Here is a 57,671-nt window from a genome sequence, read left to right on the forward strand (position 1 = left end):
GAAATAAGTTTAAACAAGGTTACTGATGACTATAAGGCGACCTTTTGTCTAGTTTAGTGGCTGTTTTACAGTTTTATTCAAACTTAATTAGAAAAGGGAGGCCAGATACATTTAAGTATCTGGCCTCCCTTTTCACCTATAAAATTTAGGTTCAAGCTATTCTTATTAAATGCAGGATAGAATGATAATTACATTTGCCAATCAAACGGCATTTGGTGATGACCACGTAGCGCCATCATCAATGTTTGCTGCATTTGCGCCAATACTTCTTTAGTATATGGCACAGCTGGCACACCCCATACTGGGTTTGGCCATTGCATATCATTTTGATAACGGACAATGTGATGAAAATGAAGTTGTGGTACTTGATTACCAAGAGCGGCTACATTCATTTTATCGGCTTGAAAGGTTTTGGCTAACTGGCTCGACAACCAGCTGGACTCTCGTAAAAACTGTGTTTGATCTGCCTCAGACAGCTCATATAACTCTTTGATACCTGAGACACGTGGCACTAATATCAGCCAAGGAAATTGGCAGTCATTGATTAAACGACAAGTGGATAATGGAAAATCCCCCACTAAAAAACTATCAGCAGCAAGTTTATGATGAAGTTGGAACATAATGACGGTTCTCTTGTTGTTTAATGCAAATAAAATACAGAGGGTTAAAAAGTTAGTTTGGCTATTTTATCAGTTATCGGGTTGATAAAATAGCACCATAATTTATTGCCTTAGTATGACTACCTAGCCTACTTGATATCCAGCTATGTACTAAGCAGGCTCTGTCACCATGTGCTCGCTAAAATAGCGCAGCAGCTCTTGTATGACCGTCACACGCTGTTGCGGTGTGGCTAATTTATCGCTATTTTGGTAACGAATACCAGATGCGCCATTCATACGATAATGCTGACCATTTGATTGGATCAATTTAATAATCGCTAATGCATCAACTGGAGTATCTGGCGCAAATTCCAGCGTCATACTACTACTATTAGCATCAATTTTGTTAATCTTAAGCGGCTCTGCTTGTAAACGTAATCCATGAATGGCGAATAATTGCTTGGTTTGATCTGGCAGTGCCCCGAAGCGATCTATCATTTCCGTGCGAATATCAGTCAATGCTTCTTTATCATCGGTATTGCTAATACGCTTGTAAAACAATAAGCGCTGATGCACGTCATGTAGATACTCCTCTGGAATGAGAGCTGAGCTATGTAGATTAATCTCACTGGTTAGCGACAATGGTGTATTTAAATCAGGTTCCTTGCCAGCTTTAATGGCTTTAGTCGCCCGCTCAAGCATATCCATGTACAAGCTAAAACCAATCGCCTGCATATTGCCACTTTGCTGCTTACCCAATATCTCCCCTGCACCGCGAATCTCTAAATCCTCACTTGCCAGCATAAAGCCTGCGCCTAATGTGTTGGCGCGCTCAATCGCATGCAAACGGCGCTTGGCATCACCTTTGAGGCCTTTCAGAGAAGGCACTAGTAAGTAGCAATACGCTTGATGATGACTACGTCCTACTCGGCCTCTCAGCTGATGCAATTGCGCAAGACCAAACTTATCTGCACGCTCAATGATGATCGTATTGGCATTGGGCACATCAATGCCCGTTTCGATAATGGTAGAGCAAACCAACACATTGAATTTTTTATGATAAAACTGCTGCATGATCTGCTCAAGTTGGCGCTCTTGCATTTGTCCATGTGCCACCCCTACTCGCGCTTCTGGCACTAGATCACGAATAGTCTCTGCCATACGCTCGATACTGGCAACATCATTATGTAGTAGATAGACCTGCCCACCACGCAGAAGCTCACGCAATATGGCTTCTTTCATCAGGGCTTCTGTCTTTTGCATTACAAAAGTTTTAATGGCAAGACGACGGGCAGGCGGTGTGGCGATAATCGACATATCGCGCATACCTGAGAGCGCCATATTTAGCGTTCTAGGGATCGGAGTTGCCGTCATAGACATACTATCGACATCTGTCTGAATGGCCTTGATACGCTCTTTATGACGCACTCCAAAGCGATGCTCTTCATCAACAATCATCAGGCCAAGGTTGGCAAATTTCACATCTGGTTGTAGCAGTTTATGAGTACCAATGACAATGTCCACTTTACCAGCAGCCAAATCAGCCAATACCATTTCTTGATGTTTTTTGCCACCAAAGCGCGATAAGCTCTCGATACGGACTGGCCAATCGGCAAAACGATCGCGGAAGTTGTCTTCATGCTGACCGGCAAGCAATGTGGTAGGCACCAGTACGGCAACCTGATAGCCAGCACTAACGGCAATAAACGCGGCTCGCATCGCGACTTCTGTTTTACCAAAACCAACATCGCCGCAAATAAGACGATCCATCGGCTGGTTTTGTCTCATGTCTTCCATTACTGCATGAATAGCATTGGCTTGGTCGGCGGTTTCTTCAAAGGCAAACTGGCTAGCGAATAGCTCATACTGTGATGGGTCTATTTTGAAATGAATGCCAACTTTGGCCTCACGTCTTGCCTGCATATTGAGCAATTCAGCAGCAACGTCATGAATTTGCTCTAATGCTTTTTGCTTGGCTCGGTCCCATTTACCACTACCAATCTTATGTAGCGGTGCTAACGCTGGATCACCGCCACTATAGCGACTAATCATTTGCAAATTAGCAACTGGCACATAGATACTAGCGTCATCAGAATATTTTAAATGAATAAATTCTTGCTCACCATCGCCCACATCTAAGGTAATCAAGCCATTATAACGACCGATACCATGCTCGATATGCACCACTGGACTGCCATCTGTTATCTCAGTAACGCTCTTGACTAAGAATTCTTCTGACACACCGCTTTGGCGACGACGGCGTGTCTGTAAGACTTGACGACCAAACAGCTGTGTTTCGCTAATCAGTACCAAACGCTCAGGCACGTAGACACCGCGCTCAATTGGCGCTACGGTCAGACCGACATGCGGTAGATGATTGTTATTAATAGCGCTGGTTTTATCTGCGGCTAAAAATGCCTCAAAGCTATCATACGCTTTGATATCAATCTTGCCTTTGAACAGTTCAATGAGAATCTCGCGACGGCCTGCGGTTTCTGCAACGATTAGTACGGGTGTCGAAGTCTTTGATTGCGTATCCAAGAAGTCGAGCAATTCGGATAATGGTTCAGATTTTTGATGATTGACTGCTAATTGTGGCGGTTCTTGAGCACTTAATGTCACCAGTCCTTGTTGTTTAGTGACACTCAATGGCAATGGTATTTGTGAGGCATCTATACTTTCTGGCACTCCCACATCATTCATCGTAGCCAGTTCATCACGAGCACTTAATATTACTCTTGGATACTGGTTTAGCTGTTCGTTAAGCGCGTTAGATAATAGATACAGCATTGCTGGCTCTACGATAGGCTTATCAATGTCATGGCGACGCTCTTCGTAGCGGCGCTGGATTTGTGACCAGTAATCGGCTTGTTTTTCATTGATTAATTCATCGGTGATAAACAACGCATCGCTTGGTAAATAGGAAAATAAACTACTCTCCGCCTCCCAGTCTTTTAAGTCAAAAAATAGCGGTTGATAATACTCTAATCCGCTACTAGCAATTCCTGCCATTACGTCTTTGTGCAGCTCAGACTTTCGGCTGCTGGTATTAGGGAACAGCGCAGCAAAGTTCGTGCGGAAGGTCTCACGCCCTTCATCGAGCGGAAACTCTTTGGCAGGCAAGATTTGAAATTGTTCGATAGGTTTAGAGATATCTGGCATTTTGTGCAGTAGTGACAATGACTCTTTTGCCATACTGGTATCGTTGCCCGTTAACATCGCCTTCAAATCATCGGCAGTCAATGTACGCTGGGTTTGAGGATGAAAAAAGCGAATCGTTTCGATTTCATCATCGAACAAGTCTAAACGCAGCGGAAAAGGCTGACCCATGGCAAAAATATCAATAATACTGCCACGCACTGCAAACTCACCTGGTTCAAAGACATTTTCAACAGCGCGGTAGCCTGCCTTTGCCAACAGCCCACGTTGCGTATTGATATCAAACTGATCACCGACACTCAAATCAAAATGCTGACCAATCAGCCAACTTGGCGGTGCAACGCGATGCATCAGCGCCTGTACGGAGATAAGCAGCACACCTGATCTTGGCATATCCGTCAGCAGGTTGATGCGCTCACTAACGATGTCTTGATGCGGAGACAGCTCATCATAAGTCAATGTTTCCCAGTCAGGGAACACATAAGCATCGACTCCGCAAAATGCCAGCTCGGTCTCTATTTGATTGAGTTGGTTTTGGTCACGTGCCACCACGACCTTTAATCGCTCGGCAACATTCCACATAGGTGTTTGAACCAAGCTTGCCAGCCACAAACTGCTGACCGCACCATGGACAGGCGCTAGCCAACGCCGCTCGGCATTTTGGATAGGGAACAACTGCTGGTTAATAGGGTCAAACGCGTCAGTCAGAGCAGTAATAGGCATAAAGAATAGGATCAAAGTTAAGGAGTCAGAAAGCTATTATACGAATATTTGAGCAATTACCAAAACTTATGCCGTAACGGTTTGTCACTTAAGAGTTTACTCATTAATAATTGAGGGTTAACAACGATTATTGCGCTTTAACTGTCGTTACATAACAAAAAACCCCAACTTATCAGCTGAGGTTTTTGTTTTTACTAATCAAGCCAGGCCTAAAGCTTCAGCTGATAAGGGGTTTATCGCTAGCGATGATGCCATTGTTATCAGCATAAACAAACATACCCGAATTCAACGTCAAATCACCAAAACTAATTTCGATATCCGTTTGACCTTCATCACGACGAGTTGATTTGCGCGGGATACAACCAAGCGCCATCACGCCAAGATCCATCTCTGCCATGTCATCAACATCGCGAACACAGCCATATACAATAACCCCAGCCCAGCCGTTGTCGATAGCTGATTGTGCAATCATATCGCCTAGTAATGCACAGCGCATAGAGCCGCCACCATCGACGATCAACACTTTCCCATTGCCTTCTTTGTCTTTACCATCGCTATTCAATAGTGACTTAACACGACTATTGTCTTCAAAGCACTTAACCGTCACGATTTCACCGCAGAATTTGTCTTTTGTACCAAACTGACGGAATGACTTGCCTTCGATATTTGGCAAGCATACTTGAGACTCAGGATTGGCATCCAATAGATCACAAGTGACAAAACTTTCTCTATCCATTTGTATCGATTCTGACATTGCTCCTGCTCCTTATTTTAGTGATTCAACTAACTGTTATTCAAATACTTATTGATACTTTGATAATAGTTATTGTATTTTTTACTCTTGTGTTCTTGTTCTAATGCAATCTTGTTCTGACGCAATTAAAAATCGATATCTATAGATTTCCGTTTTTGAGACTGAGTCTGTCACTAGAAAAAATGTACTTTATTTTTTGACACGAGTCATCGCTAGCATCTGTTTGTTTTCGATAATGTCGATATGCTTAATTTGAGGTTCAGTACGATATTTACTACGATGATAGATATCATGAGCACTCATGGCCATAGCACTGGCAACGCGTTTAGCAGAAATAGGATGTAACGATAGCGACTCTGACACGAGCGGCGAGATGAGTTTAAAGGCTTTTTGACCAATGCTCTCAAGCGGACGACCTTTATGCTTACCAAGTAATAATGACGGACGGAAGACGACCAATTGGCCAAAATCTAATGCCATAACAGCCTGCTCTGTTTCAGCCTTAACTCGATTGTATAAAAAACGACTATCAATATCCGCATTCATTGAGGAGAGTAAAAAGAAATTCTCTACCCCTTTGTCACGACATAACTTGGCAAAGTTTACATTATAGTCTCGATCTACTTTGCGAAACGCCTCATCACTACCAGCCTGCTTTTTTGTCGTACCCAAACAACTAAAAGCATCCGTGGTTCGATCGGCACCGACACTTGCAAACACTTCAGAGAGATTATCAAAATCATTGATTTGATAAAAACGCATGCTGGCATTAATGTAGCGTGGCGGGCGACGAGCAATCACAATCAATGTGTCATAAAGCTCACTCAGTTGCTTTACCAAATGCTGCCCTACTAACCCCGTTGCGCCAATCACAATTGCTTTTCGCTGCATATCCTATCCACTTATATAACATTAGATGAACTATATTGATGAGAAAATACCTATATCAAGGTCTATCGTTAGAATATCATACCTAAATTCCTCAATAACTGACGCTATTATATAGGATATATTGTAAGAGATTTTATCAACCCTCTACGTCTATCAACGCTTACTATTGATTTAGTTACTAGAATGACCCAAATTCGATGATATTACGTAACTTCTTTGAGCATTAATCATCAAATATATTGTCCTTAGTTCAATAATTTGCTAAGATAATCGGCTTTACACGTCAACGCTGTTTAATTATTCCAAACAGCTCTGGCGCTTACGATGATCTATTCATATTAGATACTTTAATATCAGACATCGACATCATATTTGACGAGACGGCTGCTCGTCACCGATGATTGTTAAACCCATTATTGCAATCAACATTCATATTTTTATCTATCTTTATCAAGGAGATACGCGTGGCTAATACTGCACAAGCTCGTAAACGCGCCCGTCAAAACACCAAACGTCGTCAGAACTCTGCGTCACAACGCTCTATGGTTCGTACTTACTTAAAACGTGTTGATGCGGCTATCGCAGCTAAAGATTATGACGCGGCTACCGAAGCTTACAAAAAAGCGGTACCAGTTCTTGATCGTATGGCTGACAAAGGTATTATTCATAAGAATAAAGCTGCTCGTCGTAAGAGCCGCCTAAACAAAACAATCAAAGGCCTACAAGCTTAAGATTTGTATTGGTTAGACCGCATTTCGCTTTTATAGCGTAATGACTAAAACCTTGTTACTGGTTCTAATACCGTGGCAAGGTTTTTTTATGCCTATTCAAAACGTATTCAATGAATAGTTACTATATCAACTCATTCAATGTTTGAACAAAACATCAATTCCACTGCACTTCTGGCGGCAATAGCAACTTGCTAGGATGGTAGCCAGCTGCACGATAACCGTCTAACAATGAACTAATCGGCCGAGTATATACCTGACCCCGCCAAATAAAATGGGCGCTCGCTTGATCAAATGGCTTATCATCGAACCATAAGAACACGCCTTCCATCATCTTTGGCCAATCATTCCAATCAATCTCTACCACATCGAACATGACGGCTAAGAATGCAGATAGCAACGTGTCATGACTCACAGCGAGCATCAGATGGCCATGCTGCGGCTGATTCTGGTAAAAAAGTGACAGAATATCCAAACCGCCTTGATAGGTATTTTTAGTCCCTTCCAAATTGCCTTGCAAAAAGCGATTGATAAAGTTCAACACGCCAATTTCTTTGAACACAGGGTTGGCTATTTCAGGTTCAGTGACGAGGCTACCAGGCTCAACTAACAATGATTGATGCGTAATATTACGCCGTAGTCCTGCCCCCTCTTGCATCAGCTGCGCGGTATCGATACAACGTCCAATGGGGCTGGAGATACTATCGACGTCGAGCGAATATGGTAGATGACCTGATAACCAACGACCCCAAGACTTTGCCAGTATACGGCCTTTAGGAGTCAACGGTAACTGATAGCTGGCAAAACCATTACCATCAGATCGCTCTCGTAAAGAGTGCCTGGTAAATAGTATCAGCCGCTTATTTTCAGGCAATAGGCTGACAGAGGAGATCATACTATCTGGTAGGTGCGAAGGTGCAGGCGCGCTTGGTGTGTGACTCGCAAGCTTGTCAGCAGATATTTTTGACAGGGTGTTATTCAGATATTTACTCATGACAGCAAGCCTAGCAGATTTCTTATCAGGAATGAACCACAGACAAATCTAGTTGCAATATATCTTATAAATACTCTGCACTCTTTCAAAAAAGTGCTTTATTCAAAAGAGTCTATGTCTAGAATAAATGAAGATTTGCCAGATATTTATACACGGTCCTAGCCAACATCAATGACTTTGTCCCACGCGAACTCTAATGCGGTACTACTGACCTCATTAGGATAGGCTCGTGGATTGACGATCACTCGTGTATTACCAATTTTATAATCAAATGCTTCATGAGTATGTCCATGTACCCATAGCATCGGTGCCCAATCCTCGTGCATCCATCCTGACAAGTCACTGACGAAAGCCGCATTACTTGGTAGATTGGCATATTTTTCAGATACCGATAACGCACTGACGCTGTGATGACTCATGACTACTGTTTTTTTACCCAGTTTATGAGATTCAATCAAAGCTTGCTGTAGCCACTGACGATGCTCCGCATGAATCTGCATAGATACTTCAGGTGAAAACAGTTCATTGCCTGCATAGATTTGCTTATAGTCACGCATAAAATGCCTAGCAGCGGCCATGGTGTCTTCGTTAGCATGATACTGATAGTCTGTCCAAAGCGTACAACCTAAAAGGCGTATATCACCGATATCGATATGCTGACATTGTAAGACGCGAACCCCTTTTTTAGACGCAGTATCATAGTTATCCCAAGTTGCCAGTTTATGGTCAAATTTCAAGACATCTTCATCAAAGTATTCATGATTACCAGCGATAGTAATCAGGGGAACTTCTAAGCGCGCTGCTTGTTCTTGCAACCACGGCATACCTTTGTCGCTATTAGCAGTATCTCCTGCTACTAATACTAAATCTGCATCAGTTTTAGGAATATGCCCAATGGGGTGCGATTGACGTGCATAACTATCAATATGTAAGTCACTCAATATCTGTAATTTCATATTATCCAACATCATCTAGTGGCGTTATTATTAAAAATCTAATTAGCGATAAACGCTCATAGCAGTACTACTGATATTTAGCTACATGAGCATTTTTAATATAGTTATTATATTTTAGAAAGTTTGTAAGAATAAATTTAAGTAGTGTAGCAGCTTTTCCTTGACCATCAAAAAGTAAAAAGACAGCCATTTAGGCTGTCTCTTTTTCTTAACGTCTATTCAAACTTAAATACTTTGAAGTATCGTCTGTAGTTTAGCAGCAGGGTCTGAGGCTTGAGTGATCGAACGACCAATGACTAAATAATCAGAACCGTCTATTAGCGCCTGACTTGGTGTACAGATACGTTTTTGATCATCTGCGTTGTCTTCAGCTAAGCGAATACCAGGCGTCACCAGTTTAAAATCCTGACCACATAATGCTTTAAGTGCTTTTGCTTCTTGAGCCGAGCACACCACACCATCAAGACCAGCTTGCTTAGTCAGTTGTGCTAGTCGGCTGACTTGGGTATCTAAGCTATCAGTGATGCCTGTTTGCATCAACGCTTCACTATCCATAGAGGTCAATACGGTGACTGCAATGAGCAAGGTATCGAGATCTCTATCTAGCAAGCGCTGTTTTGCCAATGACATGGCTTCTAGACCTGCGCTAGCATGGACATTCACCATCCATACACCGAGCTCAGCGGCAGCCAATACTGCTTGAGCAGTGGTATTCGGAATATCATGGAATTTTAAGTCTAAGAACACTTCAAAATCACGTTGATGCAGTGCCTTGATGATATCAGGGCCACAACGCGTAAATAGCTCTTTACCGACTTTCAATCGACATTGGGATGGATCTAACTGATCAGCTAGCGCTAGAGACGCCTCTACCGTCATATTGTCTAGAGCGACGACAACTGGAGAGTTAATTACATTATTCATGGTTTTACCATATATTTTGAAATTATCAAAGTATTGTATTTGAGGTCAGTACTGCGATCGTTAAGCTATCACCTAGCAGATCACATAAAAAATCACTTAACGACTTAATCTCGTCTACGCTTAGACAGAGTAGAGCCTTCAGTTAGGCTAGTTGCGTCACTACTTTGTACATTGGCAGCAGAAGCACCATAAACAGCTTCATCTACTGTTGGCGCGCTTGCTTGACGATCGATAACTGTATTGGCTTGAGTCAATTGCTCTTGCAAGTTTGCGTTTGCTTTTTGCAGACGTGAGATTTCCCACTTATTTTGCAGCACACGAAAGATAAGCAATGCCAGTAAAATACCAATAACAATACCTAGCATCAAACACAAAATAAGTAGCAACCCTAGATTCATCGTAGGTGCTTGTGAAAACAGTAGGTTGACTCCGACCTCAGTATTATTTGCCAATACCAAACCAAGTGAATAGGCAAAGCTCAAAAACAGCAATACAAATAGTAGGAAGCGCATGAGACAGTTACCTCAGTTTGGAGTGATAAATTTTGACGGTTTGATAGCCAGTGCTGGTTTAACTAACCGTTTGCTACCGTATCGTTTACTGCTTCGCGTAAGGCCTTGCCTGGCTTAAAATGTGGAATCGCTTTAGCCGGTACAGGTACGCTTTCACCTGTCTTAGGATTACGTCCCATACGGGCACGGCGATGATGTAGACAAAAACTACCGAATCCGCGAACTTCGACTCGGCCATCATTGGCTAAAGTATGGGTCATCAAGTTTAAGATTTCACGCACTGCGTCATCAACCACGGTATCTGCCATGTTGTCACAGTTTGCACTCAAATTACTGATAAATTCGGATTTGTTAATCGCTTGCTGCATTATTACGCTTGCCTTGTTGATTGATGGATAAGCTGATGATAAGTCAACGCTCTATAGTACGTAAATGCGTTTGTATAACTAAACTATATATACTGAATCTTTGAAAACTAACATTCAGAATCATATTATGACTATAAAAAGCTTATAACTATCATCTCGTTACTCAATGGTGCAAATGATAGCGGATATTAGCGTAAATGGGAATAAGAGTTTGCCCATTTGGCTAAAAACCTCTATTACTAACTGTGTTAATAAAATCTAATCATAAAAAAAAGCGACCGAAGTCGCTTTTTTTATATTACTTTTATATCAATAGTTTGCAGCTTACTGCATTTGCTCTTTGATCAAATCACCAATAGTTTTTGGCTGTGCATCAGAACCTGGCGCAGCAGTAGTGTTCGTGCTACCAAGATCTTTAATCGCTTGACGCTCTTCAGCTTCGTCTTTCGCTTTGATAGACAAGTTGATGTTGCGTGTTTTACGATCAACACTGATGATTTTCGCTTCAACGTCATCACCAACAGTCAGATGCTTAGTTGCATCTTCAACGCGGTCACGTTGGATTTCAGAAGCACGTAGATAAGCTTCAACTTCGTCAGCAAGTTCGATAGTAGCACCTTTAGCGTCTACTTCTTTCACTTTACCATTAACGATAGCACCACGGTCATTGTTGACTAGGTATTCGTTGAATGGATCAGAGCTTAACTGCTTCACGCCTAGGCTGATACGGTTAGCTTCTGCATCTACAGACAATACCATTGCTTCAACGGTGTCACCTTTGTTGTAGTTACGGATAGCATCTTCGCCAGTTTCGTTCCAAGAGATATCAGATAGATGAACAAGACCATCAATACCACCGTCTAGACCGATAAAGATACCGAAGTCAGTGATTGATTTGATAGTACCAGTGATTTTATCACCGCGCTCATGCTTCTTATCAAACTCATCCCATGGATTAGCTAGAGTTTGTTTGATACCTAGGCTAATACGACGACGTTCTTCATCGATATCAAGAATCATTACTTCAACTTCATCGCCCACTTGAACTACTTTAGATGGGTGGATGTTTTTGTTGGTATGATCCATTTCTGATACGTGTACTAGACCTTCAATACCTTCAGAAATCTCAGCGAAACAACCATAGTCAGTCAAGTTGGTTACGCGAGCTTTTACAACACTACCTACTGGGTAAGTGCCGCCAACGTTATCCCAAGGATCAGTACCAAGTTGTTTTAGACCTAGGCTAACGCGGTTGCGTTCACGGTCAAACTTCAATACTTTAACTTTTAGGTCTTGGCCAACTTCAACAACTTCAGATGGATGCTTGATACGGCGCCATGCCATGTCAGTGATGTGCAATAGACCATCGATACCACCTAGATCAACGAACGCGCCGTAATCAGTAAGGTTCTTAACGATACCTTCGATCTCGATGCCTTCTTCAAGCTTGTTCAATAGCTCTTCGCGCTCAGCTGAGTTTTCAGCTTCCATAACTGCACGACGGCTAACAACAACGTTGTTGCGTTTCTGGTCAAGTTTGATGACTTTGAATTCTAGCTCTTTGCCTTCAAGATGCGTTGTATCACGGATAGGACGTACATCTACCAATGAACCTGGTAAGAACGCGCGTACTGAACCGATATCTACAGTGAAACCGCCTTTAACTTTGCTTGAAATGATACCTTTAACGATTTCATCGTTATCAGCGATTTTTTCAAGGAAGTTCCAAGTTTCAACACGTTTAGCTTTCTCACGTGACAGCAAGGTTTGACCCATGCCGTTATCAACCGCTTCAACTACGACATCAACGCTATCGCCAACTTCAACTTCAAGTTCGCCTTCTTCGCTTAAAAACTCTTCACGAGCGACGATACCTTCAGATTTAAGACCAGTATCTACTGTGATCCAATCGCTATCGATGGCCACAACAGCACCTGTAATAACCGAGCCACGCTCGATATCTAGGCCCTGCTCTTCAATGCTCGCTTCAAATAGTTCAGCAAATGATTCCATTATGTCTACCTTTGTATAGCCGTATCCTGTCCAGCACAGTACGGATCAAATTTATGATTGTATAGAACGAAATACTGGTTTTATATCCCATGCAATCATATAAAAAAACGTTTGTTGATAGCGAGCTCATCGTAATTAAAACTGACTAACAACAACTGTCTTATATCGACTGCAATATCTTGAATAAACTAAATTTTTCTTACTGCTTCAATAAAATTTAACTTAACCGTATTATTTTATACTAAAACAATGATTAATAGGAAACTTTTTAGTACTTAATATGTTGTTTTTACTAGCTATTAAATGACTAACTAGTGAAAAATATACCTTTATCTTGGCAATGTTTTTTGACCTGCTCATATACTGCATCAGCATTCAATGCTGAACTATCAAGTAATAATGCATCTGCCGCAGGCTTCGATGGCGCTGTACTGCGATTTTCATCACGATCATCACGCTCTTTTATCGTCGCTAAAATTGCCTCAAAATCTGCTGTTTGACCAGCGTTCAACAACTGAGTCACACGGCGTTCTGCACGCGCTTCAGCACTGGCCGTCAAAAATACCTTAACATCAGCATCTGGGAAAACAACCGTACCCATATCGCGACCATCAGCAACCAAACCTGAACGAGTGGCCATATCTTGTTGTAACTTGAGCAATGCTTGGCGAACCTGTGGAAAGACAGCTATCTGTGATGCATAGCCTCCTATCGTTTCATTGCGTACTTGCTCACCTACTGCTTGCCCATTAACAATGATGTCTACACGTCCTGAATCATTGTTTGGTACAAACGCTATCTCTAAGCTTTCAGTCAATGCTAATACAGCATCTTCATCGATTGGTTGGCTGGCATTTGCGCTAATCAAACCCGCTTCAAAGGCTTTTAGACCAACAATTCTATAAAGCGCACCAGAGTCTAACAACTGATAGCCTAACACTTGTGCTAGACGCCATGTAACAGTGCCTTTACCAGCGCCACTAGGACCATCGATACAAATAACAGGATAGCGCACTGATGAGTTGTGGCTATTCTCTGTATTGAGTAAAACATTATCAGGTGTAGAACTAGTCATAATACTTACTCAATAATATGCGTTACTTATATCGCTTATCGTATGTCATTAATAAAACAATATTTATTCGTATGTTAAGTCTTTAATAGCCCATTAAGATGGGTGCTATCAAATAGGGCAATATTATAGCAAAAAATCATCGTGACCACTAGCACCAAGACTGATATCTTGTTTATTAGTATTTCTAGTTTACATAGTGGCTTTATTCTTTTTTGCTGCTTGCCTACGCTCACGAAAAAATGTCTTTAGTATTTGGCTACTATGCTCGCTGCATAACCCACTATAGGCTTGGATACTATGGTTGTAGAAAGGTTGTAATGATAAGTCCATTTGACTACCAACCATCCCAGCACGCGGTTCACTCGCTGCGTACACCAGCTTGTTTACACGCGCATGAATTAATGCACCAATACACATCGTACAAGGCTCTAGAGTGACATATAAAGTAGTCTGTAGCGGCAATCGATAGTTTTCTAAACGCGTACAAGCGTCTCTTAATGCAACTATCTCTGCATGAGCAGTAGCATCATGGCTACTAATAGGTTGATTAAACCCTTGGCCGATAATCTGCTGATCATGTACCAATACCGCACCTACCGGTACCTCTCCTCGCTCAGCACCTTGCTTAGCAAGTTCGATTGCTTGTTGCATCCATTTAATATCTTCAGCTAACCAAAAGGTGTTGGACTGAATATTTAAAGATTGATATGGCATTAAGCTTATATTCTGTATATTTTGCATTTATTGTGGTAATTGCCAGTCAATTGGAGTTTGGCCGTACTGTACCAAGTAGTCATTTGTTTTAGAAAAAGGTTTAGTGCCAAAGAAGCCACCACGGTTTGCTGCAAGTGGTGATGGATGTACCGCTGTCAGAATCAAATGCTTATCCGTGTCGATATACTTACCTTTCTTTTGGGCTTTACTACCCCACAAAATAAATACGGTATGCTTTGTCTGTTCATTAACGGCATCGATGACAGCATCAGTAAACTGCTCCCAGCCTTTATTTTGATGACTGTTTGGCTCGCCTTCTCGTACAGTCAGTGAGCTATTAAGCAGTAGAACGCCTTGCTGCGCCCAGTATGTCAAATCGCCATGCGCTGAAGGCCGAATGCCAATGTCATCTGCCATTTCTTTAAGCAAGTTATTTAATGATGGTGGCTTTGGAATGGCTTTAGGAACAGAAAATGATAACCCCATAGCCTGACCTGGACGATGATAAGGATCTTGGCCCAAGATTACCACTTTGACTTGTGATAACGGTGTGAGATTAAGCGCATTGAACATCAATGGCGCAGGAGGATAAATACTATCGTCCGACTGATACGCCTCTTTTAAGAACGCGCGTAGATTGTCCATATTCTCAGACGTTAGTTCATCTGCTAACGCTGTTTTCCAATCTTCTGGTAAACGGACATTGTCTAAAATTGCTTGTTTTTGTTCTGGAGTCTTGGTTGTCGGTTCATCAAATAGTTCCATAGTGTGTCCTTTTTATACTTGTTATCTTGTTATAAGTTCCATAGCTTTGTTAAAGCTAGCTTACTGCAAATAATCATACTAACAAAAAATGGTGTTTGCTTTGTTGATGAATTATAGCAATAAAAAAACGGCTACCGCAGTAGTACGGTAGCCGTTTTTGTGACATCAACATTAAACAACTTAACTGGCTAAAGACTCAGAGTCAGGTTGTGGTTCATGAGTTTCAACAACTGTCAGAATAATACGACTATCAGCTGAGCCTTTGTCTGATACCTTATCAAGCTTCATTGTATCATTCTCTTGGGAATCATCGACTTTAGGCTCTAAGGTCAGGTGTACGACACCGCCATTGACCAAATCACCAAACAAAATCATACTTGCCAATGGTTTTTTGATTTCATCTTGAATCAGACGCTGCATTGGACGTGCACCCATTAAACGGTCATAGCCTTTATCTGCTAGGTAATCACGTACATCGTCATCAATCTCTAATGTCACTTGCTTATCATCAAGTTGTACTTGTAATTCAACTAAGAACTTATCGACAACTGATACGACAACTGACGTATCTAGAGGGTTGAACTGAATAATGGCGTCTAAGCGATTACGGAACTCTGGCGTGAAGACACGTTTCAGTGATTCTGTATTATCACGACTATGGTCTTGTTGAGTGAAGCCCATTGACGAGCGACTGATACTGTCAGCACCAACGTTCGTTGTCATAATAACGATGACCTGTTTAAAGATTGCCACACGACCATTGTTGTCAGTCAACGTACCATGATCCATGACTTGTAGTAACAAGTTAAAGACATCTGGATGCGCCTTTTCAATCTCATCAAGCAACAACACACAATGTGGGTGCTGATTAATTTTTTCAGTAAGTAAGCCGCCTTGATCATAGCCAACATAACCTGGAGGCGCACCGATCAAGCGTGATGCCGTGTGCGCTTCCATATACTCTGACATATCAAAGCGTACTAACTCTACACCTAACAGATTGGCTAGCTGACGTGATACTTCTGTTTTACCCACACCAGTTGGACCTGCAAACATAAATGAACCGATTGGCTTATCTGGCGCTTTTAATCCTGCACGTGATAGCTTGATAGCATCGGCCAACGTAGCAATCGCCTCATCTTGACCAAATACCAAGTGCTTCAGATCTCGATCTAAGTGCTCAAGGATACTCTTGTCATCACTCGATACAGATTTGGGTGGAATACGTGCCAGTTTAGCAATAATAGCTTCAATATCAGCCACATCGATTTTCATCGGTGGCTTTTGACCTTTTGATAATTTCACACCATCTGCTGATTTAGCACTATCGCTTGCTTTCGCAGTCGCTGCTTCATCCTGCATTTCATTATCTGTATCACCATCGATATCAGCATCAATCTGCGCATCAAAATCTTGCTCTAAATCAGCAATGAAACTTTCTTCCGCTTCGATATCATCGACATCAGGCACCACACCTAAGCGCTTATATGCACCTGCTTCGTCAATCACATCAATAGCTTTGTCAGGTAAAAAACGCTCATGAATATGTTTGGCTGATAACTGTACCGCTGTGACCAACGCTTCATCCGTATACTCAACATTATGGAATTCTTCATAACGAGGTTTCAGACCGCGTAGGATATCGATGGTGTCATCCACACTAGGTTCTTTAACATCGATTTTTTGGAAACGACGCGACAATGCATGATCTTTTTCAAATACTTGGCGATACTCAGTAAAGGTCGTTGAACCAATACAACGCAGCTCACCGTTAGCAAGCGCTGGCTTGATAAGATTCGATACATCCATATTGCTGCTCATTGATGAACCAGCACCAATAATCATATGAATTTCATCGATAAAAAGAATAGCATTTGGTTTTTTCTTTAACGCATCAAGCAATGACTTCATGCGTTTTTCAAAGTCACCGCGATACTTAGTTCCCGCAATCAATGAACCGATATCAAGGCTATAAATCACGCAACCATTAAGTGGCTTCGGTGCTTTGTCGTTGATGATTAACCATGCCAAACCTTCAGCGATAGAGGTTTTACCGACACCAGGCTCACCTACTAGCAATGGGTTATTTTTACGACGACGACACAGTACTTGGGCAGCACGTTCAATCTCAGAAGCACGGCCAATCAAAGGATCTGTTTTACCTTCAGCGGCTCGCTGGTTTAGATTGGTCGCAAATTCAACCAATGGATCTTTACTGGTCTTTTCAGAGGCACTACGGCGCTCAGTGCCTGCAGAACCACGTGATTCAGATGGCTCTTCTTTATCTTGACCATGTGACAAATACTGGGTTAACTCAAGGCGACTGATACCTTGTTTTTTAAGCAGGTAGACAGCATAGGTATCATGCTCTGAAAACATAGAGACCAAAATATCAGAGCCTTCTACCAATCGACCACCTCCGATCGACTGCACGTGAAAAATAGCACGTTGCAAAATACGATCAAAGCTTTGAGTCGGCTGCGGTGACTGTTCTGTATCAGCATCGATAGTTGGCGTGTGTTTATTAATATAAATCTCAAGCTCAGTACGCAACGCCGAGACATTAGCATTACAAGCAGTCAACGTATTGGCAGCATGAGTGTTTTCTAATAAGGCCAAAAGCAGGTGTTCAACAGTGAGATACTCATGCGATTTTTGGCGCGCAAGCGTCATTGCTAAACGTAGAGAAACTTCAAGATGACGACTTAACATAACAACTTCCTACGGTTATATCTATCTTTATAATTGATAGTTTTATGAATGAGTTAGTAAGTAAATCAGGGCGGTAGATGAATTGTTCAAGGGCTATATTCGTATTATTAGAAGTCATGAATAAATGAGGTGAGCGGTAGACTATTTACTAAATACTATAATCTCGCTATCAGCCAACAGTAATCATAACTATCAATGGCCGCTTTTCTTTATATCAACACGATACTTCAACGGAGTCAATCTATTAACACAGACTAAAATGTATCAAAGCGTGCTACAAGCTAGTAGCGACAACCTTAATAACGAATATTAAATGTTGAAAAACTGATTAGATAGAAAGAGATATTGATATTTTAGAAGCTAGAAATGACGTGGTTTTAGCAAGTTCAACGGAGATGCTTAATCTAAAACTATTGGACAGGCTGTTTAATAGATAGGGTTATTCGCTATAGAAATCAATACTATATGAATAATAAAAATATTTTAAAAGGCAAAGTTCATTTATAAGAGAAGTTACTGAAAAGTCGAAAAAGCTCACTATAAAGGTGAGCTTTAATATGGATTGCTTAGAAGGAGAGAACTGTAGGTAAAGCTTTAATAGAGCCATATATCAGTATAAGAAATTAATAAATTGCTCTACTCGCCTTGATGCGGTTCGATTTGGGTCAATAACGGATAACCTTCACGATGTGCCAGACTATTTACTTTTTTGGCCTTAGTCTCGGCGATATCTTTGGGATAAATACCAGCAATACCTTTGCTGCTATTATGAATAGTCAGCATAATCTCGACCGCAGAATCCATACTATGACGAAATTCTGACTGCAATATATATACAACAAACTCCATCGGCGTGTAGTTGTCATTATACATAACAACCGCATACATAGGCGGTTTGGCTACTTCAGGCTCTGCGACCAATACATCTGCTTGCGGTGACGTTTCACCATCGGTATCACCGTCTTGTGCACGATGAGCAGGCATATTGGGGAAGTGCCAATCAGCAACCGTTGGCGTGGCTTGTGATATCATTTTTTTCATCATAATCAAAATATAATTATAAGGTAAGTTTAAGATAGAGAATGTTAAGGCAGGCGATAAGGCATGGTATAAAGCACAACCACTAATTAGGGCTATTGTGCTTTGATTTCAACCACAGCATCGTCACTGAGTATTCCATTAAGACATGAGGTAGTTAAGGTACGATAGGACTTTCATCAACTTCTGGTAAATCTAGGAGCGATGGTAGCATGTTATCCACACTATCACCGAGCTTCCAGTCATACAATTGCTCTACTTTCTGACCACCAGCTTGCAAAGTCAGTTTGGCTTGCAATGGTCTAAAGCCTGATGGCATTACAAAGCGACCACGTATCCGAACGATACCTTCGATCATATGGTATGCAGGGTCAAGTGGTACTTCTACAAGGTCATCATTATTAAGTAGCGTCAATACAGGCCTCAAGCGTTTGGCTTGACCATCGCTGCTGAGCATCCCAATATCAAAACCATACTCAAAAGCATTTTCAGGTAATGGCGAAATTTTGGCACCTAATACCTGTAAAGGCATACCACCTTTCTTACGGATGACATCTGAATACAGCTCATTGAGCTGTGATACTTGCTTATTTTCTACTGTTAGTTCTTGCTGGCTTTCACGCAACTCTTTTAAATTAGCCAAACTGATGGCCAGTTCTTGTTTGGCAGTTGCCGCTTGGTTAGTGGCTATCTTATTGCTAAGGCGCAAGTCTTCTAGTGCTTGTGTCGCTTCAGTGCTATCGATGATTGCTTGCTTGGCTTCTGTTTCCATCGAATGAAGACCACGTTGGTAGCCAAGCTTATGACCGAATACCAGCCCAACCACCGCTGTCACTAATACGGCTACAACAAACAGTGCCAATACCAATGTAGAAGCGCCGCGTTGTGAGCTAGCAATACCACTTATCGGGACATTATTATTTCTAAAGGAATGCTGTTTGCGCTCCAAGCTAGGTATAACTGAGTCTTTGCACGATAGACGTGCTGGCTGTGAGCAAAAGCGTAGTACGAGCTGAACACGCATTTAGACAGTATCTCTTAAGGGTAAGGGCAAGTCATTATAGCCGAATTTATAATCAATACCTAGCACCGTAAATGTGAATGATTGGAATATGAAGTCGTTGATATTAAGGAACAATCGGTGCAAAGTTCAGCCCCATTGACTCATCAAAACCGAACATCACATTCATGTTTTGCACAGCCTGCCCAGCAGCACCTTTGACTAAGTTATCTTGAACGACGATAACTGTTAGCTCAGCGCGCTCATTGTCCTGATGTACGGCAATGCGTAGACGGTTACTAGCACGAACACTGCGCGTATCGGGATAAAGCCCCTTTGGCATGACATCAACAAACAATTCTGACGCATAGCTATTTTCAAACGCTTGCTGCCAATCGATAGCAGCGCCAGCATCGGTCAGCTCCATATGAATAGAGCTTAGCATGCCACGAATCATCGGTACTAAATGCGGCAAAAAACGAATACGGTGCGCGAACTGACTGTCTAATAACTGTGCGACACCCTGCTCAATCTCTGGTAAATGGCGATGACCTTCGACGCTATAAGCCTTAAAGCTATCCGTTGTCTCAGCATAGTTAAGCGCAAGTGATGCTTGACGGCCTGCACCAGACACGCCAGATTTTGCATCGATAACAATACGAGACTCAATCAAACGCTCTTCTTGCTTATTCTGGGCTGCGATAATTGGTTTTAGACCCAAAATCGCAGTGGTTGGATAACAGCCTGGGTTGCCTACTAGTAACGCATTCGCAAGCTTGTCACGATTGATTTCTGGTAGGCCGTAGACTGCTGTTTTCAACAGTTCAGGACAAGCATGTGACTGCTTGTACCAGTGCTCAAAGTCAGTCAATGACTGCAAACGAAAATCAGCAGCCAAATCGATGACCTTGACGCCAGCTTGAGTAAGCGCTTCAGCTTGCTTCATTGCTACACCATGCGGAGTCGCAAAAAACACAACATCACATTTTTGCAATGCAGCAAGCGTATTATCACCCAAGTCGCTAAAAACGATGTCAGACACACCGCGTAAGCTTGGAAAGATTTCATCAGCACGAGTGCCAGCTTCGCTACGAGAAGTTAATAAATCAATAGAAACCTCAGGATGAGCAGATAATAAGCGAATGAGCTCAATACCCGTATAGCCTGTACCACCGACAATCGCTGCTGAAATCATAAAACACCCTTTTCTTGGTAAATACTAAATATGCACTGATAGATTCTATATTTTCCTGTAATGCGTGTAGTTCTACAAATCATGCAATTCTACAAATACAGAACAAAGACAGAGTCACTCTCTAAATATTCTGACTCTTAAATTTTATAGTCGTGTACTGCATCCACAAACACTTTGGCATTGTCAGGATTGACCCACTGAGTGATACCATGACCTAAGTTTGCTATGTAACCAGTCTTTTCACCATCAGCATAAGCACGGTCAAGCATCGCATTTACTTCCGAACGGATAGTTGCAGGCGAGCCATATAATGTCGCTGGATCTAAGTTACCTTGGATAGCTTTGCTACTTTGCAGTTTTTTATGCTTTTTGGTCAATTGACGCTGACTCTCAGTCAATACTTGACGCGCACGATCAATCGGCATCGTCCAGTCTAGACCTAGCACATCTGCTTCGCTGTCAGCCTGAATATCAAGCCATAACCCACCACCTTTAGTGAATAGCACTACAGGTACTTGTGGATGACGTTCCTTTAATTCGGCGACAATACGTTTATTATAAATGTGTGAAAATTCGATAAATTGACGATGGCCTAACGCCCCGCCCCAACTATCAAATATCTGAACGATTTGAGCACCAGCGACGATTTGGGCATCTAAATAGTCAATAACTGACGTCGCCAGCTTATCTAATAACTGATGTAAAAAATCAGGGTTACTATACAAGAAGCCTTTGGTATAACGATAATCCTTCGAGCTACCGCCCTCTATCATATAAGTAGCCAATGTCCACGGACTACCAGAAAAACCAAATAATGGAACTTGACCATTCAATGCTTTACGAATGCTAGTTACAGCACGCATGACATAGTCTAGAGAGTCGTTTGGCTCAAGCACTGGCAATCTATCAAGATCAGCCTGCTCACGGATAGGATGTTTGAACTTAGGGCCTTCACCCGTTTCAAAATATAGGCCCAGTCCCATTGCATCAGGGATAGTTAGAATATCACTAAATAAAATAGCAGCATCCAAGTCATAGCGACGCAATGGCTGTAGAGTCACTTCAGTAGCGCGGTCTGTATCTTTACACAGACTCATAAAGTCACCCGCTTCAGCGCGAGTGGCCTTATACTCTGGTAAATAACGACCAGCTTGGCGCATCATCCATACCGGTGTGGTATCAATGGGCTCAAAACGTAATGCACGTAGCAATCTATCATTTTTTAAAGGTGCAAACTGTTGCTGAACCGAGTTACTACCGTCTGAAGCACTCATGTACAAATCTCCAAAACAGCGTAATATCCATATTTATAAATGGATATTATGCTGGATAAAATAAGTTGAATAAAAAAGGTTATATGAAAGCACTATACAGTCAATGCAAGATTGTCGCGGTGTACCATGACGACACGTTCTTCGCTACTGCCAAAGATCTTATCGAACTGTTCGGTACGCTCACGAGCAACGCGGCGCGCATCATTCGATGAGAAGTTTACCTGCCCAACGGCTATGCGTTCGCCAGTATCTTGGTGGATGATTTCTACCACATCACCTTCATCAAATCCGCCCTGCACTTCTACAACACCCACTGGCAATAAACTTCTATTGTGCTCAGTCAATGCCCTTGCAGCACCTGCATCGACGACCAAGCTACCTGACATACGTAGATGCGCAGCTAGCCACTGTTTACGCGCGATGATTTTATCTTCGTCATTAGTCGTTAGCAATGTACCTACGGCTTCGCCTGATACCACACGGGTAATAACGTCATCGATAGCACCACTGACGATAACGGTAGGACAGCCACCCATTGCAGCAAGGCGTCCAGCACGGATTTTGGTCAACATACCACCGCGTCCAAGCTTACCGCCATCTCCTGCAATATCAAACAAGTAATCCGCCATCGCACGCTCTTGGCGAATCATCTTGGCATCAGGGTTATCACGTGGGTTATCAGTGAAGACACCTTCTTGGTCGGTTAAGATAATGTACAAATCAGCATTCACCATCGCGGCTGCCATCGCACCCAAGGTATCGTTATCACCAAATTTAATCTCATCAATCGTGATGGTATCGTTTTCGTTGATAACCGGTAGTACGCGCCATTCTAATAACTGTGTCAGCGCACCCGTCGTATTGAGATAACGACTACGATTAGATAAATCATCATGAGTTAGGAGTAGCTGCGAGCTTTGAATGCCATGCTGAATCAAAGCTGACCACCATGTTTCAATCAATCCCATTTGACCAATAGAAGCACAGGCTTGTAGTGCGGCTAGTTTCTTGGGACGTTCCTCAAGGTTCATACGTACCACACCTTCAGCAACAGCACCTGATGATACCAGCAGTACCTCAACGCCTTTTTTGTGTAGCTTAGCAATTTGCTTTGCCCACTCATATATGGCAGTACGATCCAGCCCTCGACCGTTATTGGTTAATAATGATGAACCAATTTTGACAATAACGCGCTGAATATCAAAGTTGCGAGTTTGCTTAACAAATCTTGCTTCTTCCATCGTGTTTGCTATGTCATCTGCCATATAAACTCCTTTTTTTCATATTAATTGATTGTAGGGATTAAATTCACAATTCAAGTATAACTGCTCAAGCATACTAGCTTAAGGAACGTACATTACCTCAACGCCATCCTCATCATCGTCGTCAAAATCAGACGCATCCAAGCCTTCACGTGCTGCTTTACGAGCCGCACGATATGCTTCACGCTGTGCTTCAGTGTTCAGACGTACTTCAGCTTCCAAACGCTCAAAACGCTCTTTTTGTGCTTCAGCGAAGATAGGATCTTCTATTTCACGCTCACGCTCAAGTTCGATATCATTCATTAGATGATATTTGACCGCATCAACGCCTTCACCAGTTAGCGTTGCCGTACGGAAGACCATACCAGTCCAACCAAGCTCTGCGACGATATGAGTACAAAGCGCATTCAAATCTTCATCATTAACCTGATCGATTTTGTTTAATACCAAAATCTGCGGTAAGTTGGCCAATTCAGGAGAAAAACGTTCAAGCTCGTTTAAGATAACACGAGCGTTCTCGACTGGATCGCTACCATCAACAGGCTTGACATCAACTAAGTGTAGCAGACGACGTGTACGCGCAACATGCTTCAAGAAGCGAATACCAAGTCCGGCGCCTTCTGATGCACCTTCGATAAGACCAGGAATATCTGCCATCACAAATGAGCGATGACGACCAATATCGACCACACCCAAGTTTGGTACTAGGGTGGTAAACGGATAATCAGCCACTTTTGGTCTAGCAGCAGAGACTTGACGGATAAAGGTCGATTTACCAGCATTAGGCAAACCAATCAAACCAACATCAGCCACTACTTTTAGCTCAAACTTAAGAACTTTTAGCTCGCCTTCAAAACCTGACGTCGCTTTACGCGGTGCTTGGTTGGTCGAGCTTTTGAAATGGGTATTACCCAGACCACCATCGCCACCTTTGGCAATCAGTAGTGTCTGGCCAATCTCAATCAAATCGCCCAATACTTCGTCTGTCTCGGTATCAACTACCGTGGTACCAACTGGTACTGGCAAATAAAGATCATCAGACCCTTTACCTGAACAGTTTCTACTATGGCCGTTCTCAGCACGCATGGCGTCATGACGACGCGTATAACGATAGTCAACTAGGGTGTTGGTGTTGTCTTCTGCAATGACATATACATCTCCGCCCTTGCCGCCATCACCACCATCAGGTCCACCACGTGGGACATACTTTTCTCGGCGAAAACTGGCGATTCCGTTACCACCGTCACCTGCTTTTACCGTTACGACGGCTTCATCAATAAATCGCATCTTACGTTCCTTAATTCACAATCCAGTCTATAAACTGGTTACAACCAACGGTTGTATTTTGGGGTTTTGCTATGTTGTTGCGTCAAAATAAACACTGTATAAAGTCTACTTTTACTTCGTGCCCATGATGACAATAACACCCGATAATCAATCGGACTATCGGGTGTTTAAGTATGACAGTTAAAGTCCTACCAAGCTATTCAAAGTAGTATCTGCTACAGCGCCATTTTTATGACACGATAGCGCTACTATACTTGGTATGACGTTATTGCTCTACTGTATTTAGTAATCTATGCTGGAATCTGAGCGTAGCTTATTCCGGCCATTTGCGTCGCCAAACGCAATACCTGAGTACTATAACCTACTTCGTTGTCATACCAAACATATACGATGGCTTGGTTGTCAGTCAAAATAGTCGCTTGAGCATCGATAATACCAACATGAGTCGTACCAACGAAATCCGTTGATACCGCTTCTGTAGAATCCGTATATGCAATCTGCGACTGCCAAGTGCTGCTGTTAGACATTTTACGCAAGAACTCATTCAACGCATCAGCGCTTGCTGGAGCAGTTTTCAGATTCACGTTCAAGATTGCTAGACTGACGTTTGGTGTTGGTACACGAATAGCGTTACCCGTTAGCTTACCGTTTAGTTCTGGCAATGCTTTACCAACGGCTTTTGCGGCACCAGTACTGGTGATAACCATATTCATCACAGCACTACGACCACGGCGGTCTGCTTTATGATAGTTATCAACCAAGTTCTGATCATTGGTAAATGAGTGAATAGTCTCTACATGACCATTTACAATACCGTACTCATCATTCAATACATTCAGCGTTGGCGTAATCGCATTGGTCGTACAGCTAGCAGCACTAACGATCGTATCGTCACCAACGGTGTCATTGTTCACACCATAAACGACGTTTTTAATATTGCCGCCAGCAGGTGCGGTTAGCAACACTTTTTTCACGCCAGTAGACTGTAAGTGCTTACCAAGGCCTGCTTCGTCTTTCCAAATACCTGTGTTATCAATAACAAGAGCGTTGTCGATACCATAAGCAGTATAGTCGATTTCGCTTGGGTCTTTGGCATAGATAACTTGTACAAAACGACCATTAACGATCATGCCGTTATTATCATCGTCGATGCTGATGCCGCCTAAGAATCTACCATGGATTGAGTCACGCTCAAGCAATGAGATACGCTTAGCCAAGTCACCAGCAGCGGCTGGACGTACAACGATCGCTTTTAATTGTAAACCTTTTGCGCTTGACGGTTGTGACAATAGCAGACGAGTCAAGATACGACCGATACGGCCAAAACCATACAGTACAACATCCGTCGCGCCGTTTACAGCACCAGCGTTGTTGATAGACTGTAGAGCGGTTTGTAAATCAGTATCATTAGCAATCAATTGACCAACATCAATACGAGTAGCTTGGATATCAGTATTTTCTGAGATAACTTTTACCATCGCTAGAGTATCAGCGATATCGATAGCTTTGGCGCCATGATCGCGTAATGCTACTTTTTGATGTAAAGCAAGTATTTGACCAACTGAGGTAGAGTCTAGCGTTTCGCCAAACAAAGTCACTTGTACGTCTTGCTGGTTATAGAGCTTGTTTAGTAGCCCCATAAGCTCAATCGCTTGTTGCTCTTGATTGTTGTAGTTGTTCAAGTGGTCTTGATGTAATTGGCGTAAGGTATCAGCGTTGCTCACGAGAAACATCCTTATGGTCAGTAATGTATGATCAATAAAATATGAAGAAGTGTAAAATAGATAGGTCGTGTATGCTCTAAATGGCGACTCTAATATGATAATCAACCACTATCAATATGGGTTATTGACGCTAGAGTATTTGAATCGCCTAGATTTTAGCCTAAAACGCCTCATTTTGCCAGTAGTAACCGATTAGCTAGCGTGCATAATAGGTTTTACTCTCGTATATAGCTCTTATATATAATTCTCATATACAGCTAGTAATAAAAGTAAAGGCAGCTTTATATGCTGCCTTATCGAGACGTAATGAAATAACAATTGCTATAAGACTTAATCAAAGCAGTAATTCCAGCTACATCTATTATGGTGCTAGATTCACTGTTTGGTTGCTCTGCGACGTCAAGGTAAACTCTTTTAAGTCATAACCTTGCTGCTGAGCAATTTGACGATATTTGGTATACGTTTCCTGACTGATGTCTGGCGAGCGTGCTAATAGCCATAAGTATTTTTTATCAGGTGTCCCTACTAATGCGGTTTTATACTCTGCATCACGTGCTAGCACCCAATAATCAGCACGGCCGACTGGAATCCAACGAATCCACTTCGGTAAGAACGTCACTTTTAGTTTGCTGCCGCTTTCATCGACTGGCTTAGCCAAACCTTCTGCGACGATACCTGACCCATCTTCAGCCACACACTTATTAGTAACCGTGATTCCTGAGCCGTCATCTTTTTGTGCATAGTTGGCGGTCACATCACCAGCACATTTACGCTGAAAATACATCGGCAAACGGCCAATCTCATACCAAGTACCTGCATAAGTGTTCAGATCTACGCTATCTACGGTAGTTGGCGTGCTTGCAGATTTATGAATAATATCACTTGGCTTAACCGATAGTACATCAGTCGTGGTCTTCTCACTCATCGCATCATCAGACATTCCATTAGTTGCCGAGTTATTAGTCCCCATGTTCACTGGCGGCGTGGCCGCATAGGCTGAGAACGCTGCTAACGGTATAATAATCGCTAAAGCAATGCCTGTATGTTTTATCAGTCCATTCATAAATATGCGCTCCGGTATTTCTTTGTAGGATGAATTATTTGTTGATGCATCACTCATTTGCTCAGCGTCGATGGCGTGTTCAGAACTACTGTTTAGATTATCTATTTGATCCTCTAACAGTCCCGACATTAATGGCTCATCTTCGTTCAGCTTTTGTGGGTGCTTATTTTGCGCTGATTTATAGCCAGATGATTTGTAGCCACTAGCCACGTCATGATTGTCCTCATTGCTATTTTTTAGATCTTTGCTTATCTCATTGTCACTCATAGCTGACTCTTTTGCCCTAGGGCTTTTGTCGGCGCTTTTGTATCCAAAATAGCTGTCTTGCGAAGACGTGTCTTTTGCCAGATGGTGCGAATATTCGCCATTCGAGCTGTCGTGATTATAGCTAGCATCGTTACTAGCTTGGTTTGTCTGTTGCGTATCATCGCCATATTCATTGTCATTGAGCGATTGCTTAGGCTGCTGAAGTTGAGAACCAGCTGCCTGTGAATCAGTCCATGCTGACTCAGGTAACTTATTGGTTTTCATAGGAGTACCATTCTTAAATAGTGATTGTTAAAAACGCTTTATGTACGGCATCTATTTGGTCTCGTTTTCTAAAAGCCATTTGCTTTGGTATAAATTATTCGTGCAAAACTTGACTCTACAAAAGCTTTTTTATTATTATATTTTGAACATCACTTTTGATCAGTCACTCGTCTATAGAAATAAGATCAACGTATCGTAGATATGCAATATATATTAAGGACAACTGGACTATTAAAACAGTAGTGCAATGTAGGAAAACGCAACGGTTTGTAAGTAACTATGGGGTTTGAGTATTGTTTGAACACATCATAACCACACAGTTACTTGCTGGATAACTAAGTTAAAAATCAGTTATTTGAACTTACTAAGCTTAATACGCACGTCTAATACGAGTCACATTCAGGCACATGACACCGTAGATTGCCTATAGCTTTCTTGAGTCATGCGGATTATATGAACTGACGAATACCTGCCACACTGATACCGCCATACTGCAATGCTTGGTTGAGCATAGCAGGTTCTAGCCCGCCTAACCCAATGACAGGCATATCAGCTAACTCTGCTAACTCTGACCATGCTTCCCAGCCAAGCGGTGCGTCATCAGGATGCGTTTGGGTGGCGAGCACAGGTGATACGAAAGCACCAATCACTGGTGGTAATGCATTCTGTATACGCATGCTGGCAAGTTGATTGGCTGCCGTTATGCTCGCAATGTCATGGCAGCTGACGATAAGCTGATAGTCTTTAGATAACGACTGCGTGAGAGCTGTAGAACTGCCTACCTCATTGAAACACTGCATCAGTGTCGAGTGTGTTAAATGCTTAGCAATTATCCGCTGGCCAGTTTCTGTCTTCTTAGCAGTTAGTGAGCCCTCAATATCTAAAGGTTGTTCTTTGTCATTAGGTAAAATCGCTAGAATATCTGGGCGTGATGTTATCAATTGCTCAGCAAGATGCTTAGAATTTGCGTCCTTCAAGCGGATATATACCCATGATTCTGATGCTAGGTTTTCTTGGTGATACTGTAGCCATGCCGCTGCTGCATCAGTGTGTGTGCCAAAATGTGCCAGAGGATAAGTAATCACTATCTTCGATGGGAGTTTCAACCATTCAAGGATTGTCTTATTAGCAGCGGGCAAATGATACTCTCCTGCCAAAAGCTGCGATTTGCTTACCCAAGTTAATGCCTGCCCTTCTAAACCCTGCTCACGGTGTTTATGCTGCTCGTACTGCTCTTCTGTCAGCTCAATCTTATAAACCTGTAAGCTGACTTGCTTGTCGCCATAATCATGATGCAAACGCCCAAGCTTAACGATAGTATTATTATCAAGCAGGATACCTGTCTCTTCAGCTACCTCTCTTATCAACGCCTGCGCTGCTGACTCATCTGCTTCTATCTTTCCGCCAACGAACTCGTAACGATTTCCTTGATGCTGAGTAGCATCTCGAAACCCAAGCAAATACTGATCTTTATAATGAATGACAGCCACTGCAACATTTACGATGCTGGGTTTGTCAGTTTTAGTCTTACTGTCTGTCTTACTTTCTGGCTTCGTCTCTGATTGTTGATTTGACTCGTTCAACATACTTATATCCTTTATTTCGGTATTTACTCTGATTATTCTTGATAATTTAATAGTTCTTATAGACTAGATGATTTATTTGGATTTGCCACCTAACTTATTAATTTATATAGATAAAAAATTCATTTGAGATGATTTATAACAGTAAACTTAGATAAGTTTACATAATAACTGCATTTTATTTTATCAATTACCTTGCAAATTCATTAAATCTAAATGATAATTATTATCGTTAAAAACAATTACGCTATGGTTAGCTAATTTTTTAAGCCACTTCTTCTCAAAAGGAATTTACTATGAGCATGGTCATCTCTCGTTATCTAAACTGTCGTGAAAACCGTCTGCCTACTTTGCAATCACAACATCTATTTGCACTGACTAAAGAGGTACGTATCGAGCATGAAGGCGAAGAGTATCGACTACGCCTAACTCGCAACAATCGCTTGATTCTAACCAAATAACGTCTATTTCAGTGATACCTTTTTCAATACTTCTATAAAAAAACGCCTTCATTATGAGGCGTTTTTTTGCATGCTATAAAACTTAAAAATAATGGGGCTGTAGTAGATAAGCACTATGCTAGACTACTTTTATGAAGATAACCCGTTGTAAACTAAGTAAAAAAGCACAGCGAAGGCTGTTAGAGTTTTTTACGGCTGAAGTGACTGCTAGAACAGCCGCAGATTTGCTTGATATTCAGCCTAATACTGCTGCACTTTTTTATCATAAAATAAGACTTGTGATAGATTACCATCTCTCATTAGAAGCTGATGAGCTTTTTGATGGTGAGGTCGAATTAGATGAAAGTTACTTTGGCGGTGTACGCAAAGGCAAAAGAGGTCGCGGGGCAGCTGGTAAAACCGCTGTATTTGGTATTCTAAAACGAAACGGTAAGGTTTATACCATTGTCGTAGCAGACACCAAACAGACTACCCTAATGCCTGTTATTAAGCGTAAAATCAAGCCTGACAGCTTTGTTTATACGGATAGCTATCGAAGTTACAATGCATTAGATGTGAGTGAGTTTAAACATTTCAGAGTCAATCACTCTATAGAGTTCATTTGCGGTAAGAACAATCACATCAATGGCATTGAGAACTTCTGGAATCAGTCCAAACGAACACTCAGAAAGTATAATGGGATTAATAAGAAGAACTTCCATTTGTTTTTAAAAGAGTGCGAGTTTAGATTCAACTATGGCTCACCATCTAATCAGCTGAAAACCTTGAGAAAATGGTGTGATATTTAATCCTTATCTACTACAGCCCCAAAATAATTTCAAAAGCGCTCTCAGCTGACATCAATTAGAAAGCAGTCGTCTTACTAGGGCGTGTCCTCATTTTAAAAATGGTGATAAAAATGAGATAAATCGCAGTCAAACAAGGAAAATAGCGCAGATAATATCGAGATATTAGTCAGCTATTTGACGCCATTTGGCAAGATTTAGCCATTTTTAACCCATTTAGATAACTATCGATTGAATTGAGGACATGCCCTAATAAACAATTTAGAACTGCCAACTATAGACCACATCTACTGCATTCTCCGCTGCTGAGCTTGCTTCTACATAGATGCGGCGCGTCAATTGATAACGAACAGAAAGGCTATTTTGCGCATTGAAAACACCCACACCATAGCGAATGTATAAATCAGGGGTCACGTAACCTGTGACGTTGACATTGGTATCTTCGCTACTACCTGAAGCATCGACTGTCAGGCTCTGCAAGCCGAACGCTTGCCCGATTTGATTGGTCAGGCTACGAGTGCCACTCAGACCAAAGCTCAGTCCAGCGGCAGCCAGATTATTGGTCACTTGCGATTTAAACCCTTGCTCACTAATTTGCGTCGCGCTCTTATTATCGATGCGGCCTGTCACCAACGCGTTCATAGCTTGTTGCTGGGTCAGTCCTGCATTGTTAAAGACGATAATATTGGGGCTTTCGGTCGTTCCTTTGACACGCAGACCAACTGTTTTGCCATTAATTGTTTTGGCCGCTTCAATACTCAAGCTCGGCTTCATCACATCACCATTGAAACGAACTTGACCATAATTTAGCTCTAGGCTTTGTCCAAAGGCATTGATATTGGTACGGCGTGAGACCTGTACAACACCTCTGGCACGCATGATACCTGTGCCATTCTGAGTCACATTAATCGCACCTGCCAATGGAATGACTGCGCCAAAACCACGGAAGTTGATATCATCGCCCAAATCAACACCAATATCAGCATTGATTGACCAAGGTTTTGAGATAGCCAGTACTTCATCGATATTACCAATCAAACGACGATCTAGTACGACTGCATCTTCAGTTTGAGTGATGATATCTTCGCTGGCTTCAGGCGGACGAATGGTCGCAGACGGCACACTGATCGCCCCTTTTATATCGACATAACGATCGCCTGGACGCACGATAATATCGATATCAGGATCAATTTCAGCAACCAGTAGTGGCGGCTGAGTAATGACTAGGCCTTCACCGACGATACTCAACTTGGCTTGCAGTTTTTGTTGCCAGTTGACTGTCCCTGATAGTTCGCCTTCACCTGTACCACTATTGAACGTGCCATCAATAGTCGCTTGTGTGCCGCGGATTTTAGCTGCCGCATTTACTTTGGACAGATTCACTGGCAAATCAAGCATGGCTATACGGCCATCAGAGAGCTTTACGTCGCCATAGAACTGCGGTTTGGTTAAAGTGCCGCCTAGGCCACCAGCCATTGTAACGTTACCTCTTAGGACGCGCATACCGGGGAAGAAAGGCTTAAATATTGCAAGATCAAGCTCGTTCAGCACCAGTGCACCGGAGATTGGTTTAGGGTCTTTATAAGGATCGACGATCACCTCAGCATAGCCACGCGCCCCGCGTCCAGTATTGATATCGGTACGCAGCTTGATGCCCTCAGGCACAGACAGAGCAATAAGAGAGACACGCTTGTATGGCAAGGTCATTGATGTGCTTTCGCCGTCTTGAACGAGGCCTATCTTGCCATTGTCTGAGTATAGCGTGGTATTGATAGTTGGAGGACGACCACGTTGCCATCCGACGATTGCTTTACCATTAATCTTGCCATTCCAGTCAATATCTTCTGGCAAGAACACTGAGAATAACGACGTATCTAAATTTTGCAACGCTACATTGACTTCACCTTGGTCTGGTGATGCCACTAATTTTTCACGTAGACAAAGCTTGCCGGTTTGATCCGTGGCCTGCCAACAGTGAGCGGCAAGCTGTACTTTTAAATCACGGTTCTCACCACCCTGATTGTAAGGTAAATTCACAATCAGCTGTGCAGGTTGCAATTGATTCAAAGTCGCATATTTAGATTTAATGCGGCCTTTTCCAATGACACCTGACCAGCTTAGTCTGTCTCGATCAAAACCCCCTTTTAACCTAGCACCGACATCGAGTTGCTTATTGGCCACATTTAGATCGACCACATGAGATTTTTCGGTACCATTAAAAGACGCTTTAACACTATCGAAACTTTGACCAGCAGCATCTAGGCCTTCAGCCGTTACGATTAGCTGACTTGGACTATTTGCTAAGTTGACTAGCTTGCCGCGTACACGGCCTTGACGCAATATAAAGCCAGGTAGCGCGAGTCGCTCACCGACCAAATCAATATAAATAGTAGGCAGTGCTTGACCAACTGGTTGAGACAGCGTAGCGCCGCCCGTGACTTTACCAGCTAATTGGCTAGACAGCTGATCTAGACTGGTGATATTAATTTTGGTTTGTAGCTGTTTGGCATTGCCGTTAGCCGTGACATAGTTATCACCCCAACGCAGCACCAGATTATTAGCGTTTAAGCTATCAATCAAAGCATTCACTTGCTTATATTGTGCTTGGGCATCTTGGGTCTGAAGTTGTTTGAAGTAACTTGCTAAATCTTTAGGCAAACGCATTTTCGCTGATAGGCTGCCTTTGGCACTCAGTTGCTGCCCTTTTAGCATGCCATTCAGATTGACTTGTTTAATATTGACAATCTGCTGCGTGTCACTCCAGCGGCCATCTGTATCAATCGTACCAGTAATAAGGCTTGGGGTATCTTTTAGGAAGTAGCCAATGTTAAAACGATCCATCACTGCGTTGATATCCCACGCAACGCCTTGACGCACATCAACGGTACCGCTGGCATCGATGCTACCTGCCGCACCCACATGACGGAAACGATTGATACGGATTAGCTGACTGTCACCACTGGCTTCTATATTCAGCTTACCTGCTGGCAATTGCTCGGCATCCAATATACCGTTAAAATTTACGGCAAAGCGCTGCAAAGTACCTGCAGTATTTTTACTGTTCTTTGGTGCATTTTGCCATTCGCCACTGGTTTTTAGATCGCCTGTGATTATCGCTGGATTGTTGGGTAAAAAATAACCCAAATTGAACTGATCAAAACGACCATCTATATTCCAGCCGATATTTTTACGTAAGTCGATAACCCCTTTAGCATCAACTGCGCCCGCTTCACCCTTATAGTTCAGCTTACGAATACTAATCAGCTTTGGCGTACCCGCAGCATCGATAGACAGACGACCTTGCGGTACATCTGCTGTATCAATCCGACCATCAAAACGCGCATCAAAGACTGACAGCTCACCACCTACGATATCGACACTGGCATCACCAGCACCAGTAATACCGATAGCACGATCTGCTTGCGACGCATCGAGCTGCGCTTGCATATTAGTGTTGTTTAAAGTAATCACGTGACGTTGACCGCTGACACCATTTTTGGTGATGTTTAGCAATCGACCACGCGCACTTATACTACCTGTTAGGCGCTCAAGCGGTAAATCGCTACGATATTTCTTAGGGAGTAAACCTTTGGTACTGGCATCAATCTGCCATGTCAGTGGACGCTGTTTGCTCGCTAACTGAATCTGCCCTGTACCGGATAAGTCACCTACTATGCCGTTATAATTAAGACGATTGATATCTATAACATCACCAGCCTTACGTATACGTAAATCATAGTTGCCCTTGGGGGCAGCATTTAGCTCATTGATAACGGCATTGGCATCGACTGATAGGGTCGAACCACGAACGATGACGTCTGCCTGCCCACTAGGACTGTCGATATTGCCAATATTGGGTACGTTACGGCGGGTTAAGTTTTTCCAGTTAGCATCAATATACCAAGGCGCGACTTGCTTAGATTTAACAGAAGTTTTACCACGAACCATATTGGCATTGATGTGCTCACCATCGCGCTGACGCAAATCTGCATCAATCTGCGTGTTACCAGTAGAATTCTGCTGCTGATAACGCAGTGACAGCCTACCGTTAAGGGTTTGCGGTGCATAAGCTTTGAAGTCAGTATATTCAGCCGGAATAGCTTGACGAATATCAAAGTTGCTACCCGTCGTACGCACCGTGGCCTCAAAGCTGTCTTTCCAATCTAAAATACCTTGCAACGCCAAACGTCCCGCTGGCACGTCAGCATCTAGGCGATCTATACGTAGCTGACTGTTGGCAATAACGGCGCGGCCTTGGTAATGACCTGATGGAATGTCTTTGGCCGTCAATTCAGTATTGATACGCAATCGTATCTCAGAGATGACACCAGAAGCTGTGGCTGTACCGCTTTGTAGGCGAATGTTTTGGCTATCAGCATAAGGGATAAGAATATTATCCCACTGTAGTTTTGCATCAAACGGCGCACCTGCATCTAGCCCCTGTACTACAAAGTCGCCTTTCACATCGCTATCGTTATAACGACTACGTACTTTACCGACAGTACGTTTAAGCGTTCCCGTTGCAGAGATATTTAACGGGTCGATATAGGCTTTTTCAAGGGCGCTGACTTCCGCAATCGCACTCAAATCTAGTGGATAGTCGCCCTGTAGGTCGATCTCTCCTTGTAAGGCACTGACTTTTACGATATCAGCGTACTGCAGGTCACCACGGCCAACGGTCACCGTACTACCTACCCACGTCAGGTCACGCGCCGTAATATCTTGAATAACGATAGGATCTTTGGTTACTTGCTTATAGGTGATTTTCTTAATTTTTGCTTGGTCAAAACGCAAATTCACTGGCAACTTTAAAGTTTTATAATCAAACGGTTCACCAGTAGGCGGTTTTTTATTGATAATCTCTATGGTCTGGATATCTGCATCGCTTAAATGCACTTCTTTTGCAAATACTGCGCGCCAGCCTATTTTGACGTAGGCCTTATCTACTAATATCTCAAGATCTTCAGTCGCTTCAATATCGATATCAGTGACCCAAATACCATCGCGCAAGTTACCGCGTCCGTATTTGAAATCAATACCTGTCTCAACACTAATTTTTTCTAATATAAACTTCGTACCGGTATCAGTCCCTGCTGCATAAAAGAATATAGCAAACATAATGGCTAGTACGATAAGTACCAATACCAGCAGTTTGAGCAGAAATGACAAAGGATACCAACGCCTAACGGCACGGGCATCACGCTGTGCTGGATCTTCATCTGGAGCATTATTAGGCGGGGTATTTTCTGTCAGCATGACACTCAACTACGTTAAAAAATGAAGACCAGCAATCGGTACGATAAATGATAATTAGAACATTTGGAACTACTACATTGAGCGATTATAACGGTGAACCAATAAAGAAGTGTAGTCGTACTGGAATACTTTCCTCAGTCACGCCAGCTGCCACATCGACGCGCACCATTCCTACAGGCGATGCCCAGCGGATACCGACACCGACACCGACTTTTGTCTCAGTGTCAAAATCTTTGTCGTAGGCATTACCGACATCAGTAAAGAATGCGCCACGGAAACCTGGTTTAAATTCATAGTTATACTCAGCACTACCGACCGCTAGAACCTGTCCACCCGTTAGATAGCCTTTGTCTAATGGTGACAAGCTCTCATAGTCATAACCGCGGATACTCTGATCGCCACCTGCAAAGAAACGCAACTTATAAGGCACATCGTAAAAATCATCCGCCCAGATATAACCGGCATTGGCACTACCTAATACTTGATGCTTTTTGTCTTCGCCAAAGCTATAGATACCACTAACGCCTGCGCGAATAATCGCCATATCGGTATCACTGAATGCGCTATCAGTGCCAGCCTCGATTGAGTAGTACTGGCGCATGCCTTGCGTTGGATTGGTAGCGTTGTCGGTATCTGTTTTATTCATACCATAGCCAAATAGCAGCGCGCGCTGTTTCGGACTTGAAGAGGTAAAGCGGATAGGCAGATCATCTAGCGCTGCTCCATCAACCCCTGTCTCAAGCTCATCTAAGCGGTAACGCACAGAGTAGCTACGGTTCCAGCCAGTGTCACTACGGATATTACGTGCCAAAGCCGCTTTTAGCGTTGTGGTCGACAGGTCGAAGTTGCCTTCGCCTTGGTCAATCACTTCCTCTTCATAAGTAAGACGCCCATCTAACTTATCATCGAGCGGATGATTCCATGGTCGACTGGCATAAACAGCCACGTTTTTGCTGATTCTCGATACTTCTGTTTCTGCACCCGCTTGATAGCCTTGGCGATTGAGCAAGTTGTAGTCTATTTTTGCGGTAGCGCGAACGCCTGTATCTGTTCCATAACCAAGACCAACTTGAGCATCACGTGGTTTATCCGCGTATACAAACACATATAAAGGTACTTTTTTGCTTTCTGCAACGTCTTGCGGCGTTTTACGTCCTGCTAGCGTTGGCGGTACAAAGTTTTCATCAGCGATCAGACTCTTTTCATCAGGGAATATCTTTTGTGCGACATTACTGATTGAGTCACTGATTTTGCCCAATAGATTGTCAGCTTCCTGATCTTTTTCATCAAGCACCCGATCATTCGGCAAGCGGCTTAGTCGCTCTGCTTTTTGTCTGATGGCTTGCAGCTTATCAAGGGTGGCTTCATCAGCTTCAAAATCAATCGCAGCGATATCCGCTTCATTGACTGTCTCGCCACTGTTAGCACTCAGAGCATTATCGCTCTCTACACCTATATCGCTATTATCATTAACCGTATCTTCTTTGCTAGCAGTGACATTTGAAACAGCTGCGCCATCATTGCTATTCAGACCTGTGACGCCATCATTATCTACATTGTTAATATCGTCATCTAATGTGTCGTTACCCTCGGTAGCAGCATTGTCAAACGCTAAGGTACCAGCTTCACTACTATCAGTTGGTGGTAGTATCGACTCGACGTTGACCGTATTAAAGTAACGAGTTGCCGATAAGTCATTACTGAACTTAGTAACTGCTGGACGATAAAACGGCTCGCCCGGCGTAAAGCCATAGAGCTGTTGTAACAACGAAAGCTCTACTGGTAGCTTGTCAGGGTCTTGGGTCAGCGTATTGGTTTCTTTGTCATAGGTAAAAAACACCACATCGTCAAACTCGTAACGATCACCCGTGTTATAAACCAACGAGACATCTGCCTTGTTATCAGGCAAGATGATATCAACGGATTTGTTCAGCCAATACTGGTCAAAATAGCCGTAGGTATTGCTCAAGGACTCTAAAGCCGCTTTACTGCTCTTATAGACACGGTGATTAAAAATATCGCCTTCTTGCGGCGGCAAGTCTGCCTCAAGCGATGCAAACTCTTCTTGCTCACTGCCCTCACCGCGAATCTCAATAATACGGCTGTCTACCAGTACCGGCTCGCCTAGCTCTTCAATCACAACATTGACTGTGTCACGATCAGGTTGGGTCAAACGCAGCTCAACCTCATAGTAACCAACCGCTTTAGCAGCATTCTGTGCCGTCTCACGCAAACGTGGCAATGCCGCAGTAAAGTCTATAACCGACTGAACGGAAGTATCATCAAGTGCTGCTTTGATGTTTTTCATTGGCTGAATGTCGTTGTCAGCTTCAATCAACTGAGCCTTACCGTTAGGAGAGTCTTCAGCGGATACTTGCTCTAGATAAATAGTGGTTTCTACATTTGGCAAAGCCACCACGCCACCGTCGTTAAAAAAGCGATTGTACAGACGCGTCACGATATTACCTCTATTGCGCGCGCGTGGCCGTGGTCTATTGGCTTGTTCGATACTTTGATCGACGGCCTGAGTATCATTCTGATAATCTGGTAGATAGTCATTAGGGTTGATAATATCTGTTGTCGTACCTTCTACATTGGCAGGTACATTCGTACCAGCTATCAGCTCATCACTACTATCATCAGTCGTCAGGCCACTTTCATTCTTAACAAAAGCTTCATTCCTAGCGACATCTTCATTGCTAACAGCGCCACTTACCTCAATCGGACGTGACATCCCTTCAGCTGTGCTCGCCTGTTCTTGCGTTGTTTCATTTCTACCCAACGTATCAAGATTGCTAGGCGCGGGCAAGTTTGTCGCATCTAGCTCTACATCGAGACCAATTGGTGATGTTGTGTCATCTAACGTAGCGATTGGCGCATCAAAGCCACTGTCATTATTGCTAATATTGATACTATCAATGTCTTGAGCATTCTGCGCATCCATTGCCGCTAGCTCACGATCGATCTGCTCAGGGGTCATCATTTGATAACCCTGCTGCTGAATCTCGGTTGCTTGTTGCAACAGGTCATCATTAGAAGCGATTGATTGAGCGTTATTGGGATTATATGAGTTGCTTGGACTATCAGTGAAAGTTTCTAGATTTTGAGTGTTGTTGTTTTGAGCATTGGCATTTTGCGTCGTCGAGTTTTTAGATCCTGACTTTGTCGAGTTGGGTTTTTTAATTCCCAAGCTCTGTTCGCTATAGTCGTCCAATACTGACTGATCAATGATGCCTTGTTCTACTGCTTTTTTTAGACGTAGCGCATCTAGAGCCATATCTAGCTGAGTATCGTCATCTGACAATGTAGCTGATTGCTTGATAGATGCTTGATCATTCGCACTTTGACTATTGTTAGTCTGGTTACTAGCCATTTGACTGCTATCAGTTTGGTCAGCAGCAGATGAGTTGGTGATAGCCGTATCGTTTATATTATTAATGGTATCTGCCATTGCCGCAGGTGCTATACCGAAGAAACTGGTCGCAAGCGCAGTGCACAGTGCAGAGCGTCTGAAATTTTTACGCGGCTCTGCTGGATATGTACCTGGATTATTACTATCGTTTTGGATTATGGCTGTGTCACGCTGCATCATGAGACCCTTGCATGCTCGAGTTGAAGGCTGCTTTATCATCTTTACGTCCTATCAGCTCACGCGGCACAATCTTATTAACGATAACGATCGTCAAGTCTGACCGGTGAATAAACTTATAGCAGTTATCTGCAATTAATGGTTTACTACTTTAATTTTATGACTGGTTATCTATAGTGTCGGCTTTAGCACTGTATGTCTACTGCCTTATAAGGCTACTAGCTTAGAGAAGACTACTAGTTTATAGATAGCGTTGATGGGTAGCAGCCTTTGTTTTCACTACTATTTATACCCTAAAACGCAATCACATAAAATTTATAAATCATAACTTAGTTAAATATCGAATCATAGCATTGACTGCATGTATTTTCACCGAAGCCTTGCTATTATACGGCTTAATATTGATAAAACCTATGCTATATCTTGATATAGTTTTTAATAAAATTTACGATTATTATCATAAAAAAATTGTCGTTCAGCGCCGCGCTTTTCTTTATTAGTCGCGATTTATCTGTAGGAATGTCCATGTCCAACCAGTTTCAGTTATTCAAGCGTCGTCGTTTTAGCGCTATGTTTTTCACCCAGTTTTTGGGCGCATTCAATGACAATATTTTTAAGCAGGCGCTCATACTCGTGCTGACTTATACTGCCGCCAGTAAATTGGGCGTAGAGGTCAGCATCCTTAATAACTTGGCCGCCATGTTATTTATCCTGCCCTACTTTTTGTTTTCTGCTTTGGCAGGACAGATTGCTGATAAGTATGAAAAGTCAAAGCTTACGCAGTTTATTAAACTCCTTGAGCTAGTCATTATGGCAGTTGCCGCGGTGGGTTTTGTCTTTGAATGGTATGCACTGCTATTTGTCGCGTTGTTTTTGATGGGTACACATTCGACTTTCTTTGGACCGATCAAATACGCTTATCTGCCGCAAGCGATGAAAGAAGATGAACTGGTCGGCGCCAACGGCCTTTTTCAGATGGGTACTTCGCTGGCTATTTTAGTCGGTATGATTGTCGCTGGTATTTTGACTCAGCTATCACAATCCCTATATTGGATTAGTGCCACGGTGTTGGTTGTCGCTGTTTTAGGATATTTAGCCGCACGCTATATCCCTAATATGCCAGCGATGCAGCCTGACCTGAAGATTAACTGGAATATTATTACAACCAGCTTAGCCACTGTACGTTACTTATACTCTTTGCCTTTTTTGTTCTTTATCATTCTTGGCAACAGCTGGTTTTGGTTTTATGGGGCGACGTTTTTGACCCAAGTGCCAGAATTCAGCAAGGTAATTTTGCTTGGTGATGAGTCAGTCGTTATTTTCTTACTCACATTGTTTTCTGTTGGCGTGTCGATCGGTTCGGTACTTTGCAAAACCTTGACCAAAAACAAAGTCAGCTTGCGTCTATTGCCCTTTGGTATTGCTGGATTAAGTATCTTTGCTATTGATTTGTATTTTTCACTTTCAGGTTTAGATATAAATGTGAATAATGACACATTACTTAGCATTGGTGATTTGTTTAATATAAGTGGTAGCTGGCGTGTCTTCGCGGATTTATTCTTATTAGGGTTCAGCGGTGGTTTGTATATCGTACCGCTATATGCTTCTATGCAAGCCTACGCACCTAAGAGTCATCGAGCACGTATTGTTGGCGCGAATAATATTTTTAATGCGATATTTATGGTTACCTCAGCGATTTTTGCGATTGTTATCTTAAACGTCTTAGGGTTTACGCTACCGCAGCTATTTTTGGTGACAGGGCTATTGAATATTGTGTTTGGCGCATTTTTATACATCAAACTCAATAAGCATATTAAGTATGCCGTTATCCAAACCAACGATGGTATAGCGCCTTAAATAAGTTTGGCTCCATAGATATAGTCTAATGTTGGGCTGATGACTTCGTCATTATGATAGCTATAGCAGTCTACCAACCATCTATAGATTATTTATGGGCTACCTAGACAGTAATATTCGAGCCGATAATTTGGATTGTTTGTTATAGTAATACGCATTATGCCGTTGCTTTTAGACGGTAACACACTTTATTTTATTGACAGTTTTTAACACCATCAGGAGTGAGTTATGACCCTGCGTCCTTTATCTAAAATAGACCAGTTGTTACTTGGGGTCGATAAGGCATTACGAGCTATCGTGCCACATTCTAATCCAAGCACGCGTCCGCTGCCCGTCAGTAGCGATGAGATTCCTGAGCTGACCATTACAGAGGCGCGGCACGTCTCAGGTCTTATGCGTATCAATCATACAGGTGAAGTATGTGCGCAAGGTCTATACCATGGCCAAGCGTTTGCCGCAAAAGATAGTGGTGTCAAACAAGCCATGCAACAATCGGCCGAAGAAGAAGTCGATCATTTGGTCTGGTGCGAGACTCGTCTAAGCGAACTTGGTAGCCATGCCAGCGTATTTACGCCGCTTTGGTACGGTATGTCTTTTGGACTCGGTGCGGTAGCAGGCGCGATCTCAAACGAGTTTAGTCTAGGGTTTGTAGCGGAGACAGAAGCGCAGGTCAGCGAGCATCTACAGGATCATATCAAGCAGTTACCTGAACATGATCAGCGCTCAAAAGAAATACTGGCACAAATGGATAAAGAGGAGCTGCATCATCGTGAGCTAGCACTTGCAAGTGGCGGCGCTGCTTTATCTCCTCCAGTACGTCGAACCATGCGATGGATGGCAAATCGTATGAAAGATACCGCTTATCACTTATAGCTTATGGTTACAGGTACTGTTGTTAGTTGCTGTCATAATATTCTTGCTAATCAGTGGCTGCACAGATTTACGTAGGTTTGCTTAATTCTAGCGATTAACAATCCTACCACAGATAGCGTGAAGCTTAATTTGCTACGGTATTAAAAATTTGTACGATTTTGCAGCAATGCGCTATTTATATTACCGTCCAATCAATGAATAACAACCAAATAAATTAAACAAGGTAACGATTTCTATGAAAGCGATTCTCTCTAGTAGCCACTCTATTAAGTCACCGAAGTTTGCAACGTTGACCGTTATGGCTGCAACCTGTGCCATGCTGTTATCTGCACCCGTGAATGCAGCAGAAACTGATGCCACTGCAACAGCTGTACCTAGTGCGATGGACTCAAGCAAACGTGTGATTCGTCTTGCTCGTCCTAATGCAGCCATTAGTCCTGCTCAAGCCAATGCCGCTCAAACAAGCTTGCCAGCAACACCTGCGAGCAACAGCCAGCCGACTAATGCGCAAACAACTAACATGCAACTAAGCGGCACTCTGCAAAACAATGCATCTGTTAGCACTGCTCAACTTCAAACACCGCAAATGATGTCGCCTGCTGCTGCACCTGTCATGAACGGCACTACTCGTGTCTATGAGCCTGGTCCAATGACAGCTACCGGTATCGACTTGCGTAGCGGACAACTTCCGAATATTCCTACACCGCAAGTACAGCTCTCAGACATGAGCTTTGTTAAAACTGTACTGATTCCACAACAAAAAGGGTTAGGTACTGATAAGCTTGATGTCAGCTTATTAGACGATTTCATCGCTGACGTATCCCCTAATGCGCGCCACTATCCACCAAACTTCCCTAACCGCACACAGCGTCATTACACTCGTGAAAAAATCAAAGTATTAGCGGATTGGATCGAACCTTATGCTAAGTCGCCAAATGCTTCTTATGATGTGTTGCTTCGTGCTGCTAAGCTAAACGGCATGGGTCGTAATCTAGATTTGGGTTCAGACTACACGGTACGTGGTGGTCAGTATGTCGATCGCGCTATCAAGCTGCAACCTGATAGTGGTGAGGCTAACTTCCTATACGGCATGATGCTATCAGAAGGTGGCGGTTTCAAAGAAGGTCAAAAGTATCTAGACCGAGCTGTCGCTTTAGGGTACACCGAAGCAGAACAAAGCTTAGCACAGTCAGATTTACTTAGTGACCGCCGTGCTAATGCGTTAGAGCGCCTACGTCGTCTTGAAGGGCAATACCCTAACAATACTGTTATTCCTCAACAAATCAAACTCGTTGAAGAAGGTAAGTTCTACATTTGGGATATTCCTGCCCCTGACATCAGTGTAAAACCAGGTGCTTAGAAATTTTGTACTTTTTGAGATTAGCTATTGAGGGTTTGATTCAAAAGATATTTGTTTCATAAGACTTTCACTAGGTCAAATCTCTAATAAATAATCTAAGCTTCAAATACCAAGCGCTTTTGTTTTATATCTATAAGACAAAAGCGCTTTTTTTCGACTAGCAGAAACCCATTCGTTTTAAAACATGCTTTTGTAGAACTGCAAATGAATAGTCTAACGCCAAAAGTTGCGCTACACTCATTATCAATTGCTACTTTCATTATTGATACTATCATAACCACCGTTTATTGGACTGACTTATGACTTTCGCTGGCTTTAGCAAACGGACAGTAATGCATATTAATAAAAAAACCCTGCCCATTACGTCACTTATGCTTTTGGCGGCAGCAGTATTGCTACCAGCGTGTAGTACGGTGACGGTAGATAAACAAGCCTCGGCCAAGACTATCTCAGCGCAGCGTGGCAATATCGTCACTGACAATGCGCTAAGCAGCGATACAGCATCTGCTTTGTTATCAGCAGGACTGAATGAGCAAGCCTGTATGCAGCAATTTGATTTATGCTTGACTCAGCTCTCTGACAGTATGCTTAACAAGCACTATCGCCCTGCTTTGGCTATTTTTGCAGAACTACACTATGCAAAAGCGCGTCAACTATCTGACTCAAAAAACTGTCGTAATGCACTTGCACGCCCGCCACTTGATCCATATTACGCTAATGCACCCTTAAGTGATGAGGATTCAAAAACACAACAAAAACAAACCGACCTGTGTTTAACCGATTATCAAGCAAGGTTGTTTGATGCCGTCAAATACAGCTATACCTATCTGTTTTATGACAGTTTGACCCATGACTTTGAAGGTGCAGAGCAAAACAGTAATAGCCATCGTGCGCAAAACCGTATTCCAAATGACAATGACATCCAAACCCAAGACATTTATAACGCTGCTAGTAACGACGTTATTACTCAAATCTACCAATCGACTGAAAACGCCAATAAATTGATGGGTGATACAACAGTAGAATATCTGCCGATAACTTCTACCAAACGTGACAATACTGATGAAGCAGCGATTGCCAATCGACCACCGCTAAAGGGCAAAGCAACAGACCAAGTCAAAGTCATGAAAGTTACCGTAGATGACTATAACCTCGACATTTATTTGCCCAACGAAAACAACTATCTGCAAAATGCTCATAAACAAACTTCCGCTTTGGCAGACTTATCATCCACTTATGAGCTGCGACTCTCCGGTCTCAATTCCGTGAGTAAGCGTCCCGGTTTAGGCATCAGCTTGGTAGCATCGTTGGATGATCGCTACACCACCACAATCCGTCAGTTGTTGGTTGCCTCCTTATCTGGTCGACTGACAAATGAAGATAAAAATACGGACGACAGTGAGCCAAGCTCTCGTATTTATCCCACTGGACATCTGCTATTGACTGGGCTGATTAAGCCAGATGGCGATAGCGTATTAGATGCGCTGAGCAGTCGTAAGCTTGATATTCATTTATATAATCCGTACCAAACCGAATCCGTCAATATTCTCAATGATGACTACCCACTGGCAGCCAACTTTTCGGCGGGATATGGATTATGGCTATCAGAGAACCAGTTAGATGGCGTAGGCTATTTAAACTTGATTACGCGCCAACCAGATGCTCAGCTGCCCAAACTCTTTATGCTTGAGCCTTATGATCCTGATAAACGCGTGTTGATTATGTTGCACGGGCTGGCTTCTAGTCCAGCCACATGGGTAAATCTGACCAACGATATTCTTAATGATGACAAGCTGCGTGACAATTACCAAGTTTGGCAAATATTCTATCCAACCAATCTGCCTATTTTAGAAAATCGTTATCAGATTCAGCAGTTAATCAACAGCACCTACCAGCAGACTGATCCTGACGGAAAAAATCGTGCCAGTCAAAACAGTGTGATTATCAGTCATAGTATGGGTGCCATTATTGCTCGCATGATGCTGTCTGATGAAAATTTAGTCGATGATTTAGATAAACTCAATGACAAAGACATCCTCTCTAGCAATGAGAAACAGCAAATCCGTAACGCGCTCAAGACTTCTTTTGGCGAAGATGAGTTAAAGGAACGATTTGAGCTACAGGCCCTACCACAAGTAGACACCGCTGTTTTTCTATCTGCACCTTTCCGTGGTACCGATTATGCAGATCGTTGGTTTACCCGTGCGCTACGCCGCATCGTTTACTTACCTGTAGGTTTGGTCAAAACGTTCACTGATAACTTAGCGACCATTGCCACACAAGGCGATTTGGCACAAAACCCACTAGGCGCATTGTATTTGCAGAACGGTGCCAGCCAGTTAAGTGACAAGTCTTCTTTTATAGAGTTAACCAAAGACATCACTATGAATGAGCGGATCACTTACCATTCAATCATTGCCAATAACGATGCCGATATCACTAAAGGACTGGCACAGACGCAACCAAACGGTGCCAAGATTGATTTGTCTCAAGCGGTAGAAGACAATTCTGGAAATGAAACAGCGAGCGCTGATGTTAGCGATAATACTGAGACATCACAGCTACCACCCGAGCCGCTTGTTGCTGCTGTGACGGTCAATGATGATATCAGTCAAGCACTGACCGAGCGTTTGTCAGATGGTATCGTTCCTTATAACAGTGCCCATCTCGATGGCGCCGCGTCTGAGACAATTATCAATGGCGGTCATAGTATCCAGACCAATCCGCAGACCATTTTAACGTTGCGAAGAATTTTGCATAAGCAGCTACAAGAATGATGTAGATTTTTGTTATTTCACGAGGTTTTTGATGTGCAAATCGTAACCTTTAAACATCAGTTATAGGTTTCGGATAAGCAGTATGTTCACGCATACTGCTTTGTTTTTAATAATATTAATTTTATTTTTCAATGTTTGAATTATGTTATTTTGATGACTGTTAGGTCTGCAACAGACAGACTGGGTTGCTTGCGTGTATATCTAGGTGAGCGCATAATATATCTATAGCACATGACAGTAATATGTAAATTTATAAGGACATAAATTATTCAATTCAGCTAAACAGTGAGTCGCAAACTTAGCCACAATTTATGTCTAATGGAGCTAAGTCCACGTCACTGAGCTATTGCCCGTAATGCTTGCCACTTTGATCGATGGATAGTTACGGACAGTTACTTGAGCGTTGTATGGAAGTCAGCGCTATTCAGCTAACAGATGAGAGTAACCGTTTATGTTCGCTACATTTATGATTGACCAGCTCGATGCGCTGCTGCTTGCACGTATCCAATTCGCTTTTGTTATCTCGTTCCATATCGTCTTTCCCGCCTTTTCTATCGGTCTAGCCAGCTGGCTTGCGGTGCTTGAATTCCGCTGGTTAAGAACTGGTGAACCTATCTATGCTGAAGTCTACAAGCATTGGGTCAAAATATTTGCCGTCGTCTTTGGTTTAGGCGTGGTATCGGGCGTGGTGATGTCCTACCAATTCGGTACCAACTGGGCAGTGTTCTCTGATAAAGCCGGTAACGTTTTAGGCCCATTACTCGCCTATGAGGTACTGACAGCGTTCTTCTTAGAAGCGTCCTTCTTAGGGATTATGCTATTTGGGTGGGGCCGCGTGAGCAAACGCATGCATTTCGCTTCAACCGCGATCGTTGCTATTGGTACCTTGATTTCAGGTTTTTGGATATTGGCCGCCAACAGCTTTATGCAAACCCCTCAAGGTTTTATGATGGGCGCAGATGGCCTGCTCTATCCTACTGACTGGCTTGAAATTATTTTCAACCCTTCATTCCCTTACCGTTATGCTCATATGATGACCGCAGCCTTTCTGACCACTGCCTTTGTCATCGGTGGTATCGGCGCATACTATATTCAATCCAAAAAGCATGTCGAGCACCGCGCGCATGGTCGTGTAATGCTAGGTATGGCAATGATTATGGCCATCTTTGTTGCGCCGGTGCAGGTATTGATTGGTGATGAACATGGTCTGAATACCCTTGAACATCAACCTGCTAAAGTTGCTGCGATGGAAGGACTTTGGGAAGATGAGCGCGGTGCCGCACTACGTCTCTTTGCAATTCCTGACCAAGAAAACCAGACCAATAAGTACGAAGTAAAAATTCCTTATGTGACCGGTTTGATTCTTACCCACTCATTAGATGGTGAAGTTAAAGGGCTCAAAAACTGGGCACCTGAAGATCAACCACCCGTCATTATCGTGTTTTGGGCGTTTCGTATCATGGTTGGTATTGGCATGCTTATGGTACTGGTCGGCCTATTCAGTCTATACAAATACTTCAAAAAACAGCAGTTCAATACTGACAGTGTGTGGTTCCACCGTGCTTGGATGATGATGACTCCGCTTGGTTTTATCGCCTTACTATCAGGTTGGTTCGTAACCGAGACAGGACGTCAACCTTGGACAGTTTATGGCGTCATTCGTACTGCTGAAAGTATGTCACCGCTTGCAGCACAGCAAGTAGCGACGACATTGATTGGCTTTATCGTTCTGTACATATTTGTCTTTGGTGCAGGTAGTTTTTATATCTTACGCTTGATTGCTCAAGGGCCGAAACCTTATACAGATCCTGCAGAAGATAACTTCTACGAGCATTCAGTGACTGAGAGCCAAGGCCGCGCGTTAAGTGGTGATAGTAATCCTGCCAAAGGTACTGAAGAAGGCTTAGATGAGCCTGCAAACGATGTCGATGATGGAGGGTTACGCTAATGTTTAACTTCGGTGATGTATTAGATTTACCTCTTATTTGGGGCGGTTTGATTGCTTTGTCTGTCTTTGTCTATGTACTGCTTGATGGCTTTGATTTGGGCTGCGGTATTTTGTTCCCTTTTGCAGGCTCAGATAAAAACCGTAGCCGCATGATGAACTCTATCGCGCCATTTTGGGACGGTAACGAGACGTGGCTAGTGCTAGGCGGTGGTGGTTTATTCGCAGCATTCCCTGTTGCTTATGGCATTATCATGACAGGCTTATATTTACCCGTGACTGCCATGCTGTTCGGTCTTATCATGCGCGGTGTGGCGTTTGAGTTTCGATTTAAGTCCTCTTCGCGTCGGCATGTATGGGATACCTTTTTCTTTGTCGGTTCAGTCGTTGCCACTTTCTCTCAAGGCATTATGCTTGGGGCGTTAGTGCAAGGTTTAGAAGCCAGTAATCGTCTATATACTGGTGGCCCATTTGATTGGCTCACACCCTTCTCGATTGTGTGCGGATTTGCCATGATTATCGGCTATGCCTTACTTGGTTCAACGTGGCTTATCATAAAAACAGAACACACATTACAAGTATGGGCGCGCCAAGTTTCTAGATGGATGCTTACTGCGTTACTAGTAGCAATGGTTGTGGTCACAGCATTTATGTATTTCTCAGACATCGATGCGTTAGAGGGATGGTTTAGTTTCCCAGATTTATTATACCTCGCTCCTATGCCTATCATTGTCATGCTTTTATTCTTTATCATGCGTAAAGACTTAAAAACTGAACGTGAGTATCGTCCATTTTTGCTAACGGTAGCTCTATTCTTAATGGGTTATATCGGGGTTTGTTTTGCCCTATTCCCTTATATCGTGCCGTATCAAATGACGATTTATGAGGCTGCTGCTGCCGATACCTCATTATCATTTATGCTGATTGGCGCCTGTATCATGTTACCAATTATCTTGAGCTATACAGCATTTGCTTACTATACCTTCAAAGGTAAATCTGATCACAATCCGATGTACTAGTCGCTAATCGCGGCGGGTAACGGATCAGCTAAAAAGGATGGCTATCATTGTTTGTAGATGGTAGTCACACTTCAAACGCTAATCAGGAGATCTCTATGAAAAAGTTCAGTAAAAAACAATCACAATGGGCATGGTTCGTGGGTCTATATTTGGCAGGATTTTTAGTGGTGTTTACCATTGCTCAGCTAATTAAACTGGCCATGGGTGTTTAGCATCATTACCTAATCATACGATTGAATGCCAGTTAGCTAATGAATCGCTTGATAGATGCTAAATTTGCATTTTTGTCTTGCTAATATCCTCTTTAAATATGTCGTAAAAAATATCTCTATATGTATAAAAAAAGCAGCGTTGAGTAATCGACGCTGCTTTTTATTTATCTTAAATTTATCAGCTTGGCTTACCTGCATGCTCGATATCATTCTGTTCGATAAACTCATTAACCTGTGTCAGACGCTCTGGTGTCCCCACATCTATCCAATTATCTGTCGTCACTTCAGCGGTAATCTGAAACTTTATCATTGCTTGCTTTAGTAGTGGTGCTAATGCAGCAGGCTGTCCTGATACCAACCCTTCTACCAATTTGGGTGACATTACGCTAATACCCGCAAAGGTATACTTATCTGCATCGCCCACCGGCTGCTCACTAGCAAGACCGTTATTGATGGCGAAATCACCACCATTATTGTGCTCTGGATTATCAATCAATAACAAATGCGCGCGCTGATCCGCTCCCAATGTATAGTCTGTTAGTTGAGAAAAATCATAGGTAGTCCAGACGTCAGAATTGACCAGAATAAACGGCTCATCCTTTAGCTTACCTGATTGTAATGCCTGAAAAATGCCGCCTGCAGTTTCAAGTGGTTCATCGTCTTCTACTGACCAATGCAGCTTTACGCCATACTGTGAACCGTCGCCTAAGGTGTCCATTAGCTTATCTGCCAACCATGATGCATTGACCGTGATATCAGTAATGCCTGCTGCTTGTAGTGCTTTAATATGCCATACAATAAGCGGTTGACCTGCGACTTCAACCAAAGGCTTAGGTGTCTCAAGTGTTAATGGACGTAGGCGTGTGCCCTTGCCCGCTGCCAAAATCATGGCTTGTGTAATCGTAGAGGTAGACATCTGCGCTCCTATCTTTATTATTTAAATTAATTTAGCTGAGCGTCATCTACGCTGAAGCAAACTTCTCTTTATAAGCAGGTAGCACTGCCTCTTGTAGCCATTGATTAAACGGTATAACTGATTGCTTTAGTTCATCGTTGCCATGTTCGGCAAGCCAGTTTAATTCAATAATCAAATCACGCATGACTTTAGGAATATCCGCCAAATAGCGGTCTTTGCCATCGCGTTCAGACAAACGAATAAAAATCCCTAATACCTTTAGATGACGTTGTACGCCTATGACATTCACATCGTTTTCAAACTGCACCGCGCTATCAGCAGTGGCTAGTGATTTTTGTTTTTGTAGCTGCCAAAAGTCATCAATCCATGCAGATATTTGGCTCTCTGACCACTCAACATAAGCATCGCGGACTAACGACACTAAATCATAAGCATACGAACCAATGACGGCATCTTGAAAATCAATCACGCCCAGCTTTGATTGATCTGCTTGATCTTGCATAAGGTTGCGGCTGTGATAATCACGATGGACCACCACTTGTGGCTGTCGCAAAATCTCATTCATTAACGCTGTTTTTAGGTTTCCCCAAACCTGCTCATTTAGCGCGACACCAATATAAGGCATAAACCATTCGCTAAATAAATCCATCTCACGGTCTAATAGTGCTGTGTCATAATCTGGCAGCTGGTGTTGCGACTTTGCTGTTTCTACTGGTACCGTTTGTAGCGCCACTAATGTCTGCATTGCTAGCTGATAGTAGTCATTGATTTGGTCTATGGTTGCATCGACAAGCAAATGGGCAAACTCTACTGTGCCAAAATCTTGTAATACCAAAAATCCTTTTTCTACATTTTGTGCAGTCAGAGTCGGCACGTTGACAGCAGGCGCCATCAGCTTAGCGACATTGATAAACTGCAGCATCGCATCTTGCTCGTCAGCGGAGTCCATGACGATATAATGCTTGTTGGCGCTATTGTCTGTCTCTGATAGTTCGATACGATGATATCGGCGGGCACTAGCGTCACCAGGTAAGCTGTCTAGACTAAAGGTTTGATCTAAAAATACTTGCTGTAACCATTGTTCTAATTGCTGTTGGCGGTTGTTGTTTTCATCGATCATATCAGTCTCTAAAGTCGTTTTGTCAGTCATATTGGGCATCGCTGGTTAAATATAAGTCATAAATAATTAAAGTAGTGATAAGTCTGACAAATACTTGCTAAAATAGCGATATGTGTCGGTGCTATACAAGCTGCCACAGACGTATTGCTATATCATTCAATACTTGATGTCGGATAGAATCGCTATCGCTACTTAAAAATCAGCATGGCTATATTATAAATTTTGGTAAATAGTGTAGCTGATTTGGTTTTTTTTGACTATGATTAGTCGTCATTATATGTAAAACATCCGAATTTTTGAGAATACATTAGTCATATTTTAGTCGCTTGTTCATCGCTTTATGTCGTTCGGTGATACCGTTACTAAACTCAGTCATGCAATCCAATAAGCTCTGCAATCATAGGTGTGCCCTTGTTATATTCTCCGCTTTACCAAAGCATCCGCTTGATCTTATTTGGTGCCTTAGGCTTATCTAGCCTAACTGTCAGTGCTGCCATTGGTGATGCCAATACGCAAAAAACTGAACCACTCACTACGGATAGTACAGGCAGCTATGCGTCTAATAGTGTGGCGACTGACGCCAATAATATTAGTCGTACTCAAAATAATGATGGCTATCAAGAAGCAGATATTCTAAATGACAGCTATCAAGACAATGCTAATTCTGCTAATACGAATAACGCTACTTTATCGAATGATACTGCGTTAGATAGCAGGTTCTCTGAGAACAACGACCTAGATATTACGGATATTAATGAAGCTGCTGACCCTGAAGCTTTTAGCAATGAAGTTTCTAATGATACTAATCTAAATACAGAAACTAGCAACCAACCAAGCAGTGATACACCAGATAGCAGTGCCTTTGTCCCTAAAGCGATAACAACGGAAAATGGCAAGTTAGATCTTAATGATGAGAGTATTCAAGCCAGCTTAATGCGCTTAGCAGAGTTTTATGAGCTAACACCAGATACCGATGCTTCAACATTAAATAATGACGATATCAGCACTGAAGCAAACAATACTCATAATAACGCTATGCCTGCCGCACAGACGATTCCAAAGGTCGGTAGAGATTTACGTCTACTGCCGAATGCCGTGGACAGTGCCCAGCGCTGTGAAGGTCAATGGGTATATCCGCAGAGTAACCCCAATTATCAACGCGCTGTCAATGAAGCTGGTACGGCAAACGGACAACCAGCACCAAATGTGGCTAGCGTCCCGAACAATCAAGCCCCTTTATTTACCGAGTCAGATTACGGTTATTACAACAATATTAATTATGCCGAGCTATCTGGCAATGTAAAAATTGATCAAGGCACTCAGCATATTGAAGCAGAAAAAGTCATGATTGACTTGAGCAATGGCGTTGCGGCTGCTCAAGGCAAAGTCATGTTTACAGATAATGCGACTGGACAGCGTACAAGCAATAGCTCTACAAACAATGCCGCTACAAATAACGGCCAAGCTAGCTTTAATGATAGAGCGACACAAGGTGGCCTAATTGGCGTTGCAGATAGCTTGAATTACAATACTGAGACTGGTCAATCAACGGCCAATGATGTGGCGTTTGCTAGTGTTGGTCTACAAGCGCACGGCTATGCCAAACGCTTAAACAAACCGAATGAGAGTGAATACGAGCTGGATCAGGTTATGTTTAGTACCTGTCCACCTACCAACCGTAAATGGCAATTTGAAGCGAAAAGTATCGATCTAAATACCGATACAGGGCGCGGCGAAGCGTATAACACCACTTTCCGTGTGGCTGATATACCCGTATTTTATCTCCCCTACTTTAACTTCCCGATAGACAGTCGCCGTAGTAGTGGGTTTTTATTACCAAGTGCCAGTGTCAGTAGTGAAAGCGGTCTTGAAGTTGATATTCCTTATTATTTCAACTTGGCACCTAACTATGATGCCACCCTTAACACGCATATTTATACTGACCGTAACCCTATGCTATCAGGTGAGTTCCGTTATCTGACTGAGAGTTATGGAGAAGGTATTTTAAACGGTTCATACTTACCAAACGATAAAGAGTATGACGACGAAGATCGTACCAGCTTATTTTATGACCACACTTGGTCGTCGAAAAGTATTCCACGATTAAGCGCTGATGCCGAATACAACTATGTGTCGGATGCCGATTACCTTAATGATTTTGATACGTTGGGCTTGTCAGACAGCACCATAAACTTACCACGTCGTGCCCGCGTCAATTATTACAATGATTATGTCGATGGTGAACTGAAGGTAGAAACTTTCCAGACTCTAGATGCTTTCACTGATAGTGGTGAAGCGTTAGAGGACAAAGACAAGCCGTACTCACGTTTGCCACAGCTCAAATTAAATTATCGCCTGCCTTGGGCTGAGCGCTTCGATATCACTGGTATTCATGATTCTGCATACTTCAAAAAATCTATTGATGATGGCTCTGAAAACGAAAAAAGTGGCGCACGTATTTACAATAAACTGAGCGCCGCCTATCCGATGGAAACCTCTTGGGGTTATATCAAACCTAAGCTGAGCTTGCAGCATCTATATACGTCATATGATGAAGATAGCTTAGAAGATAATCAGCTGAGTGAAGAAGATGGCAGTCAGTCGGTTTTTGTTCCGCAAGCCAGTATCGATGCAGGTCTACACTTCTATCAAGCGGGCTCACCATTTGGTGCATTTGACGATACGATGGGTGGCTATCGTTTACTTAGCCCACGCGTAAAATATACGTATTCACCGTATAAGAACCAAAACGACATTCCTAACTTTAATACGCGTATTGCCTCTATTAACTATGAGCAGCTATTTTCGGACAGTTGGTTTTTAGGTCATGATCGTTTGCAGGATTTGCACTCTATTACGCCTGGCGTCAATTATCGTTACATCGATGCAACGGGTGTGACACGTTTTGATGGTAGCATTGCAGAACAGTTCTATCTAGATGATGGACGTGTAACACTTGATGACGATCAGCCAGTTTTTACCTCGTCTTCTTCGGGTATGGTATGGGAAACTAGCACTCAGCCTTATAATAACTTTTGGGTAGATGTTAGTGGTGCCCTAACCAGTAATTATGATTTGAACTACGTTACGACTGAACTGCGCTATCAGCCATCAAATAATAGTTTATTTAATGTGGGCTATGTCAAACGTCAGCGTGATGACAATACCGAGCAGTTGCCACTATCCGCGTTTACAGCATCTGCCATTTTTCCTATTAATAACAGCTGGCGAATATTGGCTCAAGGTCAATATGACCTGAACAGCGACAGAATGCTCGATTCATTAGTCGGCGTTGATTACGAAGATTGCTGTTTCGGCTTTGCTGTTTATGGTCGCCGCTATTACAATGACCTAAACGTAAAAGACGAACCAACACAAGCTATTATGGCAGAAGTTAGATTAAACGGTCTTGGCAGTGGTAGTAGCCGCTTGACACGATTGCTTGCTGATAAAATCTTGGGCTTTGAACCTGTACAGACGGCATGGAAAGACTAACCAGTTTTTTGCTAGATTAGAGTTATTTACGTAAATATTTATAAGACACTATTTGAACCCTTATTATGGGAAACGCTGTCGAATATTTTATTATTAAGGGTATCGGATAGAGTTGACCAACTACCATCCGATGCAATGACATTGATGAGGAGCATCATGAGATTTTTTTCTTTACGTCAGACTAGCAGAGCAGTATTGCTATCTATGGCAGGCCTTACGCTTACGTTAAGTGCCAACGCTGCTACTGTCAAACCTGCAGCAGCTCAAGCTTCTACTTCTGCTGCGCAAAGCTCAGTTGATCGCTTGACGCCAGCCAACAGCACAGACGGTATTATTGCTTTAGTCAATGAAAATGCTATCTTAAAAAGCGAGCTGGTTGATGCTATCGAGCAAACTCAAGCACGTGCAAAAGCTGCTGGAGAGCCTATCGCAAACTCAGCACAACTACAGTCTGAAGTGTTAAACGCGCTTATTTTGCGTGAACTACAACTGTCTATGGTCAAACGTGCTGGACTGTCTGCTGATGAATCAGAGATCAATCAACGTCTTGGTCAAATCGCTCAAGCTGAAGGCCTTAAGAGCATCGCAGCATTGCAGCAACGTCTAGATGCATCGCAACCTGGTAGTTATGCCAATCTACGCGCCAAACTGATCGAAGAGGCTTCTATCCAAGCGCTACAGCAGCGTCAAATTACTCGCCGAGTACGTATTAGCGAGCAAGACATTGATGCATTTTTGGCCTCACCTGAAGCCAAACGTCTGAATCAAAGCGAATATCAAACCATTCACGTACGTGTGCCTTATATAGATGACTATAGTCGCCTATCGCCCGCTCAACGTGAAGAAGCATTAAAAGTTGCGCAAGCATTACGTACGCGTTTGCTTGAGCCAAATGTCAATGTCGCTGAAGCTGTTGCTGCTAGCCAAGGTAGCTATCCGATTCCATTGCAAGGTGGAGATATGGGCTTTCACAAGGCAGCCTCGTTACCGACAGAGCTGTCTAGCAAAATTACCAAGTTAGACGTTGGTACCGTAAGCGATCCATTATTGACTCCTGAAGGTATTGATATAATCAAACTTGCTGATAAAAAAGCTAGTGATACGATGCTGATACCACAGTGGCATACTCGCCATATCTTAGTTAAAGTCGATAATCTACAGACTGACGCGCTTGCTGAACAAAAAATCAATGATCTATACGAGCAGCTTCGTGGCGGCGCTGACTTTGCTAGCTTAGCCTCAACGTATTCAGACGATCCAGGTTCTGCCGGACGTGGCGGTGACCTTGACTGGGTTAGCGAAGAAGATATGGTAGGTCCATTTGAAGCCACAATGAAAAATACGGCTGTTGGTGATTACTCTGCGCCATTTAAGACACAGTTTGGTTGGCATATCCTAAAAGTTGATGGTAAGCGCGATCAAGATATTAGCGAGCAATATCGTCGCAATATGGCACGTCAAGCATTGTATCAACGCCTAGCTCCACAAGCTCAAGAAGACTGGTTACAAGAGCTACGTGCTGGCGCTTATATTCAGATACTTGGCTAATAGGTTGCAATAAGCTAATAGTATTAAGTTAGCGAAAGTACTGAATCGATTTAAATAAAGAAGGGTATATGCAATGGCATATACCCTTCTTTGGTTTGCGCAGTTAAATATTTAATTGAAAGCTTTGATGGGAAAATCCCAAAGTTAAATAGTTTAAATCTTGCTAAACCAAAATCTATACACAAAGAAAAACCCCGAACCTAGGGCGATTGGTTCAGGGTTTCAATACTTCATGTTATTGTTATTATCTCTCTTCCGTGCTGACTCATCCTAAGTCATTTAACAGTATTATATAAGACAGCGGGCTGACCTGTGCTTTTATTGATACTGTCTCAACACTACATCCATGCGTATCCTTGTGTTGATGGATGTATTATAGGCCAATGAATTTGGTGCCGATAGAAGCTAAAGACTCTATTTTGCGTAAGCATATGCTTACATTATCTCTATGTATTACCGTTAATAAACAGCCTCTTTTATCAACCAAAACTGCGCTGCTCTTGTCTGTGCTCTTCTGACACTTTTTCGCCTTCTTTCTTACCTTCCTCGATTTTGTTGTCAGTTTCTTGGATATCTTCTGCTTGTGCAGTAGGCGCATTGCCTTCTTGCTTGCT

40 protein-coding genes (1 of these 40 running past the window's edge) are annotated in these 57,671 nt (G+C 42.7%); 12 read left to right on the plus strand and 28 right to left on the minus strand.

The window, feature by feature from the left end; genetic code table 11:
* Nucleotides 1-188: 188 nt before the first annotated feature.
* The 4 genes from QL886_RS08165 to QL886_RS08180 form a co-directional block, all read right to left on the minus strand.
* Nucleotides 189-620, minus strand: coding sequence for an HIT family protein (locus tag QL886_RS08165; protein WP_057759208.1), 432 nt, complete (start codon nucleotides 618-620; stop codon nucleotides 189-191).
* 150 nt (nucleotides 621-770) lie between these two features.
* Nucleotides 771-4,481, minus strand: coding sequence for a transcription-repair coupling factor (mfd, locus tag QL886_RS08170; RefSeq protein WP_290178319.1), 3,711 nt, complete (start codon nucleotides 4,479-4,481; stop codon nucleotides 771-773).
* 217 nt (nucleotides 4,482-4,698) lie between these two features.
* Entirely contained in the window at nucleotides 4,699-5,235 is a 537-nt protein-coding gene (rraA, locus tag QL886_RS08175; protein ID WP_290178320.1) for a ribonuclease E activity regulator RraA, read from the minus strand.
* 189 nt (nucleotides 5,236-5,424) lie between these two features.
* A complete protein-coding gene (locus QL886_RS08180; RefSeq protein WP_057759204.1) occupies nucleotides 5,425-6,126 on the minus strand; it encodes an NAD-dependent epimerase/dehydratase family protein in 702 nt (233 codons plus the stop codon).
* 464 nt (nucleotides 6,127-6,590) lie between these two features.
* Between QL886_RS08180 and rpsT the strand changes: the two genes are divergently transcribed.
* On the plus strand, nucleotides 6,591-6,857 hold the full coding sequence (rpsT, locus tag QL886_RS08185) for a 30S ribosomal protein S20 (protein ID WP_010200097.1): 267 nt from the start codon (nucleotides 6,591-6,593) through the stop codon (nucleotides 6,855-6,857).
* A gap of 154 nt (nucleotides 6,858-7,011) precedes the next feature.
* Here rpsT and QL886_RS08190 read toward each other — a convergent pair whose 3' ends face one another.
* The 19 genes from QL886_RS08190 to QL886_RS08280 all read right to left on the minus strand — a co-directional run bounded on the left by QL886_RS08190 (nucleotide 7,012) and on the right by QL886_RS08280 (nucleotide 29,847).
* Entirely contained in the window at nucleotides 7,012-7,848 is an 837-nt protein-coding gene (locus tag QL886_RS08190) for a histidine phosphatase family protein (RefSeq protein WP_102091939.1), read from the minus strand.
* Nucleotides 7,849-8,006: 158 nt separating this feature from the next.
* Complete coding sequence (locus tag QL886_RS08195) at nucleotides 8,007-8,819, minus strand: metallophosphoesterase (RefSeq protein WP_290178321.1); 813 nt, start codon at nucleotides 8,817-8,819, stop codon at nucleotides 8,007-8,009.
* Between the two features lie 210 nt (nucleotides 8,820-9,029).
* On the minus strand, nucleotides 9,030-9,728 hold the full coding sequence (gene pyrF, locus QL886_RS08200) for an orotidine-5'-phosphate decarboxylase (RefSeq protein WP_102091941.1): 699 nt from the start codon (nucleotides 9,726-9,728) through the stop codon (nucleotides 9,030-9,032).
* A 104-nt stretch (nucleotides 9,729-9,832) separates the two neighbouring features.
* Complete coding sequence (locus QL886_RS08205; RefSeq protein WP_102091942.1) at nucleotides 9,833-10,240, minus strand: lipopolysaccharide assembly protein LapA domain-containing protein; 408 nt, start codon at nucleotides 10,238-10,240, stop codon at nucleotides 9,833-9,835.
* Between the two features lie 62 nt (nucleotides 10,241-10,302).
* On the minus strand, nucleotides 10,303-10,608 hold the full coding sequence (locus tag QL886_RS08210; RefSeq protein WP_057759195.1) for an integration host factor subunit beta: 306 nt from the start codon (nucleotides 10,606-10,608) through the stop codon (nucleotides 10,303-10,305).
* A 324-nt stretch (nucleotides 10,609-10,932) separates the two neighbouring features.
* Nucleotides 10,933-12,621 (minus strand): 30S ribosomal protein S1, encoded by a 1,689-nt coding sequence (gene rpsA, locus QL886_RS08215; protein ID WP_057759193.1) that lies wholly within the window; start codon nucleotides 12,619-12,621, stop codon nucleotides 10,933-10,935.
* A 307-nt stretch (nucleotides 12,622-12,928) separates the two neighbouring features.
* Nucleotides 12,929-13,696: a (d)CMP kinase gene (gene cmk / locus QL886_RS08220; RefSeq protein ID WP_290178322.1), complete on the minus strand. Its 768-nt coding sequence runs from the start codon at nucleotides 13,694-13,696 to the stop codon at nucleotides 12,929-12,931.
* A gap of 189 nt (nucleotides 13,697-13,885) precedes the next feature.
* The gene (gene tadA, locus QL886_RS08225; protein WP_290178323.1) at nucleotides 13,886-14,410 is read right to left on the minus strand and encodes a tRNA adenosine(34) deaminase TadA; all 525 of its coding nucleotides are present in this window, start codon (nucleotides 14,408-14,410) and stop codon (nucleotides 13,886-13,888) included.
* 27 nt (nucleotides 14,411-14,437) lie between these two features.
* On the minus strand, nucleotides 14,438-15,175 hold the full coding sequence (locus tag QL886_RS08230) for a uracil-DNA glycosylase (RefSeq protein ID WP_201605546.1): 738 nt from the start codon (nucleotides 15,173-15,175) through the stop codon (nucleotides 14,438-14,440).
* Between the two features lie 180 nt (nucleotides 15,176-15,355).
* Nucleotides 15,356-17,887 (minus strand): ATP-dependent Clp protease ATP-binding subunit ClpA, encoded by a 2,532-nt coding sequence (gene clpA / locus QL886_RS08235; protein ID WP_290178324.1) that lies wholly within the window; start codon nucleotides 17,885-17,887, stop codon nucleotides 15,356-15,358.
* 636 nt (nucleotides 17,888-18,523) lie between these two features.
* Nucleotides 18,524-18,919, minus strand: coding sequence for an ATP-dependent Clp protease adaptor ClpS (locus QL886_RS08240; RefSeq protein WP_101206289.1), 396 nt, complete (start codon nucleotides 18,917-18,919; stop codon nucleotides 18,524-18,526).
* Between the two features lie 163 nt (nucleotides 18,920-19,082).
* Nucleotides 19,083-19,949, minus strand: coding sequence for a hypothetical protein (locus QL886_RS08245; RefSeq protein ID WP_201566998.1), 867 nt, complete (start codon nucleotides 19,947-19,949; stop codon nucleotides 19,083-19,085).
* A gap of 103 nt (nucleotides 19,950-20,052) precedes the next feature.
* Nucleotides 20,053-21,120, minus strand: a complete 1,068-nt coding sequence (gene argC / locus QL886_RS08250; protein ID WP_290178325.1) for an N-acetyl-gamma-glutamyl-phosphate reductase — start codon at nucleotides 21,118-21,120, stop codon at nucleotides 20,053-20,055.
* A gap of 137 nt (nucleotides 21,121-21,257) precedes the next feature.
* Nucleotides 21,258-22,394 (minus strand): uroporphyrinogen decarboxylase, encoded by a 1,137-nt coding sequence (hemE, locus tag QL886_RS08255; RefSeq protein WP_191114928.1) that lies wholly within the window; start codon nucleotides 22,392-22,394, stop codon nucleotides 21,258-21,260.
* Between the two features lie 92 nt (nucleotides 22,395-22,486).
* Nucleotides 22,487-23,659, minus strand: a complete 1,173-nt coding sequence (proB, locus tag QL886_RS08260; RefSeq protein ID WP_057759177.1) for a glutamate 5-kinase — start codon at nucleotides 23,657-23,659, stop codon at nucleotides 22,487-22,489.
* Nucleotides 23,660-23,737: 78 nt separating this feature from the next.
* Nucleotides 23,738-24,943, minus strand: coding sequence for an Obg family GTPase CgtA (gene cgtA / locus QL886_RS08265; RefSeq protein WP_290178326.1), 1,206 nt, complete (start codon nucleotides 24,941-24,943; stop codon nucleotides 23,738-23,740).
* 290 nt (nucleotides 24,944-25,233) lie between these two features.
* Entirely contained in the window at nucleotides 25,234-26,676 is a 1,443-nt protein-coding gene (locus QL886_RS08270; RefSeq protein ID WP_290178327.1) for a glyceraldehyde-3-phosphate dehydrogenase, read from the minus strand.
* A gap of 352 nt (nucleotides 26,677-27,028) precedes the next feature.
* Nucleotides 27,029-28,261: a lipocalin family protein gene (locus tag QL886_RS08275; protein ID WP_290178329.1), complete on the minus strand. Its 1,233-nt coding sequence runs from the start codon at nucleotides 28,259-28,261 to the stop codon at nucleotides 27,029-27,031.
* 449 nt (nucleotides 28,262-28,710) lie between these two features.
* Complete coding sequence (locus QL886_RS08280) at nucleotides 28,711-29,847, minus strand: NUDIX domain-containing protein (protein WP_290178330.1); 1,137 nt, start codon at nucleotides 29,845-29,847, stop codon at nucleotides 28,711-28,713.
* A gap of 293 nt (nucleotides 29,848-30,140) precedes the next feature.
* Here QL886_RS08280 and QL886_RS08285 point away from each other — a divergent pair, with 293 nt between their 5' ends.
* Both QL886_RS08285 and QL886_RS08290 read left to right on the plus strand, forming a co-directional pair.
* A complete protein-coding gene (locus QL886_RS08285) occupies nucleotides 30,141-30,305 on the plus strand; it encodes a hemin uptake protein HemP (protein ID WP_010200173.1) in 165 nt (54 codons plus the stop codon).
* 131 nt (nucleotides 30,306-30,436) lie between these two features.
* On the plus strand, nucleotides 30,437-31,093 hold the full coding sequence (locus QL886_RS08290; protein WP_045455674.1) for an IS1595 family transposase: 657 nt from the start codon (nucleotides 30,437-30,439) through the stop codon (nucleotides 31,091-31,093).
* A 258-nt stretch (nucleotides 31,094-31,351) separates the two neighbouring features.
* Here the strand turns inward: QL886_RS08290 and QL886_RS08295 are convergent, their stop codons facing one another.
* Together QL886_RS08295 and QL886_RS08300 are read right to left on the minus strand one after the other, a co-directional pair.
* Nucleotides 31,352-36,346, minus strand: a complete 4,995-nt coding sequence (locus QL886_RS08295; RefSeq protein ID WP_290178331.1) for a translocation/assembly module TamB domain-containing protein — start codon at nucleotides 36,344-36,346, stop codon at nucleotides 31,352-31,354.
* Between the two features lie 85 nt (nucleotides 36,347-36,431).
* Nucleotides 36,432-39,938 (minus strand): BamA/TamA family outer membrane protein, encoded by a 3,507-nt coding sequence (locus QL886_RS08300; protein ID WP_290178332.1) that lies wholly within the window; start codon nucleotides 39,936-39,938, stop codon nucleotides 36,432-36,434.
* Nucleotides 39,939-40,460: 522 nt separating this feature from the next.
* On the opposite strand from QL886_RS08300, the gene QL886_RS08305 reads away from it, so the two are divergent.
* The 7 genes from QL886_RS08305 to QL886_RS08335 all read left to right on the plus strand — a co-directional run bounded on the left by QL886_RS08305 (nucleotide 40,461) and on the right by QL886_RS08335 (nucleotide 49,978).
* A complete protein-coding gene (locus tag QL886_RS08305; RefSeq protein WP_290178333.1) occupies nucleotides 40,461-41,792 on the plus strand; it encodes an MFS transporter in 1,332 nt (443 codons plus the stop codon).
* 234 nt (nucleotides 41,793-42,026) lie between these two features.
* The gene (coq7, locus tag QL886_RS08310) at nucleotides 42,027-42,665 is read left to right on the plus strand and encodes a 2-polyprenyl-3-methyl-6-methoxy-1,4-benzoquinone monooxygenase (RefSeq protein ID WP_290178454.1); all 639 of its coding nucleotides are present in this window, start codon (nucleotides 42,027-42,029) and stop codon (nucleotides 42,663-42,665) included.
* Between the two features lie 235 nt (nucleotides 42,666-42,900).
* Nucleotides 42,901-44,025 (plus strand): hypothetical protein, encoded by a 1,125-nt coding sequence (locus QL886_RS08315; RefSeq protein ID WP_290178334.1) that lies wholly within the window; start codon nucleotides 42,901-42,903, stop codon nucleotides 44,023-44,025.
* Nucleotides 44,026-44,324: 299 nt separating this feature from the next.
* A complete protein-coding gene (locus tag QL886_RS08320) occupies nucleotides 44,325-46,802 on the plus strand; it encodes an alpha/beta hydrolase (RefSeq protein WP_290178335.1) in 2,478 nt (825 codons plus the stop codon).
* A gap of 466 nt (nucleotides 46,803-47,268) precedes the next feature.
* Nucleotides 47,269-48,750 carry a cytochrome ubiquinol oxidase subunit I gene (locus QL886_RS08325; RefSeq protein WP_290178336.1) on the plus strand — a complete coding sequence of 494 codons (1,482 nt, stop codon included), beginning with the start codon at nucleotides 47,269-47,271 and terminating at the stop codon, nucleotides 48,748-48,750.
* The gene (gene cydB / locus QL886_RS08330; protein WP_057759155.1) at nucleotides 48,750-49,766 is read left to right on the plus strand and encodes a cytochrome d ubiquinol oxidase subunit II; all 1,017 of its coding nucleotides are present in this window, start codon (nucleotides 48,750-48,752) and stop codon (nucleotides 49,764-49,766) included. The genes QL886_RS08325 and cydB overlap by 1 nt, the downstream gene beginning before the upstream one ends.
* 95 nt (nucleotides 49,767-49,861) lie before the next feature.
* Nucleotides 49,862-49,978 carry a DUF2474 domain-containing protein gene (locus tag QL886_RS08335; protein WP_101206161.1) on the plus strand — a complete coding sequence of 39 codons (117 nt, stop codon included), beginning with the start codon at nucleotides 49,862-49,864 and terminating at the stop codon, nucleotides 49,976-49,978.
* A gap of 178 nt (nucleotides 49,979-50,156) precedes the next feature.
* Here QL886_RS08335 and murU read toward each other — a convergent pair whose 3' ends face one another.
* Complete coding sequence (gene murU, locus QL886_RS08340; RefSeq protein WP_290178337.1) at nucleotides 50,157-50,894, minus strand: N-acetylmuramate alpha-1-phosphate uridylyltransferase MurU; 738 nt, start codon at nucleotides 50,892-50,894, stop codon at nucleotides 50,157-50,159.
* Nucleotides 50,895-50,940: 46 nt separating this feature from the next.
* Nucleotides 50,941-52,053 carry a phosphotransferase gene (locus QL886_RS08345; RefSeq protein WP_356625929.1) on the minus strand — a complete coding sequence of 371 codons (1,113 nt, stop codon included), beginning with the start codon at nucleotides 52,051-52,053 and terminating at the stop codon, nucleotides 50,941-50,943.
* Nucleotides 52,054-52,419: 366 nt separating this feature from the next.
* Between QL886_RS08345 and lptD the strand changes: the two genes are divergently transcribed.
* Both lptD and QL886_RS08355 read left to right on the plus strand, forming a co-directional pair.
* Nucleotides 52,420-55,509 (plus strand): LPS assembly protein LptD, encoded by a 3,090-nt coding sequence (gene lptD, locus QL886_RS08350; RefSeq protein ID WP_290178339.1) that lies wholly within the window; start codon nucleotides 52,420-52,422, stop codon nucleotides 55,507-55,509.
* A 156-nt stretch (nucleotides 55,510-55,665) separates the two neighbouring features.
* Nucleotides 55,666-57,057 (plus strand): peptidylprolyl isomerase, encoded by a 1,392-nt coding sequence (locus tag QL886_RS08355; RefSeq protein WP_290178340.1) that lies wholly within the window; start codon nucleotides 55,666-55,668, stop codon nucleotides 57,055-57,057.
* A gap of 479 nt (nucleotides 57,058-57,536) precedes the next feature.
* On the opposite strand, the gene QL886_RS08360 is transcribed toward QL886_RS08355, so the two are convergent.
* Nucleotides 57,537-57,671, minus strand: partial view of an endonuclease/exonuclease/phosphatase family protein gene (locus QL886_RS08360; protein WP_290178341.1) — the end only. Its footprint extends 996 nt past the window's final position; 135 of the gene's 1,131 nt are visible here — the last part of the coding sequence; its start codon lies off the right edge, out of view; its stop codon occupies nucleotides 57,537-57,539.

Origin of the sequence: Psychrobacter sp. APC 3281, from assembly GCF_030407815.1 — a bacterium.
GTDB lineage: Bacteria > Pseudomonadota > Gammaproteobacteria > Pseudomonadales > Moraxellaceae > Psychrobacter.

What these genes read in the sequence shown, in the direction of transcription:
- murU (WP_290178337.1), bottom strand. Translation starts at nt 50,894, where the DNA reads ATGTCTACCTCTACGATTACACAAGCCATGATTTTGGCAGCGGGCAAG.
- QL886_RS08315 (WP_290178334.1), top strand. Translation starts at nt 42,901, where the DNA reads ATGAAAGCGATTCTCTCTAGTAGCCACTCTATTAAGTCACCGAAGTTT.
- QL886_RS08285 (WP_010200173.1), top strand. Translation starts at nt 30,141, where the DNA reads ATGAGCATGGTCATCTCTCGTTATCTAAACTGTCGTGAAAACCGTCTG.
- QL886_RS08290 (WP_045455674.1), top strand. Translation starts at nt 30,437, where the DNA reads ATGAAGATAACCCGTTGTAAACTAAGTAAAAAAGCACAGCGAAGGCTG.
- QL886_RS08305 (WP_290178333.1), top strand. Translation starts at nt 40,461, where the DNA reads ATGTCCAACCAGTTTCAGTTATTCAAGCGTCGTCGTTTTAGCGCTATG.
- QL886_RS08270 (WP_290178327.1), bottom strand. Translation starts at nt 26,676, where the DNA reads ATGTTTCTCGTGAGCAACGCTGATACCTTACGCCAATTACATCAAGAC.
- QL886_RS08245 (WP_201566998.1), bottom strand. Translation starts at nt 19,949, where the DNA reads ATGCGTGTTCAGCTCGTACTACGCTTTTGCTCACAGCCAGCACGTCTA.
- QL886_RS08180 (WP_057759204.1), bottom strand. Translation starts at nt 6,126, where the DNA reads ATGCAGCGAAAAGCAATTGTGATTGGCGCAACGGGGTTAGTAGGGCAG.
- QL886_RS08300 (WP_290178332.1), bottom strand. Translation starts at nt 39,938, where the DNA reads ATGATGCAGCGTGACACAGCCATAATCCAAAACGATAGTAATAATCCA.
- QL886_RS08205 (WP_102091942.1), bottom strand. Translation starts at nt 10,240, where the DNA reads ATGCGCTTCCTACTATTTGTATTGCTGTTTTTGAGCTTTGCCTATTCA.
- clpA (WP_290178324.1), bottom strand. Translation starts at nt 17,887, where the DNA reads ATGTTAAGTCGTCATCTTGAAGTTTCTCTACGTTTAGCAATGACGCTT.
- mfd (WP_290178319.1), bottom strand. Translation starts at nt 4,481, where the DNA reads ATGCCTATTACTGCTCTGACTGACGCGTTTGACCCTATTAACCAGCAG.
- QL886_RS08280 (WP_290178330.1), bottom strand. Translation starts at nt 29,847, where the DNA reads ATGTTGAACGAGTCAAATCAACAATCAGAGACGAAGCCAGAAAGTAAG.
- cydB (WP_057759155.1), top strand. Translation starts at nt 48,750, where the DNA reads ATGTTTAACTTCGGTGATGTATTAGATTTACCTCTTATTTGGGGCGGT.
- QL886_RS08210 (WP_057759195.1), bottom strand. Translation starts at nt 10,608, where the DNA reads ATGCAGCAAGCGATTAACAAATCCGAATTTATCAGTAATTTGAGTGCA.
- QL886_RS08320 (WP_290178335.1), top strand. Translation starts at nt 44,325, where the DNA reads ATGACTTTCGCTGGCTTTAGCAAACGGACAGTAATGCATATTAATAAA.
- QL886_RS08165 (WP_057759208.1), bottom strand. Translation starts at nt 620, where the DNA reads ATGTTCCAACTTCATCATAAACTTGCTGCTGATAGTTTTTTAGTGGGG.
- cmk (WP_290178322.1), bottom strand. Translation starts at nt 13,696, where the DNA reads ATGACTAGTTCTACACCTGATAATGTTTTACTCAATACAGAGAATAGC.
- QL886_RS08190 (WP_102091939.1), bottom strand. Translation starts at nt 7,848, where the DNA reads ATGAGTAAATATCTGAATAACACCCTGTCAAAAATATCTGCTGACAAG.
- QL886_RS08325 (WP_290178336.1), top strand. Translation starts at nt 47,269, where the DNA reads ATGATTGACCAGCTCGATGCGCTGCTGCTTGCACGTATCCAATTCGCT.
- QL886_RS08335 (WP_101206161.1), top strand. Translation starts at nt 49,862, where the DNA reads ATGAAAAAGTTCAGTAAAAAACAATCACAATGGGCATGGTTCGTGGGT.
- QL886_RS08195 (WP_290178321.1), bottom strand. Translation starts at nt 8,819, where the DNA reads ATGATGTTGGATAATATGAAATTACAGATATTGAGTGACTTACATATT.
- pyrF (WP_102091941.1), bottom strand. Translation starts at nt 9,728, where the DNA reads ATGAATAATGTAATTAACTCTCCAGTTGTCGTCGCTCTAGACAATATG.
- cgtA (WP_290178326.1), bottom strand. Translation starts at nt 24,943, where the DNA reads ATGCGATTTATTGATGAAGCCGTCGTAACGGTAAAAGCAGGTGACGGT.
- tadA (WP_290178323.1), bottom strand. Translation starts at nt 14,410, where the DNA reads ATGCCATATCAATCTTTAAATATTCAGTCCAACACCTTTTGGTTAGCT.
- QL886_RS08345 (WP_356625929.1), bottom strand. Translation starts at nt 52,053, where the DNA reads ATGCCCAATATGACTGACAAAACGACTTTAGAGACTGATATGATCGAT.
- QL886_RS08275 (WP_290178329.1), bottom strand. Translation starts at nt 28,261, where the DNA reads ATGAAAACCAATAAGTTACCTGAGTCAGCATGGACTGATTCACAGGCA.
- argC (WP_290178325.1), bottom strand. Translation starts at nt 21,120, where the DNA reads ATGATTTCAGCAGCGATTGTCGGTGGTACAGGCTATACGGGTATTGAG.
- rpsA (WP_057759193.1), bottom strand. Translation starts at nt 12,621, where the DNA reads ATGGAATCATTTGCTGAACTATTTGAAGCGAGCATTGAAGAGCAGGGC.
- QL886_RS08295 (WP_290178331.1), bottom strand. Translation starts at nt 36,346, where the DNA reads ATGCTGACAGAAAATACCCCGCCTAATAATGCTCCAGATGAAGATCCA.
- QL886_RS08240 (WP_101206289.1), bottom strand. Translation starts at nt 18,919, where the DNA reads ATGATATCACAAGCCACGCCAACGGTTGCTGATTGGCACTTCCCCAAT.
- QL886_RS08355 (WP_290178340.1), top strand. Translation starts at nt 55,666, where the DNA reads ATGAGATTTTTTTCTTTACGTCAGACTAGCAGAGCAGTATTGCTATCT.
- rraA (WP_290178320.1), bottom strand. Translation starts at nt 5,235, where the DNA reads ATGTCAGAATCGATACAAATGGATAGAGAAAGTTTTGTCACTTGTGAT.
- QL886_RS08230 (WP_201605546.1), bottom strand. Translation starts at nt 15,175, where the DNA reads ATGGAACTATTTGATGAACCGACAACCAAGACTCCAGAACAAAAACAA.
- proB (WP_057759177.1), bottom strand. Translation starts at nt 23,659, where the DNA reads ATGGCAGATGACATAGCAAACACGATGGAAGAAGCAAGATTTGTTAAG.
- hemE (WP_191114928.1), bottom strand. Translation starts at nt 22,394, where the DNA reads ATGAGTGCTTCAGACGGTAGTAACTCGGTTCAGCAACAGTTTGCACCT.